The sequence below is a fragment of the Acetivibrio ethanolgignens genome (assembly GCF_001461035.1).
Classification (GTDB): domain Bacteria; phylum Bacillota; class Clostridia; order Lachnospirales; family Lachnospiraceae; genus Velocimicrobium; species Velocimicrobium ethanolgignens.
In genome coordinates this window covers 1-54,593 of record NZ_LNAM01000024.1, presented here as the reverse complement: position 1 = coordinate 54,593, position 54,593 = coordinate 1, and the positions used below count along the sequence as shown (strand labels likewise).

Annotated in this window: 74 protein-coding genes and 2 pseudogenes (1 of these 76 running past the window's edge); 14 read left to right on the top strand and 62 right to left on the bottom strand. The window is 39.8% G+C overall.

Features of this window, described 5'->3' with window-relative positions; genetic code table 11:
• From ASU35_RS02480 to ASU35_RS02310, 39 genes are all read right to left on the bottom strand, one after another.
• On the bottom strand, positions 1-966 hold the 5' portion of the coding sequence (locus ASU35_RS02480) for a hypothetical protein (RefSeq protein WP_058351517.1). Its footprint begins 732 nt before the window's first position; only the first 966 of its 1,698 coding nucleotides appear in the window; the start codon lies at positions 964-966; its stop codon lies off the left edge, out of view.
• Position 967: 1 nt separating this feature from the next.
• Entirely contained in the window at positions 968-1,354 is a 387-nt protein-coding gene (locus ASU35_RS02475; RefSeq protein ID WP_058351516.1) for a hypothetical protein, read from the bottom strand.
• A 2-nt stretch (positions 1,355-1,356) separates the two neighbouring features.
• Positions 1,357-1,905: a putative phage tail protein gene (locus ASU35_RS02470; protein WP_058351515.1), complete on the bottom strand. Its 549-nt coding sequence runs from the start codon at positions 1,903-1,905 to the stop codon at positions 1,357-1,359.
• Positions 1,898-2,995: a baseplate J/gp47 family protein gene (locus ASU35_RS02465; RefSeq protein ID WP_058351514.1), complete on the bottom strand. Its 1,098-nt coding sequence runs from the start codon at positions 2,993-2,995 to the stop codon at positions 1,898-1,900. Before ASU35_RS02465 ends, ASU35_RS02470 begins: the two co-directional genes overlap by 8 nt.
• 1 nt (position 2,996) lies before the next feature.
• The gene (locus tag ASU35_RS02460) at positions 2,997-3,401 is read right to left on the bottom strand and encodes a DUF2634 domain-containing protein (protein WP_058351513.1); all 405 of its coding nucleotides are present in this window, start codon (positions 3,399-3,401) and stop codon (positions 2,997-2,999) included.
• The gene (locus ASU35_RS02455) at positions 3,398-3,715 is read right to left on the bottom strand and encodes a DUF2577 domain-containing protein (RefSeq protein WP_058351512.1); all 318 of its coding nucleotides are present in this window, start codon (positions 3,713-3,715) and stop codon (positions 3,398-3,400) included. The genes ASU35_RS02460 and ASU35_RS02455 overlap by 4 nt, the downstream gene beginning before the upstream one ends.
• Positions 3,712-4,668 (bottom strand): XkdQ/YqbQ family protein, encoded by a 957-nt coding sequence (locus ASU35_RS02450; RefSeq protein WP_058351511.1) that lies wholly within the window; start codon positions 4,666-4,668, stop codon positions 3,712-3,714. The genes ASU35_RS02455 and ASU35_RS02450 overlap by 4 nt, the downstream gene beginning before the upstream one ends.
• Positions 4,669-4,677: 9 nt before the next feature.
• Positions 4,678-5,445, bottom strand: a complete 768-nt coding sequence (locus ASU35_RS02445; RefSeq protein ID WP_058351510.1) for a LysM peptidoglycan-binding domain-containing protein — start codon at positions 5,443-5,445, stop codon at positions 4,678-4,680.
• On the bottom strand, positions 5,445-7,568 hold the full coding sequence (locus ASU35_RS02440; protein WP_058351509.1) for a tape measure protein: 2,124 nt from the start codon (positions 7,566-7,568) through the stop codon (positions 5,445-5,447). The genes ASU35_RS02445 and ASU35_RS02440 overlap by 1 nt, the downstream gene beginning before the upstream one ends.
• Positions 7,569-7,624: 56 nt before the next feature.
• Positions 7,625-8,278: a Rha family transcriptional regulator gene (locus ASU35_RS02435; protein WP_058351508.1), complete on the bottom strand. Its 654-nt coding sequence runs from the start codon at positions 8,276-8,278 to the stop codon at positions 7,625-7,627.
• 141 nt (positions 8,279-8,419) lie between these two features.
• Positions 8,420-9,097 carry a hypothetical protein gene (locus ASU35_RS02430; protein ID WP_058351507.1) on the bottom strand — a complete coding sequence of 226 codons (678 nt, stop codon included), beginning with the start codon at positions 9,095-9,097 and terminating at the stop codon, positions 8,420-8,422.
• A 69-nt stretch (positions 9,098-9,166) separates the two neighbouring features.
• Positions 9,167-9,322, bottom strand: coding sequence for a hypothetical protein (locus tag ASU35_RS19065; protein WP_156059336.1), 156 nt, complete (start codon positions 9,320-9,322; stop codon positions 9,167-9,169).
• Between the two features lie 14 nt (positions 9,323-9,336).
• On the bottom strand, positions 9,337-9,750 hold the full coding sequence (locus ASU35_RS02425) for a phage tail assembly chaperone (protein WP_058351506.1): 414 nt from the start codon (positions 9,748-9,750) through the stop codon (positions 9,337-9,339).
• A gap of 21 nt (positions 9,751-9,771) precedes the next feature.
• Positions 9,772-10,269 carry a phage tail tube protein gene (locus ASU35_RS02420; protein WP_172794579.1) on the bottom strand — a complete coding sequence of 166 codons (498 nt, stop codon included), beginning with the start codon at positions 10,267-10,269 and terminating at the stop codon, positions 9,772-9,774.
• A gap of 13 nt (positions 10,270-10,282) precedes the next feature.
• Positions 10,283-11,590: a phage tail sheath family protein gene (locus tag ASU35_RS02415; protein WP_058351505.1), complete on the bottom strand. Its 1,308-nt coding sequence runs from the start codon at positions 11,588-11,590 to the stop codon at positions 10,283-10,285.
• On the bottom strand, positions 11,591-11,773 hold the full coding sequence (locus ASU35_RS02410) for a hypothetical protein (protein WP_058351504.1): 183 nt from the start codon (positions 11,771-11,773) through the stop codon (positions 11,591-11,593).
• Positions 11,774-11,779: 6 nt separating this feature from the next.
• Positions 11,780-12,208 (bottom strand): phage tail terminator family protein, encoded by a 429-nt coding sequence (locus ASU35_RS02405; RefSeq protein WP_058351503.1) that lies wholly within the window; start codon positions 12,206-12,208, stop codon positions 11,780-11,782.
• Positions 12,205-12,675: an HK97 gp10 family phage protein gene (locus ASU35_RS02400; RefSeq protein ID WP_058351502.1), complete on the bottom strand. Its 471-nt coding sequence runs from the start codon at positions 12,673-12,675 to the stop codon at positions 12,205-12,207. Before ASU35_RS02400 ends, ASU35_RS02405 begins: the two co-directional genes overlap by 4 nt.
• Positions 12,675-13,043, bottom strand: coding sequence for a hypothetical protein (locus ASU35_RS02395; RefSeq protein WP_058351501.1), 369 nt, complete (start codon positions 13,041-13,043; stop codon positions 12,675-12,677). Before ASU35_RS02395 ends, ASU35_RS02400 begins: the two co-directional genes overlap by 1 nt.
• A complete protein-coding gene (locus tag ASU35_RS02390; RefSeq protein WP_058351500.1) occupies positions 13,043-13,393 on the bottom strand; it encodes a phage head-tail connector protein in 351 nt (116 codons plus the stop codon). Before ASU35_RS02390 ends, ASU35_RS02395 begins: the two co-directional genes overlap by 1 nt.
• A 9-nt stretch (positions 13,394-13,402) precedes the next feature.
• Positions 13,403-14,398, bottom strand: coding sequence for a hypothetical protein (locus ASU35_RS02385; RefSeq protein WP_058351499.1), 996 nt, complete (start codon positions 14,396-14,398; stop codon positions 13,403-13,405).
• A 21-nt stretch (positions 14,399-14,419) separates the two neighbouring features.
• Positions 14,420-15,028 (bottom strand): phage scaffolding protein, encoded by a 609-nt coding sequence (locus ASU35_RS02380; RefSeq protein ID WP_058351498.1) that lies wholly within the window; start codon positions 15,026-15,028, stop codon positions 14,420-14,422.
• Positions 15,029-15,135: 107 nt separating this feature from the next.
• Positions 15,136-15,345 (bottom strand): hypothetical protein, encoded by a 210-nt coding sequence (locus tag ASU35_RS02375; protein ID WP_058351497.1) that lies wholly within the window; start codon positions 15,343-15,345, stop codon positions 15,136-15,138.
• A complete protein-coding gene (locus ASU35_RS19060; protein ID WP_147525337.1) occupies positions 15,327-15,560 on the bottom strand; it encodes a hypothetical protein in 234 nt (77 codons plus the stop codon). Before ASU35_RS19060 ends, ASU35_RS02375 begins: the two co-directional genes overlap by 19 nt.
• Before the next feature lie 2 nt (positions 15,561-15,562).
• The gene (locus ASU35_RS02370; RefSeq protein WP_147525336.1) at positions 15,563-15,826 is read right to left on the bottom strand and encodes a hypothetical protein; all 264 of its coding nucleotides are present in this window, start codon (positions 15,824-15,826) and stop codon (positions 15,563-15,565) included.
• Positions 15,823-17,319, bottom strand: coding sequence for a minor capsid protein (locus ASU35_RS02365; RefSeq protein ID WP_083504104.1), 1,497 nt, complete (start codon positions 17,317-17,319; stop codon positions 15,823-15,825). Before ASU35_RS02365 ends, ASU35_RS02370 begins: the two co-directional genes overlap by 4 nt.
• On the bottom strand, positions 17,309-18,697 hold the full coding sequence (locus ASU35_RS02360; RefSeq protein ID WP_242861182.1) for a phage portal protein: 1,389 nt from the start codon (positions 18,695-18,697) through the stop codon (positions 17,309-17,311). The genes ASU35_RS02365 and ASU35_RS02360 overlap by 11 nt, the downstream gene beginning before the upstream one ends.
• An 11-nt stretch (positions 18,698-18,708) precedes the next feature.
• Positions 18,709-19,092, bottom strand: coding sequence for a phage terminase large subunit family protein (locus ASU35_RS02355; RefSeq protein ID WP_058351495.1), 384 nt, complete (start codon positions 19,090-19,092; stop codon positions 18,709-18,711).
• 1 nt (position 19,093) lies between these two features.
• The gene (locus tag ASU35_RS02350; RefSeq protein WP_058351494.1) at positions 19,094-19,669 is read right to left on the bottom strand and encodes a hypothetical protein; all 576 of its coding nucleotides are present in this window, start codon (positions 19,667-19,669) and stop codon (positions 19,094-19,096) included.
• Positions 19,670-19,678: 9 nt separating this feature from the next.
• The gene (locus ASU35_RS02345) at positions 19,679-20,080 is read right to left on the bottom strand and encodes a RusA family crossover junction endodeoxyribonuclease (protein WP_058351493.1); all 402 of its coding nucleotides are present in this window, start codon (positions 20,078-20,080) and stop codon (positions 19,679-19,681) included.
• Between the two features lie 84 nt (positions 20,081-20,164).
• A complete protein-coding gene (locus ASU35_RS02340; RefSeq protein WP_058351492.1) occupies positions 20,165-20,449 on the bottom strand; it encodes a hypothetical protein in 285 nt (94 codons plus the stop codon).
• The gene (locus ASU35_RS02335; protein ID WP_058351491.1) at positions 20,449-21,246 is read right to left on the bottom strand and encodes a PD-(D/E)XK nuclease-like domain-containing protein; all 798 of its coding nucleotides are present in this window, start codon (positions 21,244-21,246) and stop codon (positions 20,449-20,451) included. The genes ASU35_RS02340 and ASU35_RS02335 overlap by 1 nt, the downstream gene beginning before the upstream one ends.
• Complete coding sequence (locus ASU35_RS02330) at positions 21,246-21,887, bottom strand: recombinase RecT (protein ID WP_242861181.1); 642 nt, start codon at positions 21,885-21,887, stop codon at positions 21,246-21,248. Before ASU35_RS02330 ends, ASU35_RS02335 begins: the two co-directional genes overlap by 1 nt.
• A gap of 10 nt (positions 21,888-21,897) precedes the next feature.
• The gene (locus ASU35_RS02325; RefSeq protein WP_058351490.1) at positions 21,898-23,328 is read right to left on the bottom strand and encodes an AAA family ATPase; all 1,431 of its coding nucleotides are present in this window, start codon (positions 23,326-23,328) and stop codon (positions 21,898-21,900) included.
• Positions 23,303-23,479 carry a hypothetical protein gene (locus ASU35_RS19055; protein ID WP_156059333.1) on the bottom strand — a complete coding sequence of 59 codons (177 nt, stop codon included), beginning with the start codon at positions 23,477-23,479 and terminating at the stop codon, positions 23,303-23,305. Before ASU35_RS19055 ends, ASU35_RS02325 begins: the two co-directional genes overlap by 26 nt.
• 52 nt (positions 23,480-23,531) lie before the next feature.
• Positions 23,532-23,654, bottom strand: coding sequence for a hypothetical protein (locus tag ASU35_RS20430; protein WP_278278037.1), 123 nt, complete (start codon positions 23,652-23,654; stop codon positions 23,532-23,534).
• 16 nt (positions 23,655-23,670) lie between these two features.
• Positions 23,671-23,880, bottom strand: a complete 210-nt coding sequence (locus ASU35_RS02320; protein ID WP_058351489.1) for a hypothetical protein — start codon at positions 23,878-23,880, stop codon at positions 23,671-23,673.
• Positions 23,881-23,947: 67 nt separating this feature from the next.
• Positions 23,948-24,163: a hypothetical protein gene (locus ASU35_RS02315; RefSeq protein ID WP_058351488.1), complete on the bottom strand. Its 216-nt coding sequence runs from the start codon at positions 24,161-24,163 to the stop codon at positions 23,948-23,950.
• A 49-nt stretch (positions 24,164-24,212) separates the two neighbouring features.
• Positions 24,213-24,452 (bottom strand): hypothetical protein, encoded by a 240-nt coding sequence (locus ASU35_RS02310; RefSeq protein WP_058351487.1) that lies wholly within the window; start codon positions 24,450-24,452, stop codon positions 24,213-24,215.
• A gap of 126 nt (positions 24,453-24,578) precedes the next feature.
• Here ASU35_RS02310 and ASU35_RS02305 point away from each other — a divergent pair, with 126 nt between their 5' ends.
• Complete coding sequence (locus ASU35_RS02305; protein WP_058351486.1) at positions 24,579-24,917, top strand: hypothetical protein; 339 nt, start codon at positions 24,579-24,581, stop codon at positions 24,915-24,917.
• Here ASU35_RS02305 and ASU35_RS20425 read toward each other — a convergent pair.
• Complete coding sequence (locus ASU35_RS20425) at positions 24,910-25,044, bottom strand: hypothetical protein (RefSeq protein ID WP_278278036.1); 135 nt, start codon at positions 25,042-25,044, stop codon at positions 24,910-24,912. The two genes, ASU35_RS02305 and ASU35_RS20425, sit on opposite strands and share 8 nt — an antisense overlap.
• Positions 25,045-25,083: 39 nt before the next feature.
• Positions 25,084-25,788: a Rha family transcriptional regulator gene (locus ASU35_RS02300; protein ID WP_242861180.1), complete on the bottom strand. Its 705-nt coding sequence runs from the start codon at positions 25,786-25,788 to the stop codon at positions 25,084-25,086.
• A gap of 80 nt (positions 25,789-25,868) precedes the next feature.
• On the opposite strand from ASU35_RS02300, the gene ASU35_RS02295 reads away from it, so the two are divergent.
• Positions 25,869-26,078: a hypothetical protein gene (locus ASU35_RS02295; RefSeq protein ID WP_058351485.1), complete on the top strand. Its 210-nt coding sequence runs from the start codon at positions 25,869-25,871 to the stop codon at positions 26,076-26,078.
• Here the strand turns inward: ASU35_RS02295 and ASU35_RS02290 are convergent.
• The 5 genes from ASU35_RS02290 to ASU35_RS02270 form a co-directional block, all read right to left on the bottom strand.
• Positions 26,041-26,244, bottom strand: coding sequence for a hypothetical protein (locus tag ASU35_RS02290; RefSeq protein ID WP_058351484.1), 204 nt, complete (start codon positions 26,242-26,244; stop codon positions 26,041-26,043). The two genes, ASU35_RS02295 and ASU35_RS02290, sit on opposite strands and share 38 nt — an antisense overlap.
• Before the next feature lie 252 nt (positions 26,245-26,496).
• A complete protein-coding gene (locus ASU35_RS02285) occupies positions 26,497-26,694 on the bottom strand; it encodes a hypothetical protein (protein WP_147525335.1) in 198 nt (65 codons plus the stop codon).
• A gap of 14 nt (positions 26,695-26,708) precedes the next feature.
• On the bottom strand, positions 26,709-26,933 hold the full coding sequence (locus ASU35_RS02280; RefSeq protein ID WP_058351482.1) for a hypothetical protein: 225 nt from the start codon (positions 26,931-26,933) through the stop codon (positions 26,709-26,711).
• A gap of 313 nt (positions 26,934-27,246) precedes the next feature.
• Entirely contained in the window at positions 27,247-27,465 is a 219-nt protein-coding gene (locus tag ASU35_RS02275; protein ID WP_058351481.1) for a hypothetical protein, read from the bottom strand.
• 3 nt (positions 27,466-27,468) lie between these two features.
• The gene (locus tag ASU35_RS02270) at positions 27,469-27,681 is read right to left on the bottom strand and encodes a helix-turn-helix domain-containing protein (protein WP_058351480.1); all 213 of its coding nucleotides are present in this window, start codon (positions 27,679-27,681) and stop codon (positions 27,469-27,471) included.
• Between the two features lie 155 nt (positions 27,682-27,836).
• Between ASU35_RS02270 and ASU35_RS02265 the strand changes: the two genes are divergently transcribed.
• The 7 genes and pseudogenes from ASU35_RS02265 to ASU35_RS02235 form a co-directional block, all read left to right on the top strand.
• Positions 27,837-28,556 carry an XRE family transcriptional regulator gene (locus ASU35_RS02265; protein WP_058351479.1) on the top strand — a complete coding sequence of 240 codons (720 nt, stop codon included), beginning with the start codon at positions 27,837-27,839 and terminating at the stop codon, positions 28,554-28,556.
• A gap of 132 nt (positions 28,557-28,688) precedes the next feature.
• Positions 28,689-28,961 carry a hypothetical protein gene (locus ASU35_RS02260; protein WP_058351478.1) on the top strand — a complete coding sequence of 91 codons (273 nt, stop codon included), beginning with the start codon at positions 28,689-28,691 and terminating at the stop codon, positions 28,959-28,961.
• Positions 28,945-29,223: a DUF4160 domain-containing protein gene (locus ASU35_RS02255; protein ID WP_058351477.1), complete on the top strand. Its 279-nt coding sequence runs from the start codon at positions 28,945-28,947 to the stop codon at positions 29,221-29,223. The genes ASU35_RS02260 and ASU35_RS02255 overlap by 17 nt, the downstream gene beginning before the upstream one ends.
• Before the next feature lie 91 nt (positions 29,224-29,314).
• Positions 29,315-29,728 (top strand): hypothetical protein, encoded by a 414-nt coding sequence (locus ASU35_RS02250; RefSeq protein ID WP_058351476.1) that lies wholly within the window; start codon positions 29,315-29,317, stop codon positions 29,726-29,728.
• A gap of 104 nt (positions 29,729-29,832) precedes the next feature.
• Positions 29,833-30,846, top strand: coding sequence for an Abi family protein (locus ASU35_RS02245; protein WP_058351475.1), 1,014 nt, complete (start codon positions 29,833-29,835; stop codon positions 30,844-30,846).
• 177 nt (positions 30,847-31,023) lie between these two features.
• A complete protein-coding gene (locus ASU35_RS02240) occupies positions 31,024-32,667 on the top strand; it encodes a recombinase family protein (RefSeq protein ID WP_058351474.1) in 1,644 nt (547 codons plus the stop codon).
• Positions 32,668-32,693: 26 nt separating this feature from the next.
• Positions 32,694-33,128, top strand: a pseudogene (locus tag ASU35_RS02235) (manganese catalase family protein); the annotation flags it as partial.
• Between the two features lie 44 nt (positions 33,129-33,172).
• Here the strand turns inward: ASU35_RS02235 and ASU35_RS02230 are convergent.
• The 4 genes from ASU35_RS02230 to ASU35_RS02215 form a co-directional block, all read right to left on the bottom strand.
• The gene (locus tag ASU35_RS02230) at positions 33,173-35,095 is read right to left on the bottom strand and encodes a GGDEF domain-containing phosphodiesterase (RefSeq protein ID WP_058351473.1); all 1,923 of its coding nucleotides are present in this window, start codon (positions 35,093-35,095) and stop codon (positions 33,173-33,175) included.
• A 38-nt stretch (positions 35,096-35,133) separates the two neighbouring features.
• Entirely contained in the window at positions 35,134-36,564 is a 1,431-nt protein-coding gene (locus tag ASU35_RS02225; protein ID WP_058351472.1) for a methyl-accepting chemotaxis protein, read from the bottom strand.
• An 89-nt stretch (positions 36,565-36,653) separates the two neighbouring features.
• Entirely contained in the window at positions 36,654-37,568 is a 915-nt protein-coding gene (locus tag ASU35_RS02220) for an RsiV family protein (RefSeq protein WP_058351471.1), read from the bottom strand.
• Between the two features lie 19 nt (positions 37,569-37,587).
• Positions 37,588-38,100 carry an RNA polymerase sigma factor gene (locus ASU35_RS02215; protein WP_058351470.1) on the bottom strand — a complete coding sequence of 171 codons (513 nt, stop codon included), beginning with the start codon at positions 38,098-38,100 and terminating at the stop codon, positions 37,588-37,590.
• Between the two features lie 156 nt (positions 38,101-38,256).
• On the opposite strand from ASU35_RS02215, the gene pdaA reads away from it, so the two are divergent.
• From pdaA to ASU35_RS02195, 4 genes are all read left to right on the top strand, one after another.
• Positions 38,257-39,060, top strand: coding sequence for a delta-lactam-biosynthetic de-N-acetylase (pdaA, locus tag ASU35_RS02210; RefSeq protein WP_058351469.1), 804 nt, complete (start codon positions 38,257-38,259; stop codon positions 39,058-39,060).
• Positions 39,061-39,156: 96 nt separating this feature from the next.
• Entirely contained in the window at positions 39,157-40,137 is a 981-nt protein-coding gene (locus tag ASU35_RS02205; RefSeq protein ID WP_058351539.1) for an ABC transporter substrate-binding protein, read from the top strand.
• Positions 40,115-40,918, top strand: coding sequence for an ABC transporter permease (locus tag ASU35_RS02200; protein WP_058351468.1), 804 nt, complete (start codon positions 40,115-40,117; stop codon positions 40,916-40,918). The genes ASU35_RS02205 and ASU35_RS02200 overlap by 23 nt, the downstream gene beginning before the upstream one ends.
• 20 nt (positions 40,919-40,938) lie before the next feature.
• Complete coding sequence (locus tag ASU35_RS02195; protein ID WP_058351467.1) at positions 40,939-41,520, top strand: ATP-binding cassette domain-containing protein; 582 nt, start codon at positions 40,939-40,941, stop codon at positions 41,518-41,520.
• 11 nt (positions 41,521-41,531) lie between these two features.
• Here the strand turns inward: ASU35_RS02195 and mobB are convergent, their stop codons facing one another.
• The 12 genes and pseudogenes from mobB to ASU35_RS02135 form a co-directional block, all read right to left on the bottom strand.
• Positions 41,532-42,065, bottom strand: a complete 534-nt coding sequence (gene mobB / locus ASU35_RS02190) for a molybdopterin-guanine dinucleotide biosynthesis protein B (RefSeq protein ID WP_058351466.1) — start codon at positions 42,063-42,065, stop codon at positions 41,532-41,534.
• Positions 42,066-42,068: 3 nt separating this feature from the next.
• On the bottom strand, positions 42,069-42,740 hold the full coding sequence (gene mobA / locus ASU35_RS02185; protein ID WP_058351465.1) for a molybdenum cofactor guanylyltransferase: 672 nt from the start codon (positions 42,738-42,740) through the stop codon (positions 42,069-42,071).
• Positions 42,719-43,845, bottom strand: a pseudogene (locus ASU35_RS02180) (cation:proton antiporter). Before ASU35_RS02180 ends, mobA begins: the two are co-directional and overlap by 22 nt.
• Positions 43,839-44,441 carry a TetR/AcrR family transcriptional regulator gene (locus tag ASU35_RS02175; protein WP_058351464.1) on the bottom strand — a complete coding sequence of 201 codons (603 nt, stop codon included), beginning with the start codon at positions 44,439-44,441 and terminating at the stop codon, positions 43,839-43,841. The pseudogene ASU35_RS02180 and the gene ASU35_RS02175 overlap by 7 nt, the downstream one beginning before the upstream one ends.
• A gap of 65 nt (positions 44,442-44,506) precedes the next feature.
• The gene (locus ASU35_RS02170) at positions 44,507-44,974 is read right to left on the bottom strand and encodes a superoxide dismutase family protein (RefSeq protein ID WP_058351463.1); all 468 of its coding nucleotides are present in this window, start codon (positions 44,972-44,974) and stop codon (positions 44,507-44,509) included.
• Positions 44,975-45,045: 71 nt separating this feature from the next.
• Positions 45,046-45,663, bottom strand: a complete 618-nt coding sequence (locus tag ASU35_RS02165; protein ID WP_058351538.1) for a cytidylate kinase-like family protein — start codon at positions 45,661-45,663, stop codon at positions 45,046-45,048.
• 9 nt (positions 45,664-45,672) lie between these two features.
• Complete coding sequence (locus ASU35_RS02160) at positions 45,673-46,383, bottom strand: ABC transporter ATP-binding protein (protein WP_058351462.1); 711 nt, start codon at positions 46,381-46,383, stop codon at positions 45,673-45,675.
• A gap of 14 nt (positions 46,384-46,397) precedes the next feature.
• Complete coding sequence (locus ASU35_RS02155; RefSeq protein WP_058351461.1) at positions 46,398-47,156, bottom strand: ABC transporter ATP-binding protein; 759 nt, start codon at positions 47,154-47,156, stop codon at positions 46,398-46,400.
• A 4-nt stretch (positions 47,157-47,160) separates the two neighbouring features.
• Positions 47,161-48,234 (bottom strand): branched-chain amino acid ABC transporter permease, encoded by a 1,074-nt coding sequence (locus tag ASU35_RS02150; protein ID WP_058351460.1) that lies wholly within the window; start codon positions 48,232-48,234, stop codon positions 47,161-47,163.
• A gap of 8 nt (positions 48,235-48,242) precedes the next feature.
• Positions 48,243-49,124 (bottom strand): branched-chain amino acid ABC transporter permease, encoded by an 882-nt coding sequence (locus ASU35_RS02145; protein ID WP_058351459.1) that lies wholly within the window; start codon positions 49,122-49,124, stop codon positions 48,243-48,245.
• A gap of 96 nt (positions 49,125-49,220) precedes the next feature.
• Positions 49,221-50,402, bottom strand: a complete 1,182-nt coding sequence (locus ASU35_RS02140) for an ABC transporter substrate-binding protein (RefSeq protein ID WP_058351458.1) — start codon at positions 50,400-50,402, stop codon at positions 49,221-49,223.
• A gap of 131 nt (positions 50,403-50,533) precedes the next feature.
• Entirely contained in the window at positions 50,534-53,572 is a 3,039-nt protein-coding gene (locus ASU35_RS02135) for an AAA domain-containing protein (RefSeq protein ID WP_058351457.1), read from the bottom strand.
• Between the two features lie 197 nt (positions 53,573-53,769).
• On the opposite strand from ASU35_RS02135, the gene ASU35_RS02130 reads away from it, so the two are divergent.
• Entirely contained in the window at positions 53,770-54,204 is a 435-nt protein-coding gene (locus ASU35_RS02130; RefSeq protein ID WP_058351456.1) for a hypothetical protein, read from the top strand.
• Positions 54,205-54,593 lie beyond the last annotated feature (389 nt).

The window sequence follows — 54,593 nt, the reverse complement described above, 5'->3', positions numbered from 1 at the left end:
AATATACATAGTATTATACGTTGTCATGTTCCAATCGTTTATAGTGCCTGTACCATGAATTATCGGCAGATAGAAATGTCCGGATGATGTTTTATAAAGGGCTTTATTTTTATACGACACGCCTTGAAACTCTTTATCCCTTCCAATATATATTTTTTTCATTCCAGACACCGATATAGTTACTCCATTTAATGTTAAATACCAATACATGAACTCATCGTATGATTTTGAAGTTGGGTAGAGCACATATACATGGGAGCTATCGCTTACAATAAATTTTGCATCACTTATATACTTTAAATCACTATCTTCTATTCCGTAAACATATTTCTTTTCAAGAATTTGAATACGTGGCCCTACTGAAATGTCGACACCATTTATTTTAATTACCGAAGCATACATTCTATAATAATTATAGTTTGAATCTGCTTCTTTTGAAAGGAGAAGTACTGTGCTCTCGTCTATCTTACATGTTATAAAACTGCTGTCGCTACTAGTTTTTAGTGGCAGTGTTTTTTTAATGGCTTTTCCAGAACCAATCCCGGATATTCCATAAGTTAGCTGAACAAAATCACCAACCTCTATTGTCTGCCCTGCATATACATAGTAATCTTTTTTCACACCTCTTATCTCGCTGGCAATCAGACCAGTTCCTACTACCTTATTCCCATTGACCCATGCCGTCTTTCCTCTTGCTATAAAAGGAGCTGTAGCGTTTGCCTGCGTTTGAGAAGCTAGACTATTTGCTGTTATTTTTCCGCCTCCATCATGATATCCCTTTGGTATTGTATAGGAACCACCTGCATTAAGGACTTGTGCTACAGCTCCGTTGTCCGGCATATTTCCTTCCTGTTCTTCTCCTTTTGAATTGACAAATACTTTTCCACTCAATACATCATCCGGTACCGCTGTTACATTTTTTGTATTTGAGCCGCCTTTTGACGGCATCCTTACAATTACAGCCATATCAATCACCTCTCACTATCACTATAATTGGCAAATCTATCTTTGGTTTGTCACCAAAAGCTTTCAGGGTTACACTTCCTTCTGCCTGGTCTGCTCCGGTAATACCAGCACTGCTCATAGCCTCATACTGTTCCTGGATTAAAGTCGCCGCCGGAAGGATTTCAATATTGTTTGTTGCGGTGGCTCCCTCTACATCAATGGTAATGTAATATGGGGCTGTATCTCCTGTCCAGGAAGAGGCAAAGAGTGTTGCTGATTTTTCGATAGATTTATCTGCCTTTCTTGCTATTGCTGAATCAATCTTATCTGCATTCTGATTAAAATTGTCTACATCATATGGTTCATCCTGCAAAGGCTTTCTTAATTTTAAGTTTTCCGTATATTCCAATTTCACACCTCCAATTCTTCTTCCTTAAGTTGCCTGTGAGTATAAGCTGCAAGCTGTGCGTGGGTCAAGCCAGATAGCATACGGTTGGTATTGTACATAATGGTGACTTTAAGTATCATGTTTTCTGGAATCACTCTATCCAGAAGCTTTTCAACCTCAGCTTTTAGTTTTTTGCTTTTTAATGCTACTTTAACTGAATACGAATATTCTTCAACATTTCTATCAACAGACACTCCATCTTTTCCACACAAAGACTGCAGCATAGCATAAACTACCCTGTAAGTGTAAGGAAGAGTTTCGTTAAGCTTTCCTTTTATTCTAAGTCGCCTAACCTCTATCGGGTCTGTATCAAGCGGTTTTAATTCAAGAATTCCTTCCCACCGCCGCAAACCTATGTCCTCACTGCTCTGCACTTTTGACTCTTTTAAAAGATAGTCCATTTCATTCCACAAAGCAGTTTCTTCTATCTGTTCCACCCGGAGAATTTCCTTGATTTCCTCATAATCCTTAAAAATACAGCCATCAAGATATTTCATCAGTTGATTATCCACTTATTTCACCCCTTACTGCTATCTCATACTTGTCAAGAATAACATTCTTCTCCTCTCCATTTAACATGGTTCCTGTAATATCAAGTACGCCTATTATTTTCAATATGGCACTTTCAATCTGAGCAATCCTGACTACAATGCTTTCATTTCCTTTTTCCTCCCATTCCTTATTGATGCTTAAGAAATATTTGTCTACAGTTCCCTCCACAAAGCTTTTGATATCCTCAAAAGAATATCCGGTATCCAAAGTCAAAGTAGTTGCTACGTTAATTACCTTTCCAGTAACCGCCTGTATATGCACTGTGTGGTCTATAGGGGCCAGTCCATCACCTTCTCCAGCATTTTCTACCGGGTCTATTATTTCCTGCACCTTTTCAACCAGAGAAAGTGATGGTACAGAAAAATCAGAGGCAATAATAACAGCTAATACATGGCCTCCCTGTACTTCACCGGAAGCATTCCTTGCTCTGGCAGTTTTAACACCTCCAACACCTTCAATTCCATTAATTTTCTCTTTGTAGTCTGTCTTATTTCCTCCAAAAGCCATTGAACGGAAGTTATCCCTCCATCTTTTGCGGAATGCTTCAGTATCTTCCTCATCCTCGCCAGGTATCAGAACATCTAATATCCTCACCGCAGTAAGGCCCTCTACAAATTCATTAGGGATGGCTTCTCCGCTGTATTTATTTCCGATTTCTCCAGATTCTTGACACACAGCCTTGTAAACATATTCACCCGAGCTACCTGCCTCATCTACGGCCTCTGTTATGGTATAGTTCAGTATATCCAAAGATACGCTAAGCCCAAGTGGAAGAACTGCATCAGCTACACATTTTCGTACTGCATAAGTTGCAGCACTTGGAGAAAGCCCCCTGGTGTCCCGTGCAATCCTTGTTAATCCATCTCTTTCCGCTGTATCTCCAAACATTTGATTATGCAACCATGCAAGATGAGAATATAGCCTTGCCTGCTCAACACTGTTTGGTGCCAAAGCTGCATAAATTGGAGACCCTTGCCTTTTATCAAATTTATCATCTACCAGGCTAAGTTTTTCCTCCAAGAGAGCCTCATAGGTCTTTTCTTCATACATCTTAAATATTCACCTCTTTATTTACTTTTGTTGTTCCAAAGATTGTACTGACAATGAACTCAACAGCCAGCGTACCGGATTCCGGTAAATCAAATTGGAAGTTATCAATAGATATTACTCTGTCATCTGCCTCCAGAGCTTCCTTGATTCGCCTTTCCACTTCTGCTATACAATAATCCAGCGGCATACCGATTAAATCAGCTAGCTCTACACCATAGCTCCAATCATATATAGGACACTGGTATCTTTCTGTGTTAAGGATGCAGTAAATGGCCTGCTCCATCGCCTCCAGTCCATCACATTGCCCCTGGACCTTGTTGTCCTCCTTATTCATAGCAAAAGTAAGTGACGGCTGTGTTTCTGTCTCTAGCTCTTCTAATAAATCATCATCTTCATTTGGTATCACTCAGACACCTCCAATCTGCATAGCACGAGATAATCTTGTCCACCCTGTTTTGATAGAATCAAGCATTTTTCTCCTTTTTTCAGTGCGTTATGCACCTTGTATTTCCTCTTTGCTCCATCAGAAGTAGCCTCTACCTCATAATCTTTTGTTTCCCTGGTAAGAATCAGAAAATCTTCGTCCAGAAGCGTTTTCTGGTCGATTCGTATCTTCAATGGAGAAGCAGATTCTACAGTCCCGGTCAAAAATTCTACCGGTTTACTCTCTCTTACAGCTTCTATGGCCGCCTGCTTGATAACCGAAAGAAGATCACTCATACAAAATCGCCCCCAATCAGTTTTACGTCCATTGTATGTACGTTTTCTTTAAAGGTATGGGTTACTTCATCTACAAGCATATAGTTGTTTATTCTGATATCATCCAGAGTCAATGAAACAAGTAAGCTACATCCTGCTCTCACCCTGATATCACCAGCAGCATTCTTAATTGTGAGGTTTCTGCTTTTCCGATTGTACAGCTTAAGCAGGCTATTTGTTTTTGACTTTAACCCGGCATTATTCTGCTCTGACTGATAATACTGCAATACACCCCATTTATTGATGTTTTTGCTATCCTGAGCAATATAGGTTTCTATCTTACCTGTTTTTTGATTAGTGTATGCCAGTTTGATTTTATTGTAGACATCCTTATCAATACTGGATGTATATGTGAAACCTTCTGCTGTTTCATCGCAAATCAGAAGATTAAGCTTCATATCTGCAACATCCGTAAGGCATATACGGCCAAAATCATCATACAAAACATAAAGTTTTCCTTTACTCTGCATTGTTTCATCCAGAGCGTTCTGCACAATATCAAACAGCGTCTTATTACTCTCCAGCTTTTTAGAAATAACATGCTTTGTATCTGTTATCTTCCCGGCTTTTAAACCAAAATCAGAGCAAACCATCTTCAATACCTGCGATGCTGTCTTATTCTTATAAATATAGGTATCCTTATTTTTGAAATACCGGAGCTGATCATAACAAACAACATCTATCGTATCCCTGCCACTCCGCTTTTTTTCAAATACATAACCATAAAACAACTTTTTACCATCAACGAGAAACCTAACCGGATTTCCCTCTGTGAATTTCAATAAGCCATCGTTTATAGCCGTAAAATTGAGTTGCCCCGGAGTTCCTTTTCTCACGCTTTTAAGTTTTATGCCCTCTTCTATACCTGGAGCATATATTTTCTTTCCATTCTGCATCAGTAATTCAATTCCCATAGCCCCTCCTTATGGTATCTTAAGCACAGTGCCAGGATATATATATCTTCCGTTTTGAGAGCTGCTTTTTCCGTGTTTCTTCGCTGCTTTCTCAATGGCTGACTTATTGGCTGCATATATCTTACTTCCATTTCCTCCATCTCCATAACAGCTTTTGGAAATCTTCCAGAGGCAGTCACCTGACTTTACCGTATACGATGTTCCAGAAGCAGCTTTTTTTGCAACTCGCTTCTTTCCGGTCGTTCCTGCTTTTTTCTTATTGCTAGTCAACCTTACAACTCTGGTTTCAAACGGCCGGTATTGCTTCAATTCCACAGATACTATGCAATCAAAACCATCTTCTGCACTTTCCTTAATTTCATATTCTTCTAAGGTTACGGTTGTGTTCGTTTTAAAAAGGCTTCCTCGTCCCGGATGCACGCGGCTTACAATAAACTGAAACGGTTCTTTCTCTGTTTTCAGCTTTTCTAAAAATTCCAGGTAGTACCCAGCCGGCTGGAATTCAAATAAATACTCTGCAAAAGGGTAAGATACATTCGGAAGCAAAATATCAAATTTATATTCTGTGAGACCTGCCGTCTTAAGCAGATTTACCTCTCCTTCGTTCATCAGGGTAATTGTCTTATTCTTGTTTTTAATCTTGGTAGAAAGCTTCTCCGGTGTCACAGGAAGCATTTCTGTACCAAAATAAAAGTGATAGCCCTGCTGCTGGGAAAGGGAAACCAAAAGCGGCTTTATTGCCGCCTTGATTCCTGCCTGTATTGTATTTGTAATCATCAATGCACCCCTTCCGCTGAAATAAGCATTTCTCTACGAACGCTCTCACCAATGTACGCTGCGATACCGTCCAAATCACTCATTTCATTCACCTGGTTAATCACACCGCCTAAATCCACCTTGATATCCCGGAACACCGTTCGGTCAATGATGTCTCTTTCTGCAATATCCCTGAGATATTTTAAGTCCTCACTGGAAATCTCGGTAGAATCTGCAATTTTACCAGTATTAGCTGCTGTAACTGCGGCATAATTCAAGGCTGTTTCATTTGCCTTTTCCGACTTATTTTCCGTTGCTTCTTTCCTCATCTGTTCAATTTCTCTTCGTCTGTTTGCATGCTCATAATTAGCCTTTTCCAATAATTGCTGACTTTTTCTTTCTCTATTTGCTTTTTCATTTGCATATGCCGCCTCAGCTGCTTTAAAAGAGGATTCTCTCGCACTTTTCTTATCTGCTTCTGCCATTGCCGCATCTGTAGCAAAAGTAGCAGTCCAACTAATAGCCTCAATAGAAACTCCTGGTATTTTATTTAGAATATCAATAAACCCATTTATCATTGAAATAGAATTATTAATTAAATCTTGCAAATAAGTAAGAATATTCACCTTACTCTCTCCAACAGCATTTGCCATATTTATTCCCATTGCTTTAAATGACAAGGATATTTTTCCACAAAAATTTGCAATTCTTGTATTTGCCATGCTTATATCTGCTATCAACAATGCGATTCCATATTTTATATAATCAACCATAATAGCCCAGGCTATCCTTACGCCTCCTACCGATTGCACCCATTTAACCAAAGCAGATACAACCAGTCCAATAATTGTTAAAATAAAAATCCCTGGGAATGCCGCAACTGCGGTATTATATGCTGTTTGCATTAATGTAGCATTTCCAGTCATTAAGGCTACCACTGCCAACCCTGCCGCCTTTGCCAGCTGTAATGTCACATACGCCGCCCCTTGGCCATTGGCGATTGCCGCCTGAATATTTGCTATTCCCTGTGCAATGGCATAAGCCCCTACGGCTCCAGCTACACCCCAGACTAAAGGTTCTATCATCGACCAATTTTCTACTATCCAGCCAGCACCATCTACCATAAGATTCAGCACAGGTCCTACAGCTGCCGCGATTGTTGCCATTCCTCCAACGATACCTTGTACTACTGTCTGAGTATTGGCATTATTTGCAATTTGGTTAATCTGCTGCAGAATCGGTTGAAATGCCATAACTCCTGCATTTCTCACAAAATTAGCTACATCACTCCAAGTCATTGGAATTTCTTCAAATTTAGCATTTGTCTCATCTGCCGCATTAAACATTGCAGCTTTGATAACACCGGCTGTAAGAAGACCTTCTGATGCCCAGTCTTTCATGCTGCCCTGGGCGTGCTGAACATTCACCATATAGTCCTCAATCGCAGAAGCCAACAACGGAGCGTTTTCTATAATACTTCGGTATTCATCTCCCTGGAGCCTGCCAGAAGCCATAGCCTGTGTAAGCTGATACATCGCTGATGCCTGTTCCTGTGCTGATGCACCGCCTACTTTAAGGTTCTTATTCATCAGTTCTGTAAACTGGATAAGTTCATCATTTCCGGAAAATGCATCCTTAGCCAACATACCCATTCGTGATACTGCTGCCGCTGTATCCATATATGAAGCTCTTGAATTTTGAGCTGACATATATATTTTTTCTTGTAATTCTGCTGTAGTCTGCAAGCCATCGTTCATTAAGTTAAGTCTTGCTGCCGTCTGTGCCATTTCATCAGACAACCCAATCACACCACTTACTGCACGCATTCCAACATAGGCCCCTACTACAGCCTTTACTTTTCCTAGCAATTCCTCTGCTGCTGTATGACCAGTTCTTACAGAATCATTAAACTGATGTTGAGCTGTAGCAGCTTTTCTTAGCTCGTCATCAATTCTGGAAGTTTCCATGTTCATATCATTCATGGCGACCTGTGCCGCCCTGATTGCATCTGTATTTACCGCCTGTCCGGTGGCTGTCTGCATATCAGCAAACGCACCAAGGCACACATTAATGCTTTGTGTCATTGTTCTAAAAGCAGGTGACAGTCGGTCTTTAATCTGAATAGACGTATTAAGTCCTGGCATGAAATTTCTCCTTTCTTAAATTGATACATAAAAAAGAAAGCCTATTTCTAAGCTCTCTATGCAGCAATCTTCTTGACATTTGTCTGCTGGATAAATTCCTTAATTTGGTCATATCCCCATCCGCAATCAACCAGACCGCTAACAAGACATTCCATTGACTGTACAGCCTTTAACTCCTCTTCTGTAAAGCAATCTCTAATATTATCCTTCTTTCCTAATCCATACTTTTCCCGGAGCTGGTTCGCATTCATGCCGAATACCACCTTGTAAATGCAGTTTGTGTAAGTAGAATAGGCGTGGCCGTGCATTCTTTCATTCTCTTCTGACTGCTGGATTGCCTTTGTGAGAGCCTGTCTTACAGCAATTCCTTTCTCACGCTCTTTCATTTTGCCGATGAGAGCCTGTTCCATTGCATTGAATTGCTTAATATAGGCAAGCTTAAATTTCATTGCTTTTTCACCAGTATAGCCCATGACCAAAAGAGTAAAACCGTCACGGTTCATATAGTACATAGGATTTGCTTTTCCGTTAGCGGCCTTATATGTTGCTTCATAGAATAGGGCGGAAAATTCCGCTGTACTCAACGTATCTTTTATGACACGAATACTTTCAAGTACATCTTTATGTTGCTTTTCAAAAGTCTCAGCCACATCAAGACTGGTTACTACAGTTACCTCTTCCTTATTGATTTTTGTGATTTCTACTAACATATTTTTCAATCCTTTCTGCTGATTTTTTGTAATAAAATAAGACGTAGCATTTTGCCACGCCCTTCAATAACAAAATCACCTAGATTTCTCTGGGTGCCTTGAAATACATTTTTCAATTTTGTATATTTATATGCAAAATTGCTAATCTCTTAAGCAATGCTTTGCATGTTTTATCCAAAAAGAAATTTTTTCAACATACTCTTCCACCGTTAAATTTTCGTACAATTTCATTCCATGTAATCCTACCAAAACCTGCATACGAGTTTTATTTCCACTTAACTTTATTCTTCCTATTTGATAACCATCATAGTGAACACTAAAACTTTTATCCGACATCGGTTCTAAGTACAATAACGCTGATTTTAAACCACTATTCTCTATATTTTTTACAAGTTCTCTAAAAAAATAATCTTCATTTTCCGATGTTTTCATATATACTCCATAACCTCTTTTTCTCAAAAGGCTTTTAGTTAATATGTCAACAACTTTCCCTTGCAATATTTTTTCATCAGCTGACAGTTTTATTTTTGTCTGGTCTAATGCTACATTTACTTCATCATAATTATATATTTTCTCTTGCTCAGCTTTTAAATTTTCATTGTTTTGCTTTAATACAGATGAATTATTTAAAAATTTCCCTATAAGCCGCTTTTCGGCAATCCCCAATAGCAAAAGTATAATACCAACTACTATAAAATCTGTTAGTTGATATGTTTTATAAGATTTACCTACCTGAATAATTCCAAAAACAATATACCCAGCAATAGTTAAAACTAGTATCAGATAAGTATATTTTCTTCCGCATTTCCATCTCTTCATGTTTTCCTCCCTATTGTACAATATAGTTCTATTATACAACAGGGAGTTATTAAAGTCCAGACTACGCGGTCATCTATTCATCTTTGCCGCTTCCTTTTTTTCTTTTTCTGTCCGTATATCAATGCAAGCCATGATTAATGCCTTTTCATACCTATCAAATTCTAAAAACTGTCTCGGTGTCCAGTGGAAGCGATGCAAACAATAATAATAGTAATTGCTGTCCACATCGCCTCCATTTATTAGTTTTTTGCTTCTTCTTCTAGTTCTGTATCCGTTTTACCATATCCGCTTATTTCAAGGATTTTTCCTACATACTCCTGAAATTCACCATCATTATCCAGCATTTCCTGAATCAGCTCCTCTGCCCCCATTACACCATAGGAGTCCTGAAGTTCCTTGTCATTCAAGTTCGGATATACTGTACACTTAGCAGCTACCATGCGGTTAAATTTTGCACCATCCATTACAACTTTCCCGCCTTTTCCAACCGAAGTACATTCATTACGGATATAATCTGCCTCCTTTGATTTTAACTGGCGGATTTCCCACTCTAATGGTTTCCCTTCATTTCCTACAAAAGCTTTACTTGCTACCACTTTTACATTTTTCTGCTTCTTCTTGTTCTGATTTAAAAATGCTTCAAAATTACTCATTTTTCTCTTTCTCCTTTTCTTCTACTGCATACCTGCAAGCTGCTTATATTTTTCAGGACCCTCATAATCCTCAAAGGTAAATGAAACTTCCTGTTCCAGCCATTCTCCGGCTGCATCAAAACTCTGTAAGGTTCCTTCATCCAGATTACAGTTTTTGTAAATCTTGGTATTTCTTCCGGCAGCACTGGTTGGGTCCTCATTGGTTACCTGTACATCAAAATAAATATCCTCACCTGTATTCTTGTAGCGTTCAAGCAAATCATTGAAAAGCTCTGTATTATGGTAAATAACCATCTTTCCACTACCAGACCAGCCAGAAGCCTTGTTTCCCTCTCCGGTCTTTCCTAATATGGATACCGTCTTTTTGTTTTTCTTAAAATTTGCTTCAAAACTCTTGGCCTGCATTAAGAGATAACGGTTTCCTTCAATCGTCACATAGCATTTTGCCAGTTTAGCAGAAACCGCGTCCTTTGCTTCCATTACATCATCAGCAAAAAACTGCAAATTCGTTTTAAACATCTGCTCTTCCTCCTTATCTTACATAGACTCTCATGTAGCATTTTGCCATTGCGCACACTGCCTGCACCGGGTTCTCTACTACAACACTGTCCTTTTCTTCTCCAGCCTCTACAGTAAGCTCCTCCGGATTATAGTTGGTTACCGCACGGAGCTTCTGCTGCTTTTTATTGTAGTCATCCAAATCACCCCAGAAAGATACTCTTCCGTCCTTGTCATTCTGAATTTTTCCAAGATACTTGGTATTGAATAAAAGGGCAATATCGTTTCCGTACTGATCTAATACTCTGATTACCTGATTCTTTGAAAAATCCTTATTCATTTCCTCGGTAAAGGTAACAAAGGAATTAATATCATCCAGAACATGAATTTCAGAGCCTACATTATGGAAGCAAAGCTCTCCATCCTGAATTGCCTTTATAAGCTCCGTCTGCGTATACTCTGCATTTACCGTGTATTCGCCATCATAAGTACGGTTTGTGAGTGTTTTATTAACTGCACAAGCCGCTTCGGCACCACCAAGCCAATACACCAACTCATTTCCTTTCGCTCCGCTGTCAGCTACAGTATTCTTCAGGTTGATTACTCCAGGGTAATCTCCAGGGAAATTATGGATTACTGCCTGAAGCTTTACACCGACATCATCTCTGAGCCTTTTAACAAAGGCAGCATACAGCTTTTTGATTTTCTCATCTGTAGAAGTACAAATAAGAATATTAGCTGTATATGCTTCTAATTTAACCAGAGCCGTCTGGTGGTCCTCACCAGTAACATCTGCTTTGTTCTTTCCCCCTGTCATCGGAATTCCTGCTGTAGCTTCAAGAACTGCCTCCTTTTTAAACGAAACAAAGCTGTTATCTACAAGCTCTGCTGCACTGGAAACCGTCTGTACATCTACTTTAGAAGTTCCAACATAGGTAATCACATCAAAATTTGACGGATCATCTACGTTTGTCTGGATTACCGTCTTGATATCATTTCCCCGGACTCCGCTGTACTTTGCTGTTCCGTATGTATTCGCTGCCTTTCCTCCGCTGTTTAGCCGGTAAATATATGCAGTTTTTGCATTTAAGAATAAATCTCTTAGTGACTTCATCTGGTCAGAATCATAGGAATATCCAAAGATATCCATTGAGTTCTTTTGGAAATCTGCATTTTCCACTGCAAAAACAGCACCATCAATACCCCAGTCAAGCTCCATTGGCAACGCCACATATCCTCTGTCTGATACAACAGATGATGCTCTTGCCATACTAACAAAATTTGCATAAAAGCCCGGAAGTATCTTATTCTGTGTCGTAAATTTTCCTCCACCTAATGGCATTTAGTTCACCTTACCTTTCTTAAACTGTTCGATTATTTTTCTAATTTCACTTTCTGTGTAGCTCCCTTCTTCCAATACAGCATCTATAATATCTCTGTCTTTTTCATATTTTTTTGACGTTAAAAGCTGCTCTTTTGTAAAGATTGGTTCCTTTACCTTTGTTTCTGTCTTTTTATCTGGCAAATAGTATCACTCCTTCAATTTAACTGTAACTGATAACTTCTGCATCTCTTCGGCTGCAAAAAGTTTTTTATTCAGGAACATATTATAGTCAACAAAAAAATGCAGTACACCATCTGTTACCTGGGAATTCATATTTATCCCACGGACTAGCCCATCATTGACCGTAATATACTCCAAGGCCACATACAGACGTGCCTCTACAGTATTTATCTCGCTTCGGTCATTCTCCTTTTGTGGAAAATAATGAATATCATATGGATTTCTACTTTCGTAGCGGTTTCCTACAATCAGCTCACGGCTTGAATTAATTGGCAATACAAGAAAGCAGGGTTCTGACATTCCCTGACTGATGTCATCGCTATAAATTGTATAATCCTCTCCAAATTCATTGTAAATCGCCTGTGAAATTCCCACGGTAATATCATCTAAGTTCATTGAAACACCTCTTTCAAATAGGCTGTCAGTTTCTTCTCCAGAATTCCTGGAGCTGCATCAGCAATTTCCTTTTCGGATATTGTAAGCATGAATTGACCATTAACCCATCCTTTATGATCTACGGTCCTGTGTCCAAATTCAACAAAACTCGCATACTCTGTTGGGTTTGTTATATTGACCACAAAATTGTTACCATAGCGATGTACTTTTAACGTATCTACATACTGTGTTGCTCCTCTGGTCTTTAACCCTTCCGAGCCGCTTCCGTCTGCTTGCGTTGTCCAATTCTTTCTTAAATTTCCCGTATCTGTTGGTGTTCGCTTAATTACCTTCCGAAGCAATCTGGCGGCAAGCTCCTTGGCACAGTCCTCACAGAAAGCATCTGCCTTCTTCTGATTCCCCATTGCCTCCAAGCTGTCCCTTAGCTTTTCCAACTCGCTGAAATCACAACTTCCCCAACTTGCCATTATGCATAACCTCCAAGCAGTTCCAACGTTATTTCCTGATGGGATGGATATACGGCTGATATTCCACTTTTGCTGTACTCTCTGGTCACATTATCCTGGGTTATTACAATCTTGGAACCGGCTTTTATTTCCAGTTCTGGAGCAATAAACAAAGTCACTATCTGATCAACTTTTGCTGCATTCTGTTTTTCTGATGCCGACGGAACAGAAGAAAAGGAAATCCTGCAAGGCTGATTCTCCAGTACAAGGACTTCCTTTTGCTCCATTAGTTTTGTAACTTCATTTCTTTCTGCTTTCTGCTCATATACATTGCAAATACCAGTATAGCGACTTTCTACTGCTTTTCTATGTAGCTGCTCTGCATTCATCAAAAACACACCTTTCTATACCGGTTAAGCTGGTTTTTATAATCCTTCAATACAGACTCTGCATATCCGCTTACCTGCACAGTTCCAAAGCTTGTACTTGTGTCTCCCTCACTAATGGATTTCACAGCCAGAGGAACCATGTTATCCCCTGGCTGTTCGTTCCGGTAAATATCGACTGCCATACGCACCACCGTATTTTTAAGCCCATCTGGAAGCTCTGACAGATTACAGTAATTAACCGCTATCTCCTCTGCCTCTTCAAGACACAATTTTAATTCACCATCTTTTTCCTCTCCCTGTATTCCAAGGGAAGTTTTCAACTTGCCTAATAACTCAAGTTCCTCTGACATAAATTTCACCTACCCCAATTTGTGCTTAAATGCCACAATTCTAATCTGCTTTGATTCATAAACAGGCTTCCAGTTCTGTGCATTTTTCAACTCTGCACGGGAAGGGCCTTCTGTCTTAGCTACCTTTTCATTGGTAAATTTAATTCCTCTTGGATGAAGAATCATAGTCTTGCGGTTAATCAGATAATCAACGCCAGATCCTTTCTTTTTATCTCTGTCAGTTTCTGTAGGCACAAATCCGACCGGACTTCCGTTTCCAAGAGCAACAGCACCATTTCCAAATAAATAGGTAGTATACACACCCTTTTCTACCGGGCAACCATCATCAACGATAACACGCTTTCCCTGGTATAATCCAAAGGACACATCATTAGACGGCTGCACCGTTTCAATCAGGTTCTGCTTCTTCAAATAAGCCTCTGTTGCACTGTGCATACATACACCAGTAAGCTGTGCCTTAGCATCTCCAAGCAACTGCTCTGCATCAATGAAGGCTGTACCACTCCAGTTTGCCGCTGATCCAGATTTTCCAGAAATATCTAATATATTAGATGCCAGTGGTGTAGTTGCATGCCCTTCCGGAGGAGTGTAGGTTCCAAAGATGCCACCAAGCACAGCCACCAGCTCTTTTTGCAAGTCTCTTTCCCAGAACCGTGCCACCAAATCACCAATAGCTTTCATTGGGTCACTGCCTGCCAGTGCTGCGGATAAATCTGTTGCCGCCCACATCTTAGCACGGCGAATAATAGCCGCTACGTCCTTGTTGGAATTGATTTTATTAGCCTCCAGGTTCGCATCTTCGATAATCTGCTCGGATTCTCCGGTTAAATCCTCAAAGAACGGCATATTCACAAGCGGAGATGCCTGTGAAGCTAATGTGTCAAACTCACTGTTATTTGTTACAATCCCGCTCCGAACCAGAGCAGATAACTCCATTGTACGGTTCACTACATAGGGATTGAATAAAACCGGTACAATAACGTCTGATAATTTTGTTGCTGCCATAAAATATCACCTTTTCCTTTCTTAAATGGTCATTCCGGCCGCTGCTGCCAGCTCTCTGGCCTGTGCCGGATTTTCTTTTAATAATTTTCCCTGTTCTGTTAAGTTAAAAGTTTCTTTTGCAAACGGGTTCGTTACTGTATGGCTTCCGCCCTGTGGGTTATAGCCACCATTTACCTGCTTAAACAGGAATTTCTTTGTTTCCTGAAGCTCCTTAATCTGCTCTTCCAGTCCCAAAACCTTGCCATCTTCTCCAAGAACCAGCTTTGTCTTGTCAAAAAGGCCAGCCACAATCTCCTCATCGTGTACTTTTCCAGCCAGAGAAAGCTTTATAGCATTAGAAAGTCTTAAGTCCTTAATGTCAGACTCGTATTTTGCTTTCTCGGTTTTGTTTGTTTCCTGAAGCTCCTTAATCTGCTTTTGCAGCTCCTCATTATTACCATTTGCTTTTTTAAGCTCTTCCAACTGTCCGTCTCTGGTCTTTACATCTTTTTCAAGCTGTTTCTTTGCCTCATTGACTTCCTCAAAACGTGATTTAGGTATAAAGCCTTCCAGCTCTTTTGCGGAAGCTTCTGCTGCTTTTTCTGCAAGTTCCTCGCTAATTCCAAGCGAAATAAAATCTTCTTTCTTCATGATAGTCTCCTTTCATCTTCACTTGTTGCCCCGGTCGTGTCCGGTGATGTCCCGTTCTTTTCCGCCTGCGGTACCGGAAAGGCGGCATATAAAAAGAACACCTATCTCTAAGTGTTCTGATTATCTGGTATTTCATTTACTATTACATTTGCATTAATTTTTATTTCATCTACAGGATATGTTATTTTTATAAATGGAATTTCGCCTCCTTCATGTACATATTCTACCTTTGTAATTTTTTTCGATATGTCTTCTCCATTCAGAATAATATTTCCTAAGCTGCCGCTTGTATTTATTTCTAAACTGTTAAGTTCCATATGTCCTCCATTCTGTTGTGCCAGTGCAACTTTTTAATTTGTAGCATAAAAACCACCAAATAAAGACTTTCCATGACATTCACCCAATATCCATTATTAATCCGAAGAGCAACGGGTCCGAACATTTCCATATCCGGTCTTTCGCCGGCTTTGAAACATTCATACAGATAATTCAGTATCCTGTATACAATTACAAAATAATCATCCTTTGCCATCTTTAATCCTCCAGCAGCGATCTAAAAACTTCTCTTGCTTGTCTTTCAATCTCTCTCTTTTCCTCTTCTGTTCTTTTGGGATATTTCTGATTAATAAATTTGTTTTTTTCCTCCTCTGTCATTCTGGCTTTTTGTTCCTCTGTCAAATGTATCATACTTAGCTCCGTCCTAAGCTTAAAGCATTCTCCCGGAGACAATTCACCTTGTCTTGCCTCCATTTCGTCTTTTGGTAATAAAGTCCATTCTCTCGCCGTTAATGCCATCATTTTTCCTCCAAATAAATTATATTTTTCTCAACTCTTATCACCTTAAACTTGCTATTCCGCTTAAACAATACCTCTTTTTCTTTCTGGTTATATTCTCGAATATCCTTTCCATGTTTCGACCAAATAGCATACTGTATTGAAAAGCTCTCATCATATACGTTTTCAGAAGAAGATATATATGATGGAAATTCTTTTGTACATCCAGGTACATAAGAATTTATAAATTCATCTACATCACCAATTCCAAAATCCGAAACAGACCGATATACTATCCCCTCATAGTCCTGCATTTTATCTAGTGCATTATCTAAGTCTATTATCCATTCTTTTTCTTCCTCTGTCAACTCATCTCCATGCCTTAATTTATCATTCAGAACATAAGAATCCGGACTTACATATCTTATAATTGCTCCTATCTCAGTAAGAGTTAGCACAGATTTAGGTTCTTTGGCGTCCTTATCTACAAATTTCTCTTTCCACTCCAGATATTTCATATCTGCCGGTACATAATAAGTTCTTCCTGTTTCCTCATTTCTTGCTGCTCTTTCTTCTCCAATGGTAAATTCATCATTGAAATATGGGCAAGTGCAAGAACGACAATTAGGATGAAACGGCGGTGCGGTAAGTCCTACCTGATATTCTTTCATATCGAACACCTTACCATCCATCTCCCGGCAAATGTCTGATGTCTTGCTATCAAGAGTTGCTACAATCTCATACTGCTCTACACCAAGGTCTTTAAGACAGTCTCTTCTTGCACCTGAAGCAATCGCGGCACTTTCTGTATATACCAGTGTCCTTGCCTGTCTCATAGATGCTCCCATTTGTTCCGCTACTCTCTTAGCAGCCTTTTCCTGGCTTTCCCCTCTGATGACATTCTGTGCCAATTCTGTGTGCAGTACGTTTACCAGTTTCTTTTTATTTGCCCAGATACGGTCAGAAAAATTGCTCCCATCCTGTGCCCAGGGCTTCTTTATCAATTTTTCAATTGTATCAGAATCCAGCTTTGCCAGACTGCTTCCTACACCAGTCCCTCTTGCAATCCCAAATGCTGTATGATAGAAACCATCTGCATAGGTTCTTTTTAAAAATTCTGTTGTTGCCCCTTCATATTCCAAGAATAGCTTTTCGGCTTCCTGCTGTATCTGAAGCTTTATGGCTTCCAGACGGGAAATATGTACTCTTGCAGAAGCATTCTCCAATTCCTTCATCCACTTCTGATTCATGGAATTTTCCTGACCATATTTGATATATTCCTCTACTGTCCAATGGAACTCCTCTAACTCATTCTTTTTCAACAGCTTTTTTGCTGCTGCATAGGAAATATCATTATTATCTGCCAGTCTCCAATACCATTTTTCAATATCTGCCTGTACGCTATTCTGTGCCATGCGGAACTGTTTCTCTACATCCTTGTAGTAGCTTTCTGTCTTTGCATAATTCTCATCTTCGAGCTGTTCGAACCGCCTTTTCCAATATTCGCTATTCTTCATCTACATCACCGCTTTTATCTGCAAATGCTCTTTTGTACTCCTGTTCTGATTCCTCTGCCTCTTTCTTCTCCTTGGCTATCTGTTTTTCTTCCTCTTCCGCATTTTCAACAAGAGGATGGTTTTTCAAAACAGTCTTATTAGATATGATTCCTACGCTGTTTCTACAAATATCTGAAATCTCGGTATCGTTTTTAATGGATGTCCTCGTCCATGTCTGGGTAAGCGTTTCACAAGGTACATTCAAATACTGACAGATCGCCCTTACAAGTTCTCCGAAACCAAGCTTAAACTCTGTTTCCATCAAACCGGCTTTCAGTTCCAAGAGAGCATACATAAACTTCAAAGCCTCGCCTGATTTGTTGCCAAATGATTCCGGCTGTGGGTCTACTCCCTGACCCTGTTCAAAGATTTCTTTTCTAGTCATGGCAAGAAGCTTTTCTCTTGCCTCCACCGGAATATCAATGGCAAGTGTGGATAACCCCGGCTTATCGCTGTCGGCATCCAGTTTTACAGCCTTATACAATTTCAAGTCCTGCATAAACTCTTTCAAATCAGTGCCGCCATAACCACTTAAAATAAAGATGATTTCCTGTATATCTTCCAAGTCATTCACATAACCGCTGTAAACTTTATCATAAGCGTCTATCAGTCCTTTGATATTTTTCAAATCATTGGTATTCACATTATTATTGAAAAAAGGGATGAAAGGGACTCTTTCCATCCCATGATCATAAATGCTTCCTTCTGACGTATCCACAACGGAAAAATCCAATATACTATAATACGAAAGCCCAATATCTACCGATAGATTTTCCTGTCTTATAAAAGACTGGCACTCCTTTTCTGTCCATATCTCATACACTGTATATGTTTTCCCATCATCCTGGGTTCTTCGATATACACGCAGTACCGACTGCAGTTCTCTTTCCAAATCACTGCTCCACACTGGTATGATCTGCTCGCTTTCTATGACACCATATTTGAATGTACCTTTTTCATCCTTCCAATAATGTAGCCATGACACAGAAGCATTGGAGGCATTGATACACAAATCTTTGCAGACTTTTGCATATTTATCCCCAAGGACATTGGCTATCCTTTTGTTTGCTTCTGGATTTCCGATGTCAAACAAAGGTGAGGCTGTAAACATATATGCAGTTTTCTGATTTACCAAAAGCCCGTGGAAATTATGACTAATGCGATTATCTGCACTACGGATAGGAGTATCTTCTGACTGTTCCTTTTCCCTTCTCGCACCTTTTGTCAATATATCATTCTCGTTCCGATAATACCTCTTCGCCTCAATTGCATCTTTCACGAATTTCTCATGAACTGGCATATGCTCCTTAATGAGTTTTTTTGCACTCTCTAAATCCACTCTTTTCACCTCTATTTCAAAATGCTTAATGACTGCTTCATCTTAATTACTGTCATGCAGAAATACCTTACCGCATCCATGCAATGGTCAAACTGTTTTACCGGCTTGTCTTCCCCTTTTTCCACTGCCTTGTTGTCCCATACATAAGAATTAAATTCTTTTACGGTATTAACACAGTCTTTATAAAACCGTATCTTTTTCTGATTAAGTAGTGTTCCAACAAAGCGAATTCCATCCAGAACATCGTTATTCGCTTTCCTTACCTTAAATCCGCTTTTCTTTAACTGTGCAATAAAAGAAGCGGCACTCGGGTCAACGATTACTGCTTTAATCTTAATGCTGCCAAGGAACTGCTTTAAATCCTCAGTGTACTCTGCATCTGTTTTCTGTGCCACTTCATCTCTTCCTGAATAATAATACTCTTTTACACAAACCCATACGCCTGTAATTGCTTTTCTCCAAAGAAGGAATACTGTTGCATGCATCAAGGATAAGTCTGACGTCAGTCTGACAAACAGTTTCGTTAGAAACTGTAATATTCTTTCTTTCCTTCTTAATTTCTTTTCCTTCTTCCCTTTCTTTCTCTTCTTCTATTGCTGGGAATGGACTGGGAATAGACTGGGAACTGCCTGGGATTGGATTGGGATTTGTCTGGGAAGTTCCTTGGTACAACTGGTAATTAACCACGGTAAACATGGAACTTCGGTTTGTGGTTTGCCTGGTAACTTCCCCTGTTTTTTCCAGGTGCTTCAAAGCTGTCCGAATTTCATCAACTGTCAGTTTTGTTTCTTCGGAAAGCTTTGGCAGAGAGGATATGAATGAACCACGCGGCACAGTTGTACCTTGGAATTTTCCGTCTTTCCAATTTGCTTTCAGGAGCATATGCAAAAATAATCTGCAGGTATTGATATCTTGATACCATTCCCAGTCAAGCATAGAGCGGTAGATTTTTATGTAATTTCCATCCGTCACTTAACCACCTCACTGTGCTTGATAAGCCATTTTTTCATTTTCTACCTCCTCCAGCTTTACTTCTATTCTTGGATTCTGCCTGTCGCAATAGAATTGATCCGTATACCCTACAATCTCATTCCAACCGTCATTTTTAAGGATTCCAAGTTTCACAAGACTGTCCTGGATTACCTTATGGGCAAAAGAAGAAATATTATCCAAATCTCGTTTCTTATTCGGCTCATAAAAGCAATAGTGCATACGGATAGGCTTTTCTATATGCAGTCTACCAAGCTCATGCCGTATAGCCCACATAGCGGTCTGTTCACCCTCTTTTTTCATACGGCTCCCTTTATTGGGATGTGTGCGGTTAGCCGCTGTATACTCATTTAACCCTGGCAGCTTTCCAAGTATCGTAAATTTATATACCATGTCATTCCTTTCCCCTCCCACCCAGAAGGGCAGGAGGTTTCGGTTTTCAACTGTAAAAGTTCGTGAGACAATTACAGAAGGTGCTTATAAATAGGACTTTCCAAATTCTCTCCTGAAGTCCTCTCTGGTTCCACACTTCTCTTCATAAACCGTCTGAGCCCAGCATTTCAAAGTCATGTCTACAATCCGATTTTTGTGCGGTGCATCTTTCCCTGTCCTATGATGTTCCGAACATAAAGGAACCACCAATCTTCTGCGGTCTGCCGCCGCACGGTTTGGATTTCCAAAAAAGACATGATGTTCTTCCGCTGGACGGTTACAGTAAATGCAGTGTGTCATATCGTCTACTAAAAGACTTGTTTTCTCCATTACACATCCCCCAATAGCTCTGAATAATGCACAGGAGCTGTCAAAACTTTTGTGTGCTTACAGTAATCACACATTTCACACCGTATAGGGTCTATATCTCCTTTTTTCAGTGCCAGTATCTTCGGAGTGTTCTGCTCTACCTCTGCCAGCTTTTCTTTCAGACGTTCATCATCAATCCATATGAGTTCCAAATCAGGATATTTTTCCTTTGAAGCCGCAGCAATGTAGAACGGAAGACGCTCCCCTGTATTCTGGTAAACTACTTCCTGATAGATTGCAGCTTGCAGGTCATACCCCCAGTATTCAATAAAATTCATATATCCATAGTCCTTGGCATACTCTGCCTTATGTAGCTCCCTCATAATCTTAAGGTCTACTATAGCTTTACCAGGAAGATAGCTGTCCAGCTTTACCTTCCACTTCGCTCCATATAGTTCAGCGGTCATAACTACCTGTTTTTCACCGCTCATATACTTCATAAATAATTCATCCCGTTCAATTCGGTTAATTATTTCTTCTGCCTGCCGGTAATCTGCCTTTAACTGCCCCTGCTTTGTAAAGATATCCGGATTCTTTGCCTTAAACGTAGCTAAGGAGCCTTCAAAATGAGAATCTACATAAGAACCAACCATCAATGCCGTGGTCTTCTCCATTTCCCATTCTCCATTTAACTTTGCGATAGCCTGTTCCTCACAGCCAGGGCGGCCAATAGTTCCAACGAAATCTTTATACTGGCTAACCGAGAGATATTCCAGGTTAGCTTCCTGTGAATAATAGTTTTCAGCTGTCAGTATCATTATTCCATACCTCCTTCATTAAACGGGTCAGGTGCTTTTCTTCTCGGTTCTTTATCAATATCCTCTGCTTCACCTTCTACATACACGCCCATTAAGGCATTTGGAATATATACCCTGGCAAAAAATGAAGCCGCACGATAAGCAAGCATTTGCTCCGGCATGGTCTGCCATTTGCTTGTTTCATTTCCATATTTATCTTTCTTGGAATACCAGCCCTCATCCTTTGCCATCTTTATTGTAATTTCCGTTCCAACAACTTTTTCTCCGGTATCAGCCCACACAGCTTCAATGCGGCATCCTCGTTCATCTGTTCCTTTTTCTCCAAAGTATACCGGACGGACACCTTTAAACTTTCCACTTCCTTCGATAAGCGACATACAAGCCTGTCCGCTCCAGGAAGGTTTGCCTTTTACAACATACAGATTTTGCATTACCATCATTGGGCTTACTCCCATACGATTTGCCATATCAACAGCAATAACGCAATCCATTGGTTTATTCTGGTAATTATCTGGAACTAAAGAAGATGATGCAAACATTGTTCCGATTTTGTAAATTTTATTAAAAGCTTCCGTATCTGAAAAAGCATTAGATAACATTTCTGTTTTCTGTTCCGCAAGGATAACTTCTTTTTTCTCCATAACTTTCCTCCTATAATTCCACTACGGTTAAATCCTCATCGTCCGTTGTTCGGGTAGCAATAAACTGCAGCCCCTTATCTTTGCATTTCTGGTACAGTTTTTCCCTTAAATTAGTGGCAAGCTTTTCTACACCATCAATGAGAATAATCTGCAGGCCATTTGGCTTCTGGATAGCTACGTCAATGCAAAGATCAAGCTTCTCACCTTCGGAAAGATTGCTTATAGGAAGTCCATGTATCAGAGGAATGCCATCTTTCACAGTAAGGCCATCAATCGGTATGGTAGACGTTTCCAAAATAGTACCAGGAAGTGTCCTGGCAAGTTCAATTTTTCTGGTAAGCTCCCTCGCCTCCTGTGAAAGCTCTTCCACTTCCTCTTCCAGATTCTCCATGCGGCGGTACTCGTTGATATAACCCTTCATTTCTTCTACTAAGGCAGCCTGTTCCATCAAATCAGAGAAGTCCATCTGTTCTCTTTCGGCATACTCCCGGTAGCTTTCTACCTCTGCATCATATCTGGAAATGTCAGCCTTGTATTTCTCCTCGATTACCGCAAGTTTGTCACTTCTCTTGTCCATAAGGCCATTTAATTCTGCTTCCTTAGCTTTCATCTGCTCCTGGAGCTTTGTAATCTCATTCTGCAGTCTGCCTTTTGTAGCACTCATCTCTCTGTCCAGAGCTGCAATAGATATTTCACGGTCTGCCTGGAACTTTCTTACTTTGTTATCACGGTTTTCCAGCATCTGCTTTGCCTTTGCAATCAGCTCATTTTCATTACGGATAGTCTCTATTTTGGTATATAAATCACCAACATTGGCGTTTTCCCAGTTATCCGCACAGTATCCAGCCGGAAGGCTTTCTCCGATTTCTTCAATGAATGCTCGCTTATTTCGAATATCCCTCTGAATATCCTGGCGGTGCTGGAAGTAATACCCCTTTTCTGACTGTATATCATTGAGAATAGCAAGGATATTCTGGTCATAAGATACCCAGTCCGGCAATTCTCCGAACCATCCGCGTATAGTGTCCAGATTCCAGTCATACTCAATCATGTCAAGAATGGTAGCATTCTGCCTCTTTTCATCCATATACATGAATCCAACAGGATTTAGCTGCAGCGGAGTAAAGATATCCCTTAAAAAAGCCTCCGGTCCCGGCACTTCTGCACCGTTCTTTTTAATACTCTTATAGTCTGTCTGGTACGTTCTGACTTTTCGATTAATGCGAATGCCATTATCTGTCTCAATCAGGATCTCTCCCTCGGTCTCTCCGTTTCTAACAACATAGTTGCGGTCACTCTTATTGGTAAGTGCATAGCGGATGGCATCAATAACTGATGTTTTTCCGACTCCATTTTTCCCGGAAAGCTCTACGCTGTTTCCATTTGCTTCATACTCTTTTATTCCGAATAAATTTCTAATTTTGATTTTTACAATATTCATTGATTCCTCCAATCTCCATCTGACCGTCCGGTCCCTGCCGGAACATCACAGACAGAATCCTTTCTTTTTCCTTCCGTTCTCTGGAACAGTCGCATCGCTCACCAGGATCCAGATTTGCTCCACAGTCTGGGCATTTCCTATAAAAAGCCATTGCAACTTCTCCTTTCGTGTGCTACAATTTAATTGGTTAATTTGTTATGCCCCTATTCGGTTTGCCGACTGGTAGGGGCTTTTTTGATGGTTGTCTGACCGTTATCTATGATTATTTCACAGCCATATTCCCACATTTCCATGCAATCCTGAATAGTTATATCTTTTAAAAACATCGCTTACACCTCCCTTCTACCACCATTCTCCAGAATCTGTGTCATAATGGAACCATATATCCAGGCTGTCGCATTTATACCTGATACACAATTTGCCATCGCTGTCTCTCCACAAAGAATATATCTTGTCCCAGCTGATAGCCGAATAGCTATCGATGTGCTGCTGAACGAGCTCCCTTTCCTTGTCTGTGATATCCTGAATAGTAATCGTGCTTGTACTCCTCATGCTTGTACTCCTTCCTACATTGCCTTAATACCCCAGCACATGGCTAAAATAAAGGCAACTGTAATAATTAATGTAATTTCTCTGCATCTTCTCTTTTGCATTTTTCTTTTTTCGCAGCCATTTCGTCTGCTAATACTCCTTTCATGAATATCTCTGTCTGTTTCATAAGATTTTTCATCCTTCGCTCGCGTTCTTCCTCTGTAAGGTCAGGTATGTACACCCTGACGATTGCATTTGGATATGTATATGTTTTTACTTCCTTGTAAGTATCCTGACCTCTCATTACAACACTTCCTTCCTATATGTACTAAATTATTCTGGTATTGATTGTCTTAATTCGCAAAAACTAGCTTTATATTGAATTTTTCAATATGTATTTGTTCCAATACATAGATGAAAGAATCAAAGGCTATTCCATTGCATAAATCAATATTGTATTTTTTGAGAACTTCCTTTATATCATTTTCAAAACCAGAAAGATTACCGTTTAATGCTTGGTTTAGCCTTTCTTTTTCCTTTAAATGTCTTTCTACATCAAAAGTCAAGATATGCTTTTCGGGAATATTCTTCATTTTATGCTCCGTTCTTTTTACTTGAACAAGGTCGAACTCACTTTCTAATCATTGGTAAGTAATAACCAATTAACAAACTTTTTGTAATGTGTTATACTTTAGAAAATATTAAAATTGGAGGTTACTATGATTTACCCATGTCATAAAGTGCTAAAAGCAATTAATTATCTATGTGAGCAAAGCGAAACCACATCAAATGTTGATATAATGGTATATTTCAATCAAAGAACAAAAAAATTAGACCTTACAGCTACTATCCAGCAGCTTATAATTGATGAATACATAACAGCTGATGTAAACGATACTTTGATCACAAATATAAAACCCACATATAAGGGAAAACATTATTCACAATATCGTTGGTTAAAAACAAAAGAAGTTCTTATAAAATCGTTTATTTTGCCTGTCTTAGTTGCTTTGTTCACTACATTGATTACTCTTGCGGTTAATGGTTTTCTTATGTAAGTAACAAAATATTAAAAATAGTTGCTGCAACGGCAGAAACAATTACTGGAACAACATACTCCAATATTTTCATTATCTTATTTTGTCGTTCCTGCCGTTCTGCAATGGATAATTTTCTTTTTGCCATTCTTTCTCACCTCGCTTCTATTCTGTGCTGAATAGGTAATCAAGATGCTGTTTCCAGATAAGCAATATCTTTAAAAGCCTCTAGTCTACGCTTGCAATCCTGATAGATTACCTTGTAATGCTTCTCCAACATAATTCCGTTTTGAATACAGTTTAAAATAATATTTTCCATCAGAGAAAGATTGTTAAGTTGTGATACCGTTGCTTCGTCTCTCTTCTTTATGCCTGCCATCTTATTCGAAAGCTTAGAATATGTTATGTAAAGCATATCAGCATGAGTGCTTCCCTGTTCCTTTGCATATTTAATAAGTTGCTGGATAACATCGGTTTCAGCTTTGCGTGTAAGTTTGCCTTGCTGTCGAGTTTCCAACCATACTTCTGTTGAACGTTCTCTTAAAATGGTTTCCATTGAATTGAAAGCATTAATGTAATTCCATTTCCACTCATTCGCCTTTTTTCCAGTAAACCCCATTACCAAAAATGTAAATCCATCTCTGTTCATAAGATACATTGGTCTTATTTCACCTTTTGCATCTCTGTAGCTCGTTTTCTTGAAACAACGAACGGAATTTTCCGTTGGTTCGTCAGATAAGATTTTTTCAATCTTCTCCAGAACATCTGCATGTCTTTTTCCAAACTTTTCTGCAACCAGCAAACTGTCGCATACTGCTTCATCATTTTTTAAATAGACTAATTTGTTTATATGTCTCACCTCGTTTCTAATCTGTGCTGAACAGATAATCAATTGATAAATCTCCTACTTTCTTTTATACTTTAGATACAGGCTCCTGCCAGAGCTGAGTATATAAAGAAAGGAACACTGTTATGACTAAAAATGAATTTGATAGCCGTTTTGATGCTGCATACAGAAATAACTTACTCTCTTTATCTGATAAAGAAGCTTTAAAAAAACGTCTTTCTAAATACGCAGACGAAAATGGCAAAATTTCTAATGAATCCTTTTTGCTAATTTCTTTGGAAATGAATAAAGATTTATTTAAGGCAATTCTTTCAGAGCTTCTTGTAAACGAATAGATACTGTTTTTGAAAGAACATCCAAATCAATATCATCTCTTTTCAAGGTAATGATTACACTATTTTGTTGAAGATGATTTTCGATACGCTTCAAAGTAATGTCAATGCTTTGGAGCGTTTCTTCTGTAGCTTTTTCCTTAATTCCTAGCATTTCTTCTGCCGTCATTCTTTCTCACCTCGCTTCATTCTTTGTTTCTGGTATTCTTGGCTTCAAAAAGAAATCTGTATTCACTTCTAACATTTCAAAGATAACAGCATATTCATCGTAAAATTTTCTTATTCCTTGAAATATTTTTGCCATTATGCTAAAATTTGCTAAAACACTTTACGGAGGTTACATATGACAAATAAAGAAATGTCTAATTTTACACATAGAGAGCTTTCAGCTTTTACGCATGTGCTGATTTAACTGAAAGGCTTATTTCTTATTTGAACAACCTGCCATCATAATTACTACGATTGCCATTGTTAACCATAATCTTCCGATTGCTTTCCATACGTCGTCAAAACTATAATTTTCATAGTCAACCGCATTCATTTCTACTGAATACCGCTTTCTTCCAAATATATTCATTCTATTTGGCATTGGCGGTATTATTTTTTTGCTTTTCTCCATTAAAGCGTCACCTCTCATTCTTTATCTTTCTTATCCACAAAATTCATAGGATTAATCCGCAAAACAAAACATATAGAAACCAACTCTTTTGCTCGCAATTCACGTCCTCTTCCTCCTTCTGCCAAACTAGCATATAAAGAAGAATACGGAATCTCTGCCTTTCTTGATAGTTCAGACAAATTTACCCCTATATCCTTTACATATTTAGCAACATTCTTAGTTATGTCCGTATGTATCACCTCGATTCTAATCCGTACTGAATAGATATCAATTTCCTATTGCCAATCCCTCCTGCTTCGTTCTATAATTCACTTACAGGCACTGCCATGCCGAGTATTAAAGAAGGGAAGTGGTATCATTGGATAAGATTAACTATTATTGTCCTATAGTGAATGGCACTGTTACTGCAAGCTATTTAAAAAAGCAAATACCCATTTTAGGAAAAGGTGTCTGTGATGGAAGTACATACATTAATGAATGTTCTCATTCTGAACAATGTCGTGTCGGCGATGTTGATTGCCCATTATTCAAAAAACTAAACAATCTCTAAAATTACTGGGTAATTCCATCTATGGGATTACCCAAAACTTCAATTCTATTTTCTCCATATTTGAACATTTCTTCTTTTCCACATGATAAACATTTCAATAATGCTATATCTGGAATAATTTCAATCCTGTCCACATCTTTCTGTTCCCATATAAGATTGTTCTTTTTTGTTTCCTCTGACATATTCAATGGAACGCTGGGACTGTATGCTTTGACTATCATATTTTATGCTCCTTTCTTTTTACTTGAACAAGGTCGGAAATAGTCAAGTGGTACTCCAATTGCATCACAAATTTTCATGTATTCATTTGCTTCAATCTTTCTGTTGTTATTTAGGATCATGCTTAATATTGGTGCTGGTATCCCTGTTTTTTCCGATACAAATGTCTGTTTAATTCCGTTATCATCAAGATACTTTTTAATGTCACTACCTTTCAAAACTGTTTTCCTCCTTTCTAAATCAGATTTTCTGATTTATTTCATAATAAAACAGTATTTCTGTTTTGTCAATACTTTTTTCAGATTTTCTGATTTTTTTTGTTGAATTTTCAAAATATCTGTGATACTATTTACTTATAAAAAGGAGGAATTCGATGAGTGACGATACAATCAAAAAAAATATTTCTAAAAATATTGGTAAATATAGAGAACAGGCTGGTCTTAGCCAAAAAGAATTAGCAAAAAGATTAGGTGTTGTTCCTTCTAGAATATCTAATTGGGAAACTGGAGCAAATTGTCCTACTATTGATATACTATTTGAAGTTTGTGAAATATTGAATGTTTCTATTAATGATATTTATGGAATATATCCAGACTCAAAATTCATTTTAAAATACGGAGAACAAGAATTATTAAAGAAATATAGAGATTTGGACCCTATTGGTCAAGAACACGTTAATACCATTCTCCAATGGGAAACAGAAAGAATGAAATCCAAAAAAGAAGAAAAGCCGACCAGAATAATCAGCTACTATCAAAAACTTGCATCTGCCGGAACAGGAGAATATTTATTCAGTGATATTCCAACTGATTTTATAGAAGTTGAAGATAACGAAAAATCAAGAAACGCAGATTTTGTTATTGGGGTAAATGGGGATAGCATGAAGCCTGTATATAACGATGGAGATAAGGTATTTGTAAAGAAAACAATTGAATTATCTGTAGGCGAAATTGGAATATTTATTGACGGAAATAATTGTTATATAAAGGAATTGGGTGAAAATGAGCTTATTTCCATTAATAAAGAATATAAAAATATCAAAAATTTAGAGAATGTAAAAGTTATTGGAAAAGTTTTAGACAAAGTAGAATAACATTTATTTCGAACCATATTTAGGAGTTATGGAATTGATATAAAAACGTTTTGTTGACATCAACAAAATGACAAAAAATCGATAAAAATAATAATCACAGATGTAACAGTATCAAAAAGGAGATGAGACGCTATGATGTACCCATTTATGACACTAAATGATGAAACCGAAATTGTACATTCTGAAATGAAACCAGATGGTCGCGTCAAAGTATATATTGAAAAGCCAGACGAAAAAGTCTGTTTTAAACATGCTACCTGCTGGCTTCCTGATTACACTTGGGAAGATATTTATGGATTCTCCCAAAATGACATTAAAAAAATTCAGGAAATCATTGAATCAACAGCCAATCTCATTTTGGAATTTTCACAGGAAGGGGGCTTCCAAGGTGCCGCAAATCTTTAGGTTTGGTCCATACTGGGTTTACTTTTGGACAAATGAAAATAAGCCACTTGAACCGATACATGTCCATATTTCCAATGGGCATCCTTCCGGCAATGCAACAAAAATATGGATTACCCGTAAGGGTAAGTGTTATCTTTGCCACAATAATTCTAAAATACCAGAAAAAACACTTCGAAATATGATGAGAATGATTGAAGCCAGGAGTACAGAAATTATTGAAAAATGGATTGCTTATTTTGGAGAAATTCAATATTATTGCTAGAATATACACATTCCTTTAAATAGCAAAAACCGCCTCTTCTACCAAATTTAGGAGTTATGGAATTAATGTAAAATAAAAGGAGATTTTAACAATGAACAAAGACGAAATGAAAAAGAAGTATGGTCCTTATTATATTGCAAATGTCATTCGTATTATTGACAGCCGAACCATTATTGTAAATGCCGGCAGAGGCGTTTTAAAAATAGGTGATATCGTACAAGTCTATGAGATTGGCGAAGAAATCTTAGATCTCGATGGTACACCACTTGAGCGTTATATCTTTTGCAAAGATGAGTTGGAAGTTATTCGTACAGAAAAAACCTTTTCCGTGTGCCAAAAACCTCTAATGGAAAAAACTTCTTCCTCTACCGCAGCGGCTTTATCGCCTCTTTTGGAAACCACAAGAAAGGTAGCAGTTCCATTAAATATAAACCGTGATGATATCCAAAAATTAACGCCTGAAAATGTATGTATAAAAATTGGAGACCCTATAAAATTAGCTTGACATTATATCTCAAAACTGGTAAGATTATCTCAACAGAAATGGTCGTTGTTGAGATGACTAGCGAAAAACCCTCTTACCAGTTTTGGAAGGAGGGTTTTTTTCTTTTGAACAACACATATGATAAACCATTCAAAACATATGAACAAATGATTGCGCTTATGGAAAGTCGTAATATCATTGTTGAAGACAAGGAGTTTGCGATAACTGCTCTGCAAAATCTTTCTTACTATGGGTTAATTAATGCATACAAAAATACATTTCTTCAAATTCCAGATTCCGATGATTTTATTAATGGTACTAAATTTGAAGAGTTATATACACTCCATCTTTTGGATGTATCTTTAAACAGCATAATTTTTAAGTATATTTTGTATTTAGAAAAAGCTTTAAAATCAAGAATATCATATCTGGTATCAGAAAAATATGGTGTATTTACAGACGCCAGTGACAGAAGTTTCTCTAACCCTAGTGACTATTTATGCAAAAGCAATTATACAAACTCCAATAGAAAACGTATCAATATCCTGATTGGTTTAAAAGAAAGTATTCACCAGTCAAGAAATAATCCAAGTATGCAGCACTACATTAACCATCGTAATCATATTCCAGCTTGGATTTTAATTACAAATCTTTCTTATGGTTTAACTATTGAATGGTATAACATACTGAAAAGCTGTGATAAAGAGTCTATTTGTAATTCTTTTATTTCTTCTGGCATCCTTACTATTGAAGAAACTAAAGAATTTATGAGAAAATCTCTTGAACTTACTAAAGAATATAGAAACAAAATTGCACATGGAAATAGAACATTTAGTGCATTAAACCTACCGCAACTTCCTAAAAAGCAGCTATTGACACTTAGTTTTAATACAATTATAGAAGAAGAATATAATTCTAAGATGGGGCAAAACGATGTTATGGCTGTATTGCTTGCTCTTAACATTTTATTAAATGACCAATATGTCTTACGAAATTTTTATGAAGAATTGTATTCGCTTCTTTCTCCTTATGCTAATCAAGATACTCATTTTAACACTAAAAATGTTTTTGAAGTATTTGGATTTCCAAATGACTTATTTTCTCGCCTAAATAACCTCTTTGAGCGTAGATTTTTATAAAAATAAAAACCGCCTCTGCTACCAACAGAAACGGCTTTTATAGATACTATACCGGACAAGCCAAAGTGATATAATATCTCCCTAGACAAGTCATATTATATCACTCCTGCACCTGTTCTGGCAAGTAGGTGTATTTTTTATACTATTTTTCATAAATTTTAAGATAGGAGTGGTAATATGAACTATGAATTTATGAAATATAATTTAGAAAACCTAAAAAAAGATGAAATAATTGTATATTTGAGGAAATCCCGTTCTGATGATCCTATGCTGTCTGTTGAAGAAGTCTTGGAGAAACATGAAACTATTTTGGATGAATGGGCAGAAAAAAGCCTTGGTGAAAAGATACCGGAGGAAAATAAATATAGAGAAGTTGTTTCTGGGGAAACATTAAAGGAAAGACCAGAAATCAATAAAGTACTCAGGCAGATAGAATCTCCTAAAATCAAAGCTGTATGCATTGTAGAGCCTCAACGTCTGACAAGAGGTGATTTAGAGGACATTGGTCGGCTAATGAAGCTTTTTAAACATACTCACACCCTAATTATCACTCCACAAAGGATTTATGATTTGCAGGATGAATATGACTGGGATGCCTTTGAAAGAGAGTTAAAACGCGGAAATGATTATCTGGAGTACACCAAAAAGATATTGAGCAGAGGCAGACTACTTTCAGTCAGTCAGGGCAATTATATCGGTTCTGTTCCTCCATATGGCTATGATAAAGCCTTTATTCTGGATGGGAAAAGGAAATGTCCTACCCTGGTTGAAAATCCTGAGCAAGCCGACGTTATCCGTATGATTTTTGAATTATATGTAAATAAAGACATGAGAAGGGCCAGTATATGTAATTATTTGGACGATATGGGAATCAAACCGCCTAAAGGTATACACTGGTCCCCTGCCGCTCTGAAAGATATGCTTGAAAATATACATTATATCGGAAAGGTAAAATGGAACTGGAGAAAAACTGTAACTGTCGTCGAGGACAGTGAAATTATTAAGACAAGGCCTAAGGCACGCATGGGAGAGTTCCTAATCTATGAAGGCCGGCATAAAGCTATAATTTCTGAAGAACTCTTTGAAGCCGCACAGGAAAAGCAAGGCAGAAATCATAGAGCAAAGGCAAAAACCAAAATCAGAAATCCACTGGCAGGTCTTTTATATTGTAGCTGCGGCAGAGCAATGTCTTTGAGATTCTATAAAAATTCAGATGGAAGCGAACGCTGCTCTCCAAGACTATTATGCGATGGACAAAAGTATTGCCACACAACCTCTTGCTTATACGATGAATTAATAGAAAAGGTATGTGAAGTTCTGGAAGATTCTATTCATGATTTTGAAATTTTACTTAGAAATGATGGTAAGGACTCTGCTAAAATTCAAGCAGACATAATAAAACACCTTGAAAAAAAGCTCCAAGATTTGCAAGCTAAGGAACTAGCACAGTGGGAGGCACAGGCTGACCCTGACCCTTCAAATAGAATGCCACAAGAGATATTTAAGCAACTCAATGAAAAACTTTTAAAGGAGAAAGAAGAAGTTCAAAATTCCTTACGAGAAGCTTATGCATCAATGCCAGAGCCAATTTCTTATGAAGAAAAAATCATAAAATTTAAAGATGCTCTTTCCGCACTAAGAAATCCTGATGCATCTGCACAGAAAAAGAATCAGTTATTAAAAAACTGTATTAGCAGAATTGAATACAGGAGAGAACAGTCACAAAGATTAAAAAAAGATACACAGAAGGATGTTAAGCTGAAAGCAGGCGGCAATTGGTCGGAAACACCGTTTGAAATTAATGTAAAGTTATTGTTATAGAACACTTCCAACATTAATGAGCTAATGAGCTGGCACACATGGAAATGATATCTACCATCGTTCACCAGCTGACTCGCGACCTGACGCCGGAGGAAATCGAAAACACCGGCTTTGCAAACTACTATGTTGACCATACGGTCGGTCTATGGCCGCAGGCTGCCGGAGGCATTCCGTTTAATGCCTGTGAATTCCAGTCCAAGGGTGATGCTATCACCGACCTGGTTGAGGATTTGGCTGCCGAGCAAAAGGCACGCTCCACCTATGACAATATTCTCCGGCTGGTAAAGGATCCTGAAGTCTGCGACCCAATCCGCTTCCTCCGCCAGAGAGAACTGGTTCATTTCCAGCGTTTCGGCGAAGCTCTCCGAAGAGTCCAGGATGACTTGAATTTCAAGAATTTCTATGCCTTCAATCCTGGTTTTGATGTAAAGCCTGCTGCCTGTGACTGCCAGAAGTCTTAAGTTTTTTCAAAAAGCAAAGGGGAATGCTGTTTGGCATTCCTCTTTTATACTTGTTTCTCTATGAGCTTTAAAAAATCATCTGCTGACATTGGCTTTGCATAATAATAGCCTTGAATATAATCACAGCCCTTTTCAATCAAATAATCAGCCTGTTCCTTTTTTTCTACCCCCTCTACAAGCACCTTTCGTTTCAGCCCGCCAAGCATCTCAAGGGTATTATCCAAAATCACTTTCATTTTTTCAGACTCGAAGGCTGCCTGTACAATCGTCTTATCAACTTTAACAATTTCTATCGGAAGTGCTGCCAGACGGCTTAAATTAGAATATCCAGTGCCATAGTCATCCAGAGAAAAGGTAACCCCTTCCTTCAAAAGACGTTCCATCTTCTCATTTATACTTTCCGGTAAAATGCTGATTGCTGTTTCTGTAATTTCAAGATTAATCTGTCTGGGCTCCAGGTCATGACAGGCGATATGATGCATCACACACTCTACCATGTCCTCCTGCATGCACTCTACCGCAGACACATTTACCTCAATATACTCAATTCCATATTTTTTCAAATCATGCTCTGCCATAAACCGGCATACGGTATCCATTACATATTTTCCTATTTTTATTATGGCACCATTTTTCTCTGCAATCGGGATAAATTCTGCCGGAGAAATATTGCCAAGCTCTTCATCCCGCATCCGTATCAATGCCTCTGCAGAAGAAAAACGATTCTTTTTGGGAGAATAAATCGGCTGGTACACAACCTCCAAAAGATTCCTCTCCACCGCTTCTTTTACCAGCTTCTCAATTTTGCACTGCCTGAAAAACGCTTCCAAATCTATTTCCTTTAGCTGGATAAGATGTCTATTCTCTTCTCTTCCGAGATTTGCGACAGCTCCGATCAAATCCATAAGCTCCTGAAAATCAGAAGCATCCTGGGGACAATGTATCATACAGCAGCAGCTTTCTAATACTACGTTGTATTCAGATACCTTCCAGGCATTTTTGAATCGCCTGTCTATCAGTTCAATAGCATCCTCCAGTGTCTTAACATCTGCCTTGTTTTCCAAAAGGCAGAATTTATCCTCACTTATCCGACAGCCTCTAATCCCCTGAAACCGTTTAAGGTAAACGGCCACCTCTGATACCAGCTTTTCAATATTATTAATCCCATAAGATTTCTCTAGGATATCATAATTTTCAAGAACAATCACCAGTACGGCAAAGGATGATTTTTCCTTAAATCTTGCCCTGCACAAATCTGAAAAAACCTTTTTATTTAAAAAACCAGTGGCACCATCCAGTATCTCCTCCGGCTTCTGAATCGCCAAAGAACATGCCAGTAAGCCAATTGCCATTCCAAATCCTTCTACCAGAAATGTTGGAAAAATGCCCTGTAAAATAACCGTAATTATTGCCATCATAATAAAGATTCCAAAAGTTCCACTCTGAAACGCAGAAGCCAGCTTATGGTATGTAATCATAAGTGCCAAGGTAAATACCATATAGGCACCGGCAATTACATAAGCAAAGGGAAGAGCCGGTCCACGATGATACGCACCAGCAGAATCAATATAAAAAATCAGGTTTGTTACTGGGCTGAAAAAAATCAAAGCCTCTACTATCGCTGCTGGTATCAGAAGTATTAAAATTCCCTTTATCGTTTTTTCCCTGATATTCATAACAGAGAGGACATAAAGCAAAAAAGCCGGTGGTGTCGCATTTTTCGTAGCAAAATAAACAACATGGAGTATCTCGGATACCTCTATCGGAAATACGGCTGTCACCTGAGTAAGGTGATTTCCCCACAAGCCTATCAGCAAATCGGCAATTACAGACAGCAGCACGATCCATACCATCCTCTTGAAATACTGGTACTGGATAACCGGAACGTTATTTTCTATGTAAAAACTGATTAAAATTACCATCAGAACAAGGATTCCAGATATATCAAACCAGATATTATATTCCACAGTCTGCTGCCTCCTTTTGTTTCTCTTTGGATATCGTATTACTCAAATACCCGGATACCCTCCTTGTCCAGCTTCTGAGACAGCTTAATTATCGTATCAAAATCAGCCAGAAGGGTCTTCGAAATATCCTCTGACTTTTTATAAGCAGTTCTCGCCTCCTCTGGATTGCCATGCTTCAATGCAGTAATCGCCTGGGCTCCATAACCATGTAGCTGCTTGTGCTTTCCTTCAATTCCTTTCCATATAGCCTGAATCTCCTTATTCTTTGGCTCAACTGCATAGTAAAAATGTCCAAATCCACATTTATGCTCATTTGTCTGCAGCGGCTGCGCTTTTTCATTACAAATCATCTTATCCAGTGTTTTCAACCAGTTCTTATGTGCCTCAACGGCCTTATTTACGTTTTCTATAAACATGGCATTATCTGGCATATAGAAGGTGTCATGTGCCATTTTCCCCATTCTCTGGGCCGTATTTTTCAGATTATCTTCAATCGCACACATTGGTGCTATTACCTTGGACAGCTGCTGACTCACCTGATCCAGGTTCTTTGCATCCGCATTAAGTCCCTCCAGTCTTTGATCCAAATAACTGATATGGCTACCCACATCATTCATGGAGCTGCTGATTTCCTCACCTGTAGCAGCAATATTGGTAAGGCTTTCATTTATCTCTTTCAAACGTTCACGGTTATCTGTATTTACCTCAACTACAACAGTAAGGTTATCGTTTATCTGCTCCAATGCCTTTACTGTTGTCTCCACACTCTCAACACTCTGGCTGGAGGCTGCCTGGATATCTCCTACAAATTTCCCCATATTGTCTGTCAGTGCCTTTGTTTCATCAGCCAGCTGACGGATTTCATCTGCAACGACAGCAAAGCCTGCCCCGGCCTCACCCGCTCTGGCTGCCTCTATAGAGGCATTCAAAGCAAGCAGATTGGTCTGGCCGGAAATTGCATTAATATTTGCAATTACCGTCTGCATCTGGTCAATTACTGACATCAGCGCTGCCATATCTGCCTGCATTTTTTTAGAGTCTTCGGAGGCCTGATGGGACAAGCCTTTAATGTTTTCAATATTTTTCTGGCTTTTTTCAATTTCCTCTAAGCTATCTGCTGTATTGGAGGAAATTTCTGCAATGGAAGCTGATAACATCTCATGAGATTTGGAAACCTCATTTGTAATCTCCGTCGTCTGTCTGGAGGTTTCCTTTAAGTCACCGGTCAGCACAGATAAGTCACTGCTGATATTCTGGAGTTCTTCCACCCGGTCACTCACCTGCAAATCCAAGGCACTCATTCCCATTGCTGAAGTAAGCGTATTGCTAACAACCTCCTCAAAGGATTTTCTTCCCTTCATCAGTCTTTCATGAACTTCCAAAAGCTCCCGAGAGCCATTCTGCCTCTCTACGGGCTGCATGTGAACAATTGCATGAATAATTTTTTTATCTTTTCTTGTACGAAGCATAATTTTTACCTTCCCTTCTTTTTTAACTTTATGCTTCTATTCTATTCTTTCTTCTAGGAAAAGACAAGAATTTTGTTGTATTTTCTGTATCATTTCCACTCTGGCTTCAGACATTCTGAAAATACATTACGGTCTACTGTTAATTCAGGCATGCCCATACATCCTGCCGAAACCTGGTATTTATCAAATACAACTACCAAATTTCCCTTTTCATCCCAGTAGCAGTTCTGTTCCGGGTCAAGCTGTGTAAAATTAAACTCATCTCCATACTCCGTATCTATAAAGTAAGCCGCTTCCTCTTCTTCATTTGCCTTTTTCATCTGTTTCAGCAGGCTCTCTGTAAGCACATCAATATAGTTGGAATCCTGCCTAAAAAAGTCCTTTAGTACAAGCTGCTTTCCTGTTGTCTTATCTAGATGATAGATTTTTGAAAAGGCATTTGAGCTAGCCATAACAACAGTTGTATCAATACGGATACTCAGAAGCCTTTTATTATCTGTCAATACCTGATAGCTGGTATCCACCGTTTCCTTACCAAGGTCACCCGCTGCTTTTAAATCAGCCTCATAAGCCTTTTCAATCGTTTCCGTATAATCAGCCATTGTTTGATTCAGGTTTACTTTTCCTTCGGTCAGATTCTTTTTTTCTCCTTCTTCACTTTCAATCTTTGGTGTATCGATGCTAGCTTCATAATCTCCCTGCTTATCTGCAAAGGTACTCAAGGTTACTACCCGGCTGATTGCACCAATAACCGGAATGTTTTCTAGTGCATAGGCGGTTTCAGCCGATGTATTGGACAAAACTACAATCGAAAGTAAAGCCGCTGCCGCAACAGCTCCTCCACCTTTCAGTATAAGAAGCCAGCCACCTCTCTTTTTACTGTACTTTTCTCTTCTTTCTGCCTCCTGGCCTCTTTTAATGGCCTCCTCTACCTTCCCTTTTAGTTCCTCCGGCATCGGTATTTCCTCGTACTGCCGTTTTAATTCTTCCATCTTCTGATTCATAAGCTTCCTCCATTCTTTACTATCCTACAAAATATGCCATATCTCCAAGCTCTATCCTCAGCTTCTGCAAAGCTCTGTAAAGCCTGGATTTTATTGTATTAATATTCTCACCCATGATTTCCGCAATCTCACTTAGCTTCTTATCCTCAAAGAACCGGAGCACAATAATCGTTCTTTCCTTCTCCTCTAGCAGCTTTAAAGCCTCCCTAAGCTCTGTGGCACAGTTATCCTGGATCTGTACGATAAATTCCTCCTTATTTTCCAAATATTCCTCTATAAGTCCTGGCTGCTCCCTTTTTCGTTTTTCCTGTACATCCAGTGCCAGATTACGTACAATCGTAAATAGCCAGCTTATTGTATAATTTTCATTTTTCAAGGTTTCACAGCTTCGTATAGCTTTATATGCGGCCTCCTGAACAATATCCATGGCATCCTGTTCGTTGGAGACATAAGAGTAGGCAAACCGGTAAAGTCTTTCATAATTTTCCAGCAAGGTTTCACTCACCTTGTCTGCTTTTTCTTTTCTACCCAAATTATTTACCTCCTGTCGGGGTCGTCATGACGTTTTTCCTTTATATCTATTAGACAGTATAACCTTTAAAAAAGTTTCAGAAACGAAACATGAAACTTCTCTTTTTCCAATATACATAAATTAAGATTTTCTGTAAAGTTGTTTGAAAGGAAGAATATGATAGCAAAATCCATTCGTGTTGGTCTTCTCTTGGCGGCCTGTTTCTTTGCCGGCCGCTTTAGTGCCATGGCTGTAGACAGATTTCTCGTCCAGCCTACGGCACAAGGCCAGCTTCAGTCAGCTGAAGGAAACTGGGGTTTAAGTTTTCAAGAGGAAGGACAGCCACCAGTTGCCAATGCTACCTTTGAAGAACTTGCAAAATACAATGCCTATTATGCCGAAGACACAAAAGAAAAAGTCCTTTACTTAACCTTTGATGCCGGTTACGAAAACGGTAATACACCGGCTATTTTAGAGGCTTTGAAAAAGCACAACGTAAAGGCTACCTTTTTCATTGTTGGAAATTATCTGAAAACCAGTCCTGAACTGGTAAAACAAATGCTTGCAGAGGGACACATTGTTGGAAATCACAGCTTTCATCACCCGGACATGTCGCAGATGGACCGGGCGGCCTTTGAAAAGGAGCTGGGCGAACTGGAAGCCCTTTACGAAGAAACGATAGGCGAACCAATGAAAAAATACTACCGGCCGCCTCAGGGGAAATACAGCCAGAAAAATCTGGAAATTGCCAAAGAGCTAGGCTACAAAACCTTCTTCTGGAGCCTTGCTTATGTAGACTGGAACCAGGATAGCCAGCCCTCCCATGAAGATGCCTTTGATAAGCTCCTTAGCCGTGTCCATCCTGGTGCTATCGTTCTTTTACACAGCACTTCAAAAACCAATGGAGAAATCATGGATGAGCTTCTGACTAAGTGGGAAAAAATGGGATATACCTTTAAATCCTTAGATGAGCTTCCTTAGCAGACATTTATATGCTGTTCCGAGGTTTTTCTGGCATTTCCTCCAATAATGTGTTATCATGTTGGGAGATTAAAAGAAAGAAGTGAATTATCTATGATGAAAAAAGTATTATCTACCTTTTTAGCCATTACCCTGTTCGCAGTTTCCCTGACTGGCTGCTCTAATAAGCAGGAGACGGAAGTCCCTGTTATGGCCCTAAAGGGACCTACCGCTATGGGTATGGTAAAGCTAATGAACGATGCCGAAGCAGGCCCTGTCGATGGTAACAGCTACAGCTTTTCTATCGCAGCCGCTATTGATGAGGTGACTCCTGCTATTGTCCAAGGAAAAGTTGATATCGCTGCAGTCCCTGCCAATCTTGCTTCTGTTCTGTATAACAATACAGAAGGCAAGGTTAAAGTGCTGGCTATCAATACCCTTGGCATCCTCTATATTGTCGAAAATGGGAATTTCATAACAAGTGTTGCTGACTTAAAGGGAAAGACCATCTATGCCAGTGGCAAGGGGGCTACTCCCGAATATGCCCTGAATTATATTTTAACCCAAAATGGTATCAATCCTGAAACAGACGTTACGATTGAATGGAAAAGTGAACATACCGAGTGTCTTTCTGCCGTTGCTTCTGAAGAAAATGGTATTGCTCTGCTCCCACAGCCTTTTGTAACAACTGCCCAGATAAAGTCAGAAAATCTGCGGGTTGCCCTTGATCTTAATAAGGAATGGGGTGACCTACAGTCTGGAGAAGAGACCGCTTCTGCCATGCTGACCGGTGTTGTTGTTGCCCGATCCGATTTTATCGAAGAACATCCGAAGGCAGTAGCTTCCTTCCTTAAGCGGTATGAGCAGTCTGTTGCATTTACCAATGAGAATCTGGAGGATTCCTCTGCCCTCATTGAAAAATATGACATTGTTCCTGCTGCCGTTGCAAAAAAAGCTGTACCAGCCTGCAATATTACCTGCATCACCGGTAGAGAAATGAAGAACAAGCTTTCTGGCTATTTATCTGTTCTCCTTGAACAGAATCCAAAAGCCGTAGGAGGTGCACTTCCAGCTGATGATTTCTATTACCAGCCATAATTCAGATATAACCCGGGGATCCTGCCAAAAACAGAAGCCCCCGGCAGGCTTAAAGCCCTGGGCAGTTTTTCTCTGGCTTCTCATCTGGCAATTAGCCAGCTGGAAATTAAACCAGCCCATTCTTCTGGTATCTCCTGCTGCGGTTCTTAAGAGGCTTTTTGAACTTACTCTTACTACTGCTTTCTGGAAATCCATTGGCTTTTCCCTGCTCCGGATTTCTACCGGCTTTTTATGTGGTGCTTTTGCAGGCACTCTGTTGGCGGCTCTATCGTCACGTTTTAAACGAATCCGAGAGCTTTTTACTCCTCTGATTCTCTTAGCCAAAACGATTCCGGTAGCCTCCTTCATTATTTTAGTGCTTATCTGGATTCCCTCCAGGAATCTTTCTGTCTTTATCTCCTTTCTCATGGTTCTTCCGGTCATTTATACCAATGTTTTAGACGGTATCTGCTCCACGAACCGTGAGCTTTTAGAAATGGCACAGGTCTTTTCCTTGTCATCCTGGAGAAAAATCCGCTACATTTATATATCCCAGGTACTTCCCTTTTTTAGCAGTGCTTGTACCATCAGTCTAGGCTTATGCTGGAAAGCCGGTATCGCAGCCGAAGTCATTGGCATCCCCGAAGGCTCTATCGGTGAAAACCTCTACAACGCAAAGGTATACATTGATACCCCGGATTTATTTGCCTGGACACTGGTTATTGTTATCATAAGTGTTATCTTTGAGAAATTTGTATTGTTTCTTTTGAAGCTTTTGGTTCATCGGCTTCAAAGGCTATAACTGGAAAGGACGGTGTTTTTATGAAGGCTTCTATTATTTTAAAGGATATATCCAAGGCTTATAATGGCCAGCCCGTACTTTCCAACCTTTCCTTTACTCTTACACCAGGCTCTGTGACAGCCATCACCTCACCTTCCGGTTCCGGCAAGACCACGCTGCTCCGTATTCTTATGGGGCTTACTGCCCCAGACAGCGGCAGCATAGAAAACCTCAGCCAGTATAAAAAAAGTGCAGTCTTTCAGGAGGACCGTCTCTGTGATAACCTCACTGCCCTGGCTAATATTCAGCTCACTGCCCAGCAGGCTTCCAGAGCTGATATTCTAAAGGCTATGGAATTATTTGGCCTCTCTGGCTGTGAAAAAAGACTTACCTATGAACTATCTGGCGGCATGAAACGTCGGATTGCCATCCTGCGTGCTCTCTTTGCCGACTATGACCTTTTGCTCTTAGACGAGCCCTTTAAGGGCCTTGACAGTGAAACTAAAGAAATCGTTATTGCAGAAACCCGCCGACACAGTCTGGGGAAAACCGTTGTTTTTACCACTCATGACCGGCATGAGCTGGAGGGTATGGAAATTAAGCAAGAAATACGTACGTTATAGGGAATAATTCTTTACTGCCAGCTCTGCTCGTTTTTCTTCCACCCTGCCACCTTAAGTATTCTTTCTGCAATAATATTTATCTCCTCCAGACCCGCTGAAGGCTCTTCAAATCCCTCCGCTGCCCTGTCCGTCACAATGAGAAAACGCCCTTCCGGGTTCGACACTGGTTGCTCAGACACAGCTCCTCGGATTACTTCTATCTTCGGATAGTTACTTTCCTTCATTCCTTCCAGGAAAATAATATCTGCTTCCGGAAACAACTTAATCAATTCCTTTTCCCGCTCCTTCGTCCCTGATTTATGTACAAAAATGCGGTTATCAGAAAATACCGCCGTTCCGTAGGCTCCAGCCTCCTTCATCTGAAAGCTGTCTGTCCCTGGAATATCGCAGGCAAAATCATGTCCATCATGCTTGATTACTGCAGTTTTTACTCCTAACCGGGTCAGTCTTTCTACAAGTCTTACAAGGAGAGTTGTCTTTCCTGAGTTTTTCACTCCGCAAACCGCGATAACCTTTTGTTTTTTATCTACAAAATCATAACCCATACCTTATCTCCCTCTTTTATCCTTTTCTATCCTTGCCGGCAGTAGCTCTAAAGCATCTACTAACATAAGCTTCTCTCTTGGATTTATCCTTTCATAGTCCTCTGCAGTATTGATATTTTGAAGCATCCTTTTAAAATCCTCTCGTTCCGATACATCAATATAGGCAATGTTCAGCCTTTTCAGAGCATCCTGCAAACGGTAATTTCCATTTTTTATCTGTTCCTCAAAAACAGGCAGTACGCTTTTTTTGTAAATAGCGGCAAGGGGATGAATTTTCCCGGAAGCTATCGGAACTACTCCATCAAAATCCTCCTGCCATTCTCTTAGATAGTAAAACAGCTCTCCCTTTAAAAAAGGCATATCACAGGCTGCAACTATCAGTTCTTCCGTTTCACAAGCCTTTAATCCGGCATGAAGCCCACCTAAGGGGCCACAGCCCGGAAATTCATCAAAAACCAGCCTGCAGCCCTCATAGGCAGCGTGAGTCTCCAGACCATAGGATACCCACAGCTGCTTTGCTTCCTTTTTCAGTTCCTTTACCAGTCTTTCCATAAAGGTTTCCTCTTCATAGGTAAGGAAACCCTTATGTCTGCCTCCCATCCGGGAGCTTTTTCCACCTGCCAGAATTAATCCATCCATGTTCTTCAAAGGTATCAATCCATTTCTCCAGCCCATTCAAAGCCTTTTTTCGCAACAATAACAGCAATTATCTCATTAATGACTGCAGCGGCTGCAATCGTTCCCTGGATAATTCCAGCACATTCCGGTGCCGGAGCCATCAAAACGGAAACCGTTATCCCTGTAAATACTAAGGACACCCCTGAATGTGGCAAAAGAGTAAAACCGAGATATTTCTGTACCGTCGGCTGCATACCGGTTGCTTTTGCTCCAATCCGGGCTCCAAAATATTTTCCAATCGCACGGACAATGATATATACAATGGTATAAAATCCTGAATAATTCTTTCTAACCTTTCCTCTGTAACCATATTGGAAAAGGTAGCAGAAAAAGCCATTCCCATCAGCATAAAGTTTAAAAGTGGAGATGGCATCAGGTAGGTATTAAACAAATATCCGACTATCGTAGTTACCACAATCATTCCAATCAGTATGATAAGAGTCTGCAGCGTTGTTCTCTCTTTTTTCAGTAATTTTCCGGTTGGAAAGCCTGTTACCAGACCAATCAGCAGCGGCAATAGAATCATGACCGGAATCATATATAATGGCATTCCACTTCCTGATATATGACGGGCAACTACTGCTACCGTTGTAAAAAATACAGCTACTCCAACCATATCGTCCAGTGCTGCCATCGGAATCAGAGTCTGGGTAACCGGTCCCTTGGTCTTAAATTCCTGCACAATAGACAAGGCTGGTGCCGGTGCTGTAGCCAGTGCAATTCCTCCAAAAAGAAACGCCAAATAAACAGGAATACCCTTTATCATAAATATAACATAAAAAACAACAGATACAAGTGCAAAAGTTCCAAGAGACTGGGTCAGAGTCGTAATAATCAGTGCTCTTCCATACTCCTTAATCCGTTTCCAGACAAGCTCGGTACCAATCATAAAACCTACTGCACATTCCAGCACATGAATTATATTTTGATACCACACAGTGTCCATCAAAGTCTGTGGCAGCAGATGAAGTGCATAAGGGCCAAGGAGCATACCAGCAATCAGCCAGCCGAGAATGGCCGGCAGTTTTAATTTGGATACTCCTTTTCCAATACAAAATGCTATAGCTGCTGCAGCTATCCAGCGTAATATAAGTCCTAACATTCGTTTTTCCTCCTTGCAATGCCATAAAGCATAAAATCTAAAAGTCTAGGCAGATCTCTTTCATGAAGCTCCATTTTATGAGAAAGGGAAGTATTCTGTCTGCTGAAGGAGCTATTAAACATCTCCTGCAGCATAATGAAATACATCATAGCTTCTTCATAAGTAATTCCCTCCCGCAGCTGTATTGAATCAAGAATTTCTCTGTACAGCCCACGGCTCAGACCATCAAACTCCTCTTTCAGCCCACGAATTTCCTCCTCCAGTCCTTCTGGTGGCTGCAAAACTGCGTCAAAAAATATGCCCGCTTCCAGCCTGTGTTCTTTAAAAAACTGCATCCGCACCTGCATATATTTTTCCAGATTATTCCCTATCTCAGCCTCCTTCAAGCATTTTGTCAATGCCTGAAAGCACAGTCTGACACAGGCAAGATACAGGGCATCCTTGTTTTTAAAGTTATGGTACAAAAGCCCCTTTGGAATCCCCGACTCACAGATAGCATTAAGCGATGCTCCACGATATCCCTTAGAGCCAAACTCCTCCATTGCTGCAAAAAGTATTTTTTTCTTTGTCAGCTCGGTTTTCTCTTCTTTTTTCATTTTTCACCTCCATAAAAGTTGACCGTCTGGTCTATTATATTACAAATAGACCAGACGGTCAAGAATTAAAAGGCTCTAATTTCTCCACAAGCTATTTTTTCTCCCGAATTTCCCGATGGCTGCGTCCGGAAATCATCAGGCATGTCGTGTAAAATAACGGTCTTACCAATAATCTCCTCCGGATAGAACCGGGTAGTACAGACCGCTGCCCAGACTGTTCCATTGTTGCTGAGTACCGGAGGAAGATCTCCTGCATGCTGCGGGTGAGGTCGTCCTGCAGGATTATAATGCTGTCCGGCATTTGCAAAGGGATCCTTTTCATTGCCGGTACAGGATGCTCCATCATGAATGTGGAAGCCAAAGAAGCCACCGCTTTTTTCCTCCAGTGTTTTCGGAATACCGGATATCTCTGCAGTCAGAAGTGTTCCTTCTCGGGTCCGGTAAAAATCTACTTTCCCCCGAATTGACTCATCTTCCTTCCGGCCTCTAAGCTGTGCCGTAGCAACAGGCTTTGCATTATTCCTTATAAGCATAGTATCACACTCCTTTTATCCCAGTTTATGGGAGATAAAAAAGATGTGTGATACTAAAATGCGATTTAAAATTATCTTCTGCTGATTTCAATATATGCCTTCACCACATCTATTAGCTTCTCATAGCTCATAGCCCCCGTATTCAGGCAAAAATCATAATTTCTGGTATCGTTCCAGTCATTGCCGGTATAATACTTATAATAGTCAGCCCGATGCTTATCAATCGTATGAATCTTTTTCAAAAGCTCTTTTTCCGGTTCACCAGAGATATTCTTTAACCGGATAAGGCAGTCCTCCTCGGTGGCATAGAAATAAAGCCGCAGTACATCTTTTCTATCCTTTAATACATAGTCTGCACATCTGCCGATTATAATGCAGGACTCCTTTTCCGCCAGATCCTTGATAATTTTCGCCTGGAGGTTAAACAGGTTGTCATCGGATACGAAGTCACTGCTTTCCGGTGGAAGCACTCCTCCACTGTAAGGCTTTATGCTCTTAAAAAGAGAACGTCCTTTTTTCTTCTCATCGGCTTTTCCAAAGAGTGCCTCGTTAATTCCACTTTCATCGGAAGCCATTCTTATAAGCTCCCTGTCATAACAAGGGATTCCCAAATCTTTAGCTAAAAGCTCTCCCAGGGTCTTACCACCACTTCCATAGCTTCTCGCAATTGTTATCACAATTTTTTCCAACCTCAACACCTACTCTCCTAAATATGCTTTCTTCACAGATTCATCATGCAGAAGCTCTTGTGCATCTCCGGAAAGAACAATTTTTCCAGTCTCCAGTACATAAGCACGATCTGCAATGGAAAGTGCTTTTTTTGCGTTCTGCTCTACCAGAAGAACCGTAGTTCCACTGGCTGAAATCTCCTTAATAATATCAAATATTTCTGCTACAAAAATCGGCGACAGCCCCATAGAAGGCTCATCCATTAATATGATTCTCGGCTTTGACATCAGTGCCCGGCCCATAGCAAGCATCTGCTGCTCGCCGCCGCTTAAGGTTCCTGCCATCTGGCCCTTACGCTCCTCCAAACGTGGAAAACGCTTATATACCATCTGAAGAGCTTCATTTATCTCTGCCTTATCCTTTCTGGTAAAGGCTCCCAGCTTCAGGTTATCCAATACGGAAAGCTGGGCAAAGACGCGTCTGCCCTCCGGCACATGAGCCATGCCCATAGGCACAATTTTATGTCCCGGCACCTTTGTAATATCTACACCATCAAAGGTAATCGTTCCTTTTTTCGATGGAATCATTCCGGTAATCGTCTGGAGAGTCGTAGTCTTGCCAGCACCATTCGCACCAATCAGGGCGATGACCTCTCCCTCCTTTACTTCGAAGGAAATACTCTTAATAGCCTGAATCATTCCATAATATACTTCCAAATCCTTTATTTCAAGCAATGCCATCTTATTATTTCCTCCTACTCTCCCAGATAAGCCTTAACAACTTCCGGGTCATTCAATACCACGCTGGTTTTTCCCTGTGCCAGAACCTGTCCAAAGTTTAATACAGTCAGCTTTTCGCAGATACCGGATACCAGTCTCATATCATGCTCAATTAAGAGGACTGTCATGTCAAAATTTTCCCGGACAAACCGTATGGTATCCATCAGCTCCTGGGTCTCATTCGGGTTCATACCTGCTGCCGGCTCATCCAGAAGCAGAAGCTTGGGCTCTGTCGCCAATGCTCTGGCAATCTCCAGCTTACGCTGCTTTCCATAAGGCAGGTTGGCAGCCAGATAATCCGCCTCTTTATCCAGGTCAAATACCTTCAAAAGCTCCATCGCCTTCTCATCCATCGCCTTCTCTGTTTTAAAATACGCCGGCAGACGTAAGATGCCTGCTACCGTAGAATATTTATAATTGTTGTGAAGACCAACCTTTACATTATCCAAAACAGAAAGCTCCTTAAACAGACGAATGTTCTGGAAGGTACGGGCAATGCCGCTTTTGTTAATATCTGTGGTCTTTTTTCCTGTAATATTCTTTCCATCCAATAAGATAGCTCCATCGTTTGGCTTATAAACACCGGTCAGCATATTAAATACTGTCGTCTTGCCCGCTCCGTTAGGCCCGATAAGCCCGTAGAGCTGGCCCTTTTCAATGCTTATGTTAAAGCCGTCTACCGCCCGCAGTCCGCCGAAGGAAATACCCAGATTTTTTACTTCCAATAATGCCATAGGATTAAGCCTCCTCTTCTTTACTATTTTTCTTAAAGAAGGAGTGGCTTTCTCGCCATACCTTCATTTTCGGGCTCCAATTGAATATCATCATGACAATCAGCACGATGGAATAAATCAACATACGATAATCACTTAAGCCTCTCAAAAGCTCCGGCAGCAGAGTAAGAATTACCGCTGAGATAACTGAGCCTCTGATATTCCCCATTCCCCCCAGAACAACAAATACCAGAATCATGATAGACTGGTTATAACCAAAGTTCTTAGGCAATGCCGTCAGGGTGGACAGGTTGTGGGCGTAGAGTACACCACCCACTCCTGCCAGAGCTGCAGAAATGGAAAAAGCCATAATCTTGTATTTTGTAATATTGATGCCAACAGACTCTGCTGCAATCCTATTATCACGGATAGACATGATAGCACGGCCTGTTCTGGAATTTATCAGGTTCAGAACAATAAACAAGGTAATCAGCACCAGGATAATGCCTATGGTAAAATTAGAATCATGGGGTGTTCCTGTAATACCCTGGGCACCCTTGATAATAACCTTTCCATCGGCCTCCATCCCCAGAGACATCGTATCCTTCATGGAAAAATGAAATCCGTTGGAATCCTTACCAACATAAAGGGCATTGATAATATTCTTAATAATCTCACCAAAGGCCAGAGTTACAATCGCTAAATAGTCACCTCTAAGACGAAGCACCGGAATACCAATCAGTACTCCAAAGATACCTGCTGTCACTGCCCCTATCAAAAGAGATAGGAAGAAACGCAGTCCGCCGCTTGTAATGACATCCTCTGTACATACGGAGAAAAAGGCACTGGAAAAAGCCCCTACACACATAAAGCCTGCATGGCCCAGGCTCAGCTCTCCCAAAATACCTACGGTAAGGTTCAGGGAAACCGCCATAATCGCATAGGTACAAAGAGGTACTAAAAGTCCCTGCATAAGGCTGGACAGGTTCCCTGTCCTTAAAAGTATCTCTGCAATCATATAAGCAGCTATCACCATTCCATATGTAACCATATTCGTTTTTGTTGTCTTTGACAATTTATTGCCTACTGTCTTTTTCATGCTGCCACCTACACTTTCTCACTAATCTTCTTGCCGAGAATACCGGTAGGCTTCACCAGCAATACAACAATCAGTACTGCAAACACGATTGCATCAGATAACTGGGCAGAAATATATGCCTTGCTTAAATTTTCAATGACTCCTAGTAAAATACCGCCAAGCATGGCTCCCGGAATAGAGCCGATACCACCAAAGACTGCCGCAGTAAAAGCCTTGATACCAGGCATGGAACCGGTATATGGAGTCAGGTTAGGATAAGCAGAGCACAAAAGTACACCTGCAATCGCTGCCAGTGCAGAACCGATAGCAAAGGTCATAGCTATCGTTCCATTTACATTAACGCCCATCAGCTGGGCTGCCTGTTTGTCTTCTGACACAGCCAGCATGGCACGGCCAGACTTTGTATATTTTACAAAGCAGCTTAGGCCAATTACAATCAGGATACAGGCTGTAATCGTAACCATTGTCTCACCGGAGATTACCAGTGCCCCATCTGCCAGCTTCCATGCCGGAATCTTTACCACAGAAGTAAAGGACTTAGCATTGGCACCATAAATCAACAGCACTGCATTCTGTAAAAAGTAGCTGACACCAATCGCCGTAATAAGTACAGCCAGCGGTGATGCTCCTCTCAGCGGCTTATATGCAATTTTCTCAATCACAACGCCAAGCACTGTACATATTGCTACTGCAATGATAATTCCCACTCCGGCAGGCATTCCCATTACACTAACAGCACTGAATACCACATAACTGCCAATCATGATAATATCGCCATGGGCAAAGTTTAACATCTTGGCGATTCCGTATACCATGGTATAACCAAGAGCTATGATTGCATACACACTCCCCAGACTGATACCATTAATCAGATAAGATATAAATCCCATTTTCTTCCTCCATTCCAAAGTATCAAAATTCCTGCTTATCATAAGGACAAAAGGGCCGCTAAAAGCAGCCCTTTTGCCCTAAGCATATATTCTATATTACATCGCCTGATAAGCTCCGTCAACAATTTTTACTGCATGAGGAGTTTTATTTACAGTCCCCTCTGCCTGCCAGGTCATTCCCTGTCCAGTCAGACCATCTACAGTAATCTCAGTCATAGCTGCCTTTAACGCCGTTCCCATATCAGCTGTCCCCATATCTGGAGTTACACCAGCCTTTTCTATAACGGCCCTGATGATATAAATAGCATCATACGCATCTGCTGCAAACTGATTCGGCATATCACCAAACTGCTCCTTATATGTGGTAACAAAGCTCTTAGTCATATCATCCTCTGCATCTGCGATAAACGGTGTCAGAAGAATAACGTTCTCTGCTAAAGCAGTATCAAAGTTTTCAACACCTAAAAGTCCGTCTAGGCCATCACCACCACAAAATACCGGAGCATATCCAATCTTATCTGCCTGCTGGATGATTAAAGCTGCTTCCTGGTAGTAAATTGGTAAGAATACCATGTCTGCACCTGCGTCCTTAGCCTTCTGAAGCTGTACGGTAAAGTCTGTCTTGCTGTCTGCAGTAAAGGCTTCTGATACAACTACTTCAAATGACTGGTTTGCGGATTCAGCTACAAATGCTTCTGCAATACCAGAAGAATACGCATCAGAGCTGTCATAGATAACAGCAACCTTCTGTGCCAGTCCTGCACCTCCGATGTACTTTGCAGACTCAACACCCTGATTAGGGTCAGTAAAGCAAACCTGGAATACGTTGTCATTTACGATACAATCTGTCGCAGAACCAGATGGAGTAATCTGAAGCATACCATCCTCTGCTGTCTTATCAGCAACTGCGATACATGGCGCACTGGTTGTAGTTCCCATAAGAACCTGCATTCCCCAGTCCTTCAAAGTGTTATAAGCATTAACTGCTTTCTCTGCATCATGCTCATCATCCTGGAAATTAAACTCAATCTTAACACCGTTAATGCCGCCCGCTGCGTTAATTTCATCAACTGCAATCTGGGCACCGTTTCTAACGGCTGTTCCATAAATAGAAGCTCCACCACTAATAGGTCCGATACCACCTATTTTAAATACCCTTCCTGCCTCTGCTCCGGCATTACCGGTACCGTCGGTGCCTCCCTTGTCAGAAGAACCACACGCACTTAAGGACATAACCATAAGTGCAAGAATAAGCAACATACTAATTCTTTTTCTCATAACACTTTCCTCCTTAAAATCCTCTGTATGGTATACTACTACAGAACCCGAAAGAATGTCAAGAGTTTTTTATTAGGACGTCAATTCATTGAAGCTTTAAATTGGTAAATTTTATCCTTAGATATCTTTTACTAATGTGTAACAGAAAAATAATTAATCAATATCTCTTTGATGTGATTATATCGTCTGGCATAAGAGTTCTCCACACGGATAATTTGAAGGTTATGTGCTTTGCAAATAGCATTTTTCTTTTTGTCTCTGCTCTTCACTATCTCATTATCAAAATGCTCCTTCCCATCCAGCTCAATTGCCAGAATTGGAATTTCCTCCTTCCCCTGCTTTTCATATACAACAAAATCAAACCTGCCGTTATAAAATAAATCGCTATAATTTTCATTTCTATAGAATACATGTGAGATTGCAACTTCTTTGCGAACTACATACTTACTCTGCGTCATCCATATATTTTCCAATGCATGATTCAAATTTTGCAAAAAGGCTTCCTCTGTAGCACTGCTGAAAGGTTTCACACCAAGTGCCCTGGAATTTACTCTTTTAGGCGTTACTACACTATTTCCGTTAGACCTCACGTATCTGGCAAGCTCATACAAATCATCATTCCCATCCCCCTGATGCAGACGTTCCAAATTCTTTGTGCTGGACAATAAAATCAACTTATCCTTTGCACGGGATGTTGCTACATTAATCAGTTCCTTATTATTTTTAAGCCACTCATAGGTTCCTGCCTGTGTCTGGTCTGTAATAGCAGTGGAGAATAAAACAACATCCTTTTCATCCCCCTGAAACGCATGTACTGTTCCGCAGGTCACCCCTGTCACTCCTGCACGTTTTAATTCCTCTTCAATCATTTTTTTCTGATTAACAAAGGGCGTAATGACTCCAATACTTTTATCACGATTATGTACTGCATAATTCACAATCTCTCGCACCTCTGCCGGTGCTGTATTTTTATAATTAGTGGTTGTTTCTGCTACATCCACATACAAAAGCGGCCGCTCCTCCTTACTTTCCGACCTGATAATAAGCTGGGAATTGTAATATTTCCGGTTATTGAATCCAATGATGCTTTTATGACACCGATAATGGTTGTGGAGCAAAATCTCATCACTTACCGCATCGCAGGCAAGATATGTCTTATAAATAGAATTTTTCCGATAATCATATTCCTCCGATACCCCATAGCGTTTTTTCAATCTTTCATTTGTCATCTCATCCAGCAAAATAACCGGATTGAGCTGCTGTGGATCACCCACCAGCATCAGGCTCTCTCCCCGCACAATCGGCACTAGAGATACCGCTGTATTACATTGGCTTGCTTCATCCATAATTACCATATCGAACATCGGCTTTGCCTCTCCCAGTCGATGAGCAGAAATGCAAGTGGTTGCAATTACCGGAAAAATCTTTTGCAGTTTTGCAATGTTATCTTTTTTCCCGAGATAATTTGAAAAAGCTTCTGCACGTTTCTCTTCGTCTTCCATCTCTATAATTTTTTTTAAATCCGAATTTCTTGGATTATCGATTTTCTGAATATAACGTGCAGAGGTATAATACAGGTATTTTTTTAATTCCTCCGTGTCATCATCCAAAAGTGAGAGAGCCTCTTCTTCCGGGACCTCCCCTGTAGCCTCCAGCTTTTTACTAATCTGTTTCCTTTGTCTTCCAACCAGGTCAGCCTCAAAAGGAATCATCTGTAGCGAAGCAGTATTTTTCTTTTCATAATCAAGCAGACGGTCAATCGTTTCCTCTCTTTCCTTTAAATCCAGAAGTTCCTCATACCGCTTTAGAAGCTCCGACAGGCATCTGGCACGTTTCTTGCGATCATCCTTGTTCCGATCTAATGTACCTTCAAATACCTGAACTTTTTTCACGCTCTCATAAAGCCTTTGTATAGTAACAAGAGCCTCTTTTACTTTTTCATGATTTCCCAAACGTAGAACTGGAAATGGAATGATTTTCCCCTTGTACTTCATCTGAGAAAGCTTTTCATAGACTCCATTGATTGGATGATTGTTATAAGAAGCAAACAGTATCGTCCGTTCATTAAAAAAGGCAGTTACAATCGTATTGATAATCGTGTTTGTTTTTCCTGTACCAGGGGGCCCTTGAATATAAGCTACCGGGTACTTCATGGCATTATGAATAGCAAGCAGCTGATCCATATTGATTTTCTGATTAACCAATGCAATAGGATATGACGCCGTTCTTCTCGGTCGTTCCAGCAAATCGCCAAAAAACGCTTTAACCGGTACGGGTACTTTGCCCTCCTGATACATTTTTATAATAGCTTCATATTCCTTGTGTAAATCAAGAGGAATATCCATTCCTAAGCCTATTATATATGGCATATCATCCACATTACTACTCTGCTGTGGCATATGCCTCATAATACAGTCTTTAATTTTTTCCTCATTCACCTTAAAGTCGTGCAGTAGTTCATATTCATCTGCATCCAAAAACCTTCGGATGCTCTGTTTCACTCCATCAATTGTAAATTCCGTACAAATCGTGATTTCCTCATCTGATTTTAAAACACACTGCTTTACGTCTAAATTAAGTTTACGATATGCCAGAACATATAAACCCTTTGGCGTATGTACGCTTAAAACATTTATAGCAAGCTGCCTGATTCTCAATCCTCTGTCCGACCGTCCATCCCCTTCTGTTTGATATTGGAAGCTCCTTACAATAGTCTGGAATTGTTCTTTGCTCAACTGGTAAAATTCTCCCTGAACCTGCTCCCGATCAAGATAACGAACTAAATCAAAATCTGAAATATAAGGTGTTGTGTCCATACGATTACACATTTCCAGATAATTTAGTATTTTTAAATTGGCAGTATTGTCAAACAAGGATCTATATTTATGTGGATTTAAATAGATGTCTTCGACCAAAGCTTCATTGACAGGACAATAAGAACCTTCTATAATTCGGGAAGATAAAATAGCATCAATCTTAATCTTATCAAGGTTTGTAACCGTATACTGGCTAAGATGAAGCCCATCCACCGCCAGTGTACGATTACGAACATCCAGATTGCGAATACCAATCCAGTATCTTGTATTTTGATTCTCTTTATTACAGTATTCGATACTCATCCATTTCCCCTCGTGAATGGCACGAAATATATCACGAAAAATTGTATCCATGAGCTTCCCCTTTTGTACTTGGTTGATGGACTTATTTTACACCTTTTAGCAGAGAATAGCAAGGAGAAGTGAGGTCTCTTTCTGCCTCGCTCTATTGAGCCCAGAGGCAACATCTTTGCATATTTTTCTTTTTTCAGGAGAAACTATTTTTTAAAATAGAACAAAACCCTTTGAAAATATAGAAACGGAGGCCTTTTATGGAGCATATGGATACAATTTACCTGCTGATGGAATGCGATGCTGGAGCCAAAATGGCTGTCTCCTCCATCGACGAGGTGCTAGAAAAAATCAAGGATTCTAAATTCAAGGAACTGTTAAAGGAAAGCAAGAGCCATCACGAGAAGCTCTGTGACGAAATCCACACCCTTCTCGACAAGCATGGCAGCCCTGAAAAGGAGCCTAGCCCTATGTCCAAGGGTATGTCCTGGCTGAAAACAAACATGAAGCTCAGTATGGATGAAAGCGACGCCACCATCGCCGACCTAATCACTGACGGCTGCAATATGGGCATCAAATCTCTCCACAAATATGAAAATGAATATGCTCAGGCTGACCATTCTGCCAAAAGCATCTGCAAAAAACTGATTTCCATAGAGGAACAGCTGTGTAAGGAACTGAAGGGGTATTTGTAAAATACCCCTTCAGTTCCTTTTTCTCCTAACCTGTATCACTTGGAAACAGCTGGTCATACTTTATTTCAAACGCATCCCATGATATGCCTAAGACCCATGTTTAGCTTATCAATGTGTAACGATACTATTTAGTGTCTGCTGATTAAGCAGACACTACTTATTTTTTATCGCTCTTTGCCCAGATGTTACCATAACAACAATACAAATTAGCATATTAAAAATCCCAAAAATCAACATATACTTCCAATCAATAATATACTTTGCATTATAGAAAAACAAAATTTTCTTCAAAATATAAAAAGAAATCCCAGTACTAATAATAGTCCCTATACATGATGTTGGGGTCAAAAGCCCCGCTATAGTACCTTGAAAAGTTCATATATTTTGTA

Excerpts from the sequence above, each read along its gene's own strand:
- ASU35_RS02465 (WP_058351514.1), bottom strand. The coding sequence starts at position 2,995 with ATGTATGAAGAAAAGACCTATGAGGCTCTCTTGGAGGAAAAACTTAGC.
- ASU35_RS02455 (WP_058351512.1), bottom strand. The coding sequence starts at position 3,715 with ATGAGTGATCTTCTTTCGGTTATCAAGCAGGCGGCCATAGAAGCTGTA.
- ASU35_RS02450 (WP_058351511.1), bottom strand. The coding sequence starts at position 4,668 with ATGGGAATTGAATTACTGATGCAGAATGGAAAGAAAATATATGCTCCA.
- ASU35_RS02445 (WP_058351510.1), bottom strand. The coding sequence starts at position 5,445 with ATGATTACAAATACAATACAGGCAGGAATCAAGGCGGCAATAAAGCCG.
- ASU35_RS02440 (WP_058351509.1), bottom strand. The coding sequence starts at position 7,568 with ATGCCAGGACTTAATACGTCTATTCAGATTAAAGACCGACTGTCACCT.
- ASU35_RS02435 (WP_058351508.1), bottom strand. The coding sequence starts at position 8,278 with ATGTTAGTAGAAATCACAAAAATCAATAAGGAAGAGGTAACTGTAGTA.
- ASU35_RS02430 (WP_058351507.1), bottom strand. The coding sequence starts at position 9,097 with ATGAAGAGATGGAAATGCGGAAGAAAATATACTTATCTGATACTAGTT.
- ASU35_RS02425 (WP_058351506.1), bottom strand. The coding sequence starts at position 9,750 with ATGAGTAATTTTGAAGCATTTTTAAATCAGAACAAGAAGAAGCAGAAA.
- ASU35_RS02420 (WP_172794579.1), bottom strand. The coding sequence starts at position 10,269 with ATGTTTAAAACGAATTTGCAGTTTTTTGCTGATGATGTAATGGAAGCA.
- ASU35_RS02415 (WP_058351505.1), bottom strand. The coding sequence starts at position 11,590 with ATGCCATTAGGTGGAGGAAAATTTACGACACAGAATAAGATACTTCCG.
- ASU35_RS02405 (WP_058351503.1), bottom strand. The coding sequence starts at position 12,208 with ATGAACTTAGATGATATTACCGTGGGAATTTCACAGGCGATTTACAAT.
- ASU35_RS02400 (WP_058351502.1), bottom strand. The coding sequence starts at position 12,675 with ATGGCAAGTTGGGGAAGTTGTGATTTCAGCGAGTTGGAAAAGCTAAGG.
- ASU35_RS02395 (WP_058351501.1), bottom strand. The coding sequence starts at position 13,043 with ATGAATGCAGAGCAGCTACATAGAAAAGCAGTAGAAAGTCGCTATACT.
- ASU35_RS02390 (WP_058351500.1), bottom strand. The coding sequence starts at position 13,393 with ATGTCAGAGGAACTTGAGTTATTAGGCAAGTTGAAAACTTCCCTTGGA.
- ASU35_RS02385 (WP_058351499.1), bottom strand. The coding sequence starts at position 14,398 with ATGGCAGCAACAAAATTATCAGACGTTATTGTACCGGTTTTATTCAAT.
- ASU35_RS02380 (WP_058351498.1), bottom strand. The coding sequence starts at position 15,028 with ATGAAGAAAGAAGATTTTATTTCGCTTGGAATTAGCGAGGAACTTGCA.
- ASU35_RS02375 (WP_058351497.1), bottom strand. The coding sequence starts at position 15,345 with ATGGAACTTAACAGTTTAGAAATAAATACAAGCGGCAGCTTAGGAAAT.
- ASU35_RS19060 (WP_147525337.1), bottom strand. The coding sequence starts at position 15,560 with ATGGCAAAGGATGATTATTTTGTAATTGTATACAGGATACTGAATTAT.
- ASU35_RS02370 (WP_147525336.1), bottom strand. The coding sequence starts at position 15,826 with ATGATGGCATTAACGGCGAGAGAATGGACTTTATTACCAAAAGACGAA.
- ASU35_RS02365 (WP_083504104.1), bottom strand. The coding sequence starts at position 17,319 with ATGAAGAATAGCGAATATTGGAAAAGGCGGTTCGAACAGCTCGAAGAT.
- ASU35_RS02345 (WP_058351493.1), bottom strand. The coding sequence starts at position 20,080 with ATGGTATATAAATTTACGATACTTGGAAAGCTGCCAGGGTTAAATGAG.
- ASU35_RS02340 (WP_058351492.1), bottom strand. The coding sequence starts at position 20,449 with ATGGAGAAAACAAGTCTTTTAGTAGACGATATGACACACTGCATTTAC.
- ASU35_RS02335 (WP_058351491.1), bottom strand. The coding sequence starts at position 21,246 with ATGATACTGACAGCTGAAAACTATTATTCACAGGAAGCTAACCTGGAA.
- ASU35_RS02330 (WP_242861181.1), bottom strand. The coding sequence starts at position 21,887 with ATGGAGAAAAAAGAAGTTATCCTTGCGGAACAGAAAACAGAAATGTTA.
- ASU35_RS02325 (WP_058351490.1), bottom strand. The coding sequence starts at position 23,328 with ATGAATATTGTAAAAATCAAAATTAGAAATTTATTCGGAATAAAAGAG.
- ASU35_RS19055 (WP_156059333.1), bottom strand. The coding sequence starts at position 23,479 with ATGGCTTTTTATAGGAAATGCCCAGACTGTGGAGCAAATCTGGATCCT.
- ASU35_RS20430 (WP_278278037.1), bottom strand. The coding sequence starts at position 23,654 with ATGTTTTTAAAAGATATAACTATTCAGGATTGCATGGAAATGTGGGAA.
- ASU35_RS02320 (WP_058351489.1), bottom strand. The coding sequence starts at position 23,880 with ATGAGGAGTACAAGCACGATTACTATTCAGGATATCACAGACAAGGAA.
- ASU35_RS02315 (WP_058351488.1), bottom strand. The coding sequence starts at position 24,163 with ATGAGAGGTCAGGATACTTACAAGGAAGTAAAAACATATACATATCCA.
- ASU35_RS02310 (WP_058351487.1), bottom strand. The coding sequence starts at position 24,452 with ATGAAGAATATTCCCGAAAAGCATATCTTGACTTTTGATGTAGAAAGA.
- ASU35_RS02305 (WP_058351486.1), top strand. The coding sequence starts at position 24,579 with ATGATTTACCCATGTCATAAAGTGCTAAAAGCAATTAATTATCTATGT.
- ASU35_RS20425 (WP_278278036.1), bottom strand. The coding sequence starts at position 25,044 with ATGGCAAAAAGAAAATTATCCATTGCAGAACGGCAGGAACGACAAAAT.
- ASU35_RS02295 (WP_058351485.1), top strand. The coding sequence starts at position 25,869 with ATGACTAAAAATGAATTTGATAGCCGTTTTGATGCTGCATACAGAAAT.
- ASU35_RS02290 (WP_058351484.1), bottom strand. The coding sequence starts at position 26,244 with ATGACGGCAGAAGAAATGCTAGGAATTAAGGAAAAAGCTACAGAAGAA.
- ASU35_RS02285 (WP_147525335.1), bottom strand. The coding sequence starts at position 26,694 with ATGGAGAAAAGCAAAAAAATAATACCGCCAATGCCAAATAGAATGAAT.
- ASU35_RS02275 (WP_058351481.1), bottom strand. The coding sequence starts at position 27,465 with ATGATAGTCAAAGCATACAGTCCCAGCGTTCCATTGAATATGTCAGAG.
- ASU35_RS02265 (WP_058351479.1), top strand. The coding sequence starts at position 27,837 with ATGAGTGACGATACAATCAAAAAAAATATTTCTAAAAATATTGGTAAA.
- ASU35_RS02260 (WP_058351478.1), top strand. The coding sequence starts at position 28,689 with ATGATGTACCCATTTATGACACTAAATGATGAAACCGAAATTGTACAT.
- ASU35_RS02250 (WP_058351476.1), top strand. The coding sequence starts at position 29,315 with ATGAACAAAGACGAAATGAAAAAGAAGTATGGTCCTTATTATATTGCA.
- ASU35_RS02240 (WP_058351474.1), top strand. The coding sequence starts at position 31,024 with ATGAACTATGAATTTATGAAATATAATTTAGAAAACCTAAAAAAAGAT.
- ASU35_RS02225 (WP_058351472.1), bottom strand. The coding sequence starts at position 36,564 with ATGCTTCGTACAAGAAAAGATAAAAAAATTATTCATGCAATTGTTCAC.
- ASU35_RS02220 (WP_058351471.1), bottom strand. The coding sequence starts at position 37,568 with ATGAATCAGAAGATGGAAGAATTAAAACGGCAGTACGAGGAAATACCG.
- pdaA (WP_058351469.1), top strand. The coding sequence starts at position 38,257 with ATGATAGCAAAATCCATTCGTGTTGGTCTTCTCTTGGCGGCCTGTTTC.
- ASU35_RS02205 (WP_058351539.1), top strand. The coding sequence starts at position 39,157 with ATGAAAAAAGTATTATCTACCTTTTTAGCCATTACCCTGTTCGCAGTT.
- ASU35_RS02200 (WP_058351468.1), top strand. The coding sequence starts at position 40,115 with ATGATTTCTATTACCAGCCATAATTCAGATATAACCCGGGGATCCTGC.
- ASU35_RS02195 (WP_058351467.1), top strand. The coding sequence starts at position 40,939 with ATGAAGGCTTCTATTATTTTAAAGGATATATCCAAGGCTTATAATGGC.
- mobB (WP_058351466.1), bottom strand. The coding sequence starts at position 42,065 with ATGGGTTATGATTTTGTAGATAAAAAACAAAAGGTTATCGCGGTTTGC.
- mobA (WP_058351465.1), bottom strand. The coding sequence starts at position 42,740 with ATGGGCTGGAGAAATGGATTGATACCTTTGAAGAACATGGATGGATTA.
- ASU35_RS02175 (WP_058351464.1), bottom strand. The coding sequence starts at position 44,441 with ATGAAAAAAGAAGAGAAAACCGAGCTGACAAAGAAAAAAATACTTTTT.
- ASU35_RS02170 (WP_058351463.1), bottom strand. The coding sequence starts at position 44,974 with ATGCTTATAAGGAATAATGCAAAGCCTGTTGCTACGGCACAGCTTAGA.
- ASU35_RS02160 (WP_058351462.1), bottom strand. The coding sequence starts at position 46,383 with ATGGCATTGCTTGAAATAAAGGATTTGGAAGTATATTATGGAATGATT.
- ASU35_RS02155 (WP_058351461.1), bottom strand. The coding sequence starts at position 47,156 with ATGGCATTATTGGAAGTAAAAAATCTGGGTATTTCCTTCGGCGGACTG.
- ASU35_RS02150 (WP_058351460.1), bottom strand. The coding sequence starts at position 48,234 with ATGAAAAAGACAGTAGGCAATAAATTGTCAAAGACAACAAAAACGAAT.
- ASU35_RS02145 (WP_058351459.1), bottom strand. The coding sequence starts at position 49,124 with ATGGGATTTATATCTTATCTGATTAATGGTATCAGTCTGGGGAGTGTG.
- ASU35_RS02140 (WP_058351458.1), bottom strand. The coding sequence starts at position 50,402 with ATGAGAAAAAGAATTAGTATGTTGCTTATTCTTGCACTTATGGTTATG.
- ASU35_RS02135 (WP_058351457.1), bottom strand. The coding sequence starts at position 53,572 with ATGGATACAATTTTTCGTGATATATTTCGTGCCATTCACGAGGGGAAA.
- ASU35_RS02130 (WP_058351456.1), top strand. The coding sequence starts at position 53,770 with ATGGAGCATATGGATACAATTTACCTGCTGATGGAATGCGATGCTGGA.